Annotated in this window: 57 protein-coding genes (1 of these 57 running past the window's edge); 14 read left to right on the top strand and 43 right to left on the bottom strand. The window is 29.8% G+C overall.

The features are described from left to right. Positions 1-52, top strand: the end of a protein-coding gene (locus MC378_RS15450) for a DUF3667 domain-containing protein (RefSeq protein ID WP_420851004.1). It extends 1,073 nt beyond the left edge of the window; only the last 52 of its 1,125 coding nucleotides appear in the window; its start codon lies off the left edge, out of view; it ends in the stop codon at positions 50-52. On the opposite strand, the gene MC378_RS06895 is transcribed toward MC378_RS15450, so the two are convergent. Beyond that, the gene (locus tag MC378_RS06895) at positions 15-734 is read right to left on the bottom strand and encodes an NRDE family protein (protein ID WP_242178022.1); all 720 of its coding nucleotides are present in this window, start codon (positions 732-734) and stop codon (positions 15-17) included. The two genes, MC378_RS15450 and MC378_RS06895, sit on opposite strands and share 38 nt — an antisense overlap. Before the next feature lie 102 nt (positions 735-836). On the opposite strand from MC378_RS06895, the gene pruA reads away from it, so the two are divergent. Further along, a complete protein-coding gene (gene pruA / locus MC378_RS06890) occupies positions 837-2,462 on the top strand; it encodes an L-glutamate gamma-semialdehyde dehydrogenase (protein ID WP_242178021.1) in 1,626 nt (541 codons plus the stop codon). A 107-nt stretch (positions 2,463-2,569) separates the two neighbouring features. Here the strand turns inward: pruA and MC378_RS06885 are convergent, their stop codons facing one another. Next, the gene (locus tag MC378_RS06885; RefSeq protein ID WP_242178020.1) at positions 2,570-5,956 is read right to left on the bottom strand and encodes a reprolysin-like metallopeptidase; all 3,387 of its coding nucleotides are present in this window, start codon (positions 5,954-5,956) and stop codon (positions 2,570-2,572) included. 82 nt (positions 5,957-6,038) lie between these two features. Here MC378_RS06885 and lipB point away from each other — a divergent pair, with 82 nt between their 5' ends. Next, a complete protein-coding gene (gene lipB / locus MC378_RS06880) occupies positions 6,039-6,743 on the top strand; it encodes a lipoyl(octanoyl) transferase LipB (protein ID WP_242178019.1) in 705 nt (234 codons plus the stop codon). A 60-nt stretch (positions 6,744-6,803) separates the two neighbouring features. Here the strand turns inward: lipB and MC378_RS06875 are convergent, their stop codons facing one another. Together MC378_RS06875 and MC378_RS06870 are read right to left on the bottom strand one after the other, a co-directional pair. Next, a complete protein-coding gene (locus MC378_RS06875; protein WP_242178018.1) occupies positions 6,804-7,856 on the bottom strand; it encodes a nucleoid-associated protein in 1,053 nt (350 codons plus the stop codon). Between the two features lie 167 nt (positions 7,857-8,023). Continuing rightward, positions 8,024-8,623 (bottom strand): ribonuclease HII, encoded by a 600-nt coding sequence (locus MC378_RS06870; protein ID WP_242178017.1) that lies wholly within the window; start codon positions 8,621-8,623, stop codon positions 8,024-8,026. Positions 8,624-8,706: 83 nt separating this feature from the next. On the opposite strand from MC378_RS06870, the gene MC378_RS06865 reads away from it, so the two are divergent. Together MC378_RS06865 and MC378_RS06860 are read left to right on the top strand one after the other, a co-directional pair. Then, complete coding sequence (locus MC378_RS06865; RefSeq protein ID WP_242178016.1) at positions 8,707-10,674, top strand: putative porin; 1,968 nt, start codon at positions 8,707-8,709, stop codon at positions 10,672-10,674. A gap of 6 nt (positions 10,675-10,680) precedes the next feature. Continuing rightward, positions 10,681-10,929 (top strand): hypothetical protein, encoded by a 249-nt coding sequence (locus MC378_RS06860; RefSeq protein WP_242178015.1) that lies wholly within the window; start codon positions 10,681-10,683, stop codon positions 10,927-10,929. Here MC378_RS06860 and MC378_RS06855 read toward each other — a convergent pair. The 3 genes from MC378_RS06855 to MC378_RS06845 all read right to left on the bottom strand — a co-directional run bounded on the left by MC378_RS06855 (position 10,923) and on the right by MC378_RS06845 (position 14,259). After that, on the bottom strand, positions 10,923-11,381 hold the full coding sequence (locus MC378_RS06855; protein ID WP_242178014.1) for a GNAT family N-acetyltransferase: 459 nt from the start codon (positions 11,379-11,381) through the stop codon (positions 10,923-10,925). The two genes, MC378_RS06860 and MC378_RS06855, sit on opposite strands and share 7 nt — an antisense overlap. Position 11,382: 1 nt before the next feature. Continuing rightward, positions 11,383-12,867 carry a Na+/H+ antiporter NhaC gene (nhaC, locus tag MC378_RS06850; protein WP_242178013.1) on the bottom strand — a complete coding sequence of 495 codons (1,485 nt, stop codon included), beginning with the start codon at positions 12,865-12,867 and terminating at the stop codon, positions 11,383-11,385. A gap of 192 nt (positions 12,868-13,059) precedes the next feature. Beyond that, the gene (locus MC378_RS06845; RefSeq protein ID WP_242178012.1) at positions 13,060-14,259 is read right to left on the bottom strand and encodes an aminotransferase class I/II-fold pyridoxal phosphate-dependent enzyme; all 1,200 of its coding nucleotides are present in this window, start codon (positions 14,257-14,259) and stop codon (positions 13,060-13,062) included. 155 nt (positions 14,260-14,414) lie between these two features. Here MC378_RS06845 and MC378_RS06840 point away from each other — a divergent pair, with 155 nt between their 5' ends. After that, entirely contained in the window at positions 14,415-14,870 is a 456-nt protein-coding gene (locus MC378_RS06840) for an Lrp/AsnC family transcriptional regulator (RefSeq protein WP_242178011.1), read from the top strand. Between the two features lie 3 nt (positions 14,871-14,873). Next, positions 14,874-15,500, top strand: a complete 627-nt coding sequence (locus MC378_RS06835; protein WP_242178010.1) for a CPBP family intramembrane glutamic endopeptidase — start codon at positions 14,874-14,876, stop codon at positions 15,498-15,500. 46 nt (positions 15,501-15,546) lie between these two features. On the opposite strand, the gene MC378_RS06830 is transcribed toward MC378_RS06835, so the two are convergent. From MC378_RS06830 to MC378_RS06780, 11 genes are all read right to left on the bottom strand, one after another. After that, the gene (locus tag MC378_RS06830; RefSeq protein ID WP_242178009.1) at positions 15,547-17,577 is read right to left on the bottom strand and encodes a DUF3857 domain-containing protein; all 2,031 of its coding nucleotides are present in this window, start codon (positions 17,575-17,577) and stop codon (positions 15,547-15,549) included. Between the two features lie 6 nt (positions 17,578-17,583). Further along, a complete protein-coding gene (locus MC378_RS06825) occupies positions 17,584-19,497 on the bottom strand; it encodes a DUF3857 domain-containing protein (RefSeq protein WP_242178008.1) in 1,914 nt (637 codons plus the stop codon). Between the two features lie 89 nt (positions 19,498-19,586). After that, complete coding sequence (locus MC378_RS06820; RefSeq protein WP_242178007.1) at positions 19,587-20,225, bottom strand: YceI family protein; 639 nt, start codon at positions 20,223-20,225, stop codon at positions 19,587-19,589. Positions 20,226-20,293: 68 nt separating this feature from the next. Next, positions 20,294-21,013: a tRNA threonylcarbamoyladenosine dehydratase gene (locus MC378_RS06815; RefSeq protein WP_242178006.1), complete on the bottom strand. Its 720-nt coding sequence runs from the start codon at positions 21,011-21,013 to the stop codon at positions 20,294-20,296. Beyond that, positions 21,010-21,654 carry a TatD family hydrolase gene (locus MC378_RS06810; protein ID WP_242178005.1) on the bottom strand — a complete coding sequence of 215 codons (645 nt, stop codon included), beginning with the start codon at positions 21,652-21,654 and terminating at the stop codon, positions 21,010-21,012. Before MC378_RS06810 ends, MC378_RS06815 begins: the two co-directional genes overlap by 4 nt. 5 nt (positions 21,655-21,659) lie before the next feature. Continuing rightward, positions 21,660-22,112: a D-aminoacyl-tRNA deacylase gene (gene dtd, locus MC378_RS06805; protein WP_242178004.1), complete on the bottom strand. Its 453-nt coding sequence runs from the start codon at positions 22,110-22,112 to the stop codon at positions 21,660-21,662. 3 nt (positions 22,113-22,115) lie between these two features. After that, positions 22,116-23,081 carry a ribosome small subunit-dependent GTPase A gene (gene rsgA / locus MC378_RS06800; RefSeq protein WP_242178003.1) on the bottom strand — a complete coding sequence of 322 codons (966 nt, stop codon included), beginning with the start codon at positions 23,079-23,081 and terminating at the stop codon, positions 22,116-22,118. A 99-nt stretch (positions 23,082-23,180) separates the two neighbouring features. Next, entirely contained in the window at positions 23,181-24,263 is a 1,083-nt protein-coding gene (locus tag MC378_RS06795; protein ID WP_242178002.1) for a bifunctional 3-deoxy-7-phosphoheptulonate synthase/chorismate mutase type II, read from the bottom strand. A 21-nt stretch (positions 24,264-24,284) separates the two neighbouring features. Beyond that, on the bottom strand, positions 24,285-25,136 hold the full coding sequence (locus MC378_RS06790; protein ID WP_242178001.1) for a prephenate dehydrogenase: 852 nt from the start codon (positions 25,134-25,136) through the stop codon (positions 24,285-24,287). 63 nt (positions 25,137-25,199) lie between these two features. Then, the gene (locus MC378_RS06785) at positions 25,200-26,342 is read right to left on the bottom strand and encodes a pyridoxal phosphate-dependent aminotransferase (protein ID WP_242178000.1); all 1,143 of its coding nucleotides are present in this window, start codon (positions 26,340-26,342) and stop codon (positions 25,200-25,202) included. Further along, entirely contained in the window at positions 26,339-27,166 is an 828-nt protein-coding gene (locus MC378_RS06780; RefSeq protein WP_242177999.1) for a prephenate dehydratase, read from the bottom strand. The genes MC378_RS06785 and MC378_RS06780 overlap by 4 nt, the downstream gene beginning before the upstream one ends. Before the next feature lie 417 nt (positions 27,167-27,583). On the opposite strand from MC378_RS06780, the gene MC378_RS06775 reads away from it, so the two are divergent. From MC378_RS06775 to MC378_RS06765, 3 genes are all read left to right on the top strand, one after another. Further along, entirely contained in the window at positions 27,584-27,991 is a 408-nt protein-coding gene (locus MC378_RS06775) for a hypothetical protein (RefSeq protein WP_242177998.1), read from the top strand. A 77-nt stretch (positions 27,992-28,068) separates the two neighbouring features. Next, positions 28,069-32,406, top strand: a complete 4,338-nt coding sequence (locus MC378_RS06770; protein ID WP_242177997.1) for a CusA/CzcA family heavy metal efflux RND transporter — start codon at positions 28,069-28,071, stop codon at positions 32,404-32,406. 10 nt (positions 32,407-32,416) lie between these two features. Further along, positions 32,417-33,559: an efflux RND transporter periplasmic adaptor subunit gene (locus MC378_RS06765; protein ID WP_242177996.1), complete on the top strand. Its 1,143-nt coding sequence runs from the start codon at positions 32,417-32,419 to the stop codon at positions 33,557-33,559. Positions 33,560-34,153: 594 nt separating this feature from the next. Here MC378_RS06765 and MC378_RS06755 read toward each other — a convergent pair. The 7 genes from MC378_RS06755 to MC378_RS06725 form a co-directional block, all read right to left on the bottom strand. Beyond that, positions 34,154-34,879 carry a siderophore-interacting protein gene (locus MC378_RS06755; protein WP_242177995.1) on the bottom strand — a complete coding sequence of 242 codons (726 nt, stop codon included), beginning with the start codon at positions 34,877-34,879 and terminating at the stop codon, positions 34,154-34,156. A gap of 4 nt (positions 34,880-34,883) precedes the next feature. Next, on the bottom strand, positions 34,884-35,630 hold the full coding sequence (locus MC378_RS06750; protein ID WP_242177994.1) for a DUF4405 domain-containing protein: 747 nt from the start codon (positions 35,628-35,630) through the stop codon (positions 34,884-34,886). 2 nt (positions 35,631-35,632) lie between these two features. Then, positions 35,633-36,166: an MFS transporter gene (locus MC378_RS06745; protein WP_338048444.1), complete on the bottom strand. Its 534-nt coding sequence runs from the start codon at positions 36,164-36,166 to the stop codon at positions 35,633-35,635. 39 nt (positions 36,167-36,205) lie between these two features. After that, complete coding sequence (locus tag MC378_RS06740; protein WP_242177993.1) at positions 36,206-36,790, bottom strand: MFS transporter; 585 nt, start codon at positions 36,788-36,790, stop codon at positions 36,206-36,208. Positions 36,791-36,839: 49 nt separating this feature from the next. Further along, positions 36,840-37,271: a MarR family winged helix-turn-helix transcriptional regulator gene (locus MC378_RS06735; RefSeq protein ID WP_242177992.1), complete on the bottom strand. Its 432-nt coding sequence runs from the start codon at positions 37,269-37,271 to the stop codon at positions 36,840-36,842. A 314-nt stretch (positions 37,272-37,585) separates the two neighbouring features. After that, positions 37,586-38,341 carry a DUF6090 family protein gene (locus MC378_RS06730; protein ID WP_242177991.1) on the bottom strand — a complete coding sequence of 252 codons (756 nt, stop codon included), beginning with the start codon at positions 38,339-38,341 and terminating at the stop codon, positions 37,586-37,588. 645 nt (positions 38,342-38,986) lie between these two features. After that, a complete protein-coding gene (locus tag MC378_RS06725) occupies positions 38,987-39,190 on the bottom strand; it encodes a hypothetical protein (RefSeq protein WP_242177990.1) in 204 nt (67 codons plus the stop codon). Positions 39,191-39,385: 195 nt separating this feature from the next. On the opposite strand from MC378_RS06725, the gene MC378_RS06720 reads away from it, so the two are divergent. The 4 genes from MC378_RS06720 to MC378_RS06705 are packed head-to-tail and all read left to right on the top strand — an operon-like array spanning position 39,386 to position 40,965. Then, entirely contained in the window at positions 39,386-40,141 is a 756-nt protein-coding gene (locus MC378_RS06720; protein ID WP_242177989.1) for a hypothetical protein, read from the top strand. Between the two features lie 2 nt (positions 40,142-40,143). Beyond that, entirely contained in the window at positions 40,144-40,536 is a 393-nt protein-coding gene (locus tag MC378_RS06715; protein WP_242177988.1) for a DUF5675 family protein, read from the top strand. 7 nt (positions 40,537-40,543) lie between these two features. Beyond that, positions 40,544-40,795, top strand: coding sequence for a hypothetical protein (locus MC378_RS06710; protein ID WP_242177987.1), 252 nt, complete (start codon positions 40,544-40,546; stop codon positions 40,793-40,795). After that, positions 40,792-40,965: a hypothetical protein gene (locus MC378_RS06705; protein WP_242177986.1), complete on the top strand. Its 174-nt coding sequence runs from the start codon at positions 40,792-40,794 to the stop codon at positions 40,963-40,965. The genes MC378_RS06710 and MC378_RS06705 overlap by 4 nt, the downstream gene beginning before the upstream one ends. A 93-nt stretch (positions 40,966-41,058) precedes the next feature. On the opposite strand, the gene MC378_RS06700 is transcribed toward MC378_RS06705, so the two are convergent. The 18 genes from MC378_RS06700 to MC378_RS06615 all read right to left on the bottom strand — a co-directional run bounded on the left by MC378_RS06700 (position 41,059) and on the right by MC378_RS06615 (position 57,525). Continuing rightward, positions 41,059-41,805, bottom strand: coding sequence for a hypothetical protein (locus tag MC378_RS06700; RefSeq protein WP_242177985.1), 747 nt, complete (start codon positions 41,803-41,805; stop codon positions 41,059-41,061). Beyond that, positions 41,802-42,419, bottom strand: a complete 618-nt coding sequence (locus MC378_RS06695; RefSeq protein WP_242177984.1) for a hypothetical protein — start codon at positions 42,417-42,419, stop codon at positions 41,802-41,804. The genes MC378_RS06700 and MC378_RS06695 overlap by 4 nt, the downstream gene beginning before the upstream one ends. Positions 42,420-42,756: 337 nt before the next feature. Next, the gene (locus tag MC378_RS06690) at positions 42,757-43,737 is read right to left on the bottom strand and encodes a hypothetical protein (RefSeq protein WP_242177983.1); all 981 of its coding nucleotides are present in this window, start codon (positions 43,735-43,737) and stop codon (positions 42,757-42,759) included. 157 nt (positions 43,738-43,894) lie between these two features. Beyond that, positions 43,895-44,824, bottom strand: a complete 930-nt coding sequence (locus tag MC378_RS06685; RefSeq protein WP_242177982.1) for a hypothetical protein — start codon at positions 44,822-44,824, stop codon at positions 43,895-43,897. Between the two features lie 190 nt (positions 44,825-45,014). Beyond that, positions 45,015-46,124 (bottom strand): DUF4433 domain-containing protein, encoded by a 1,110-nt coding sequence (locus MC378_RS06680; RefSeq protein WP_242177981.1) that lies wholly within the window; start codon positions 46,122-46,124, stop codon positions 45,015-45,017. Between the two features lie 2 nt (positions 46,125-46,126). Next, positions 46,127-46,819 carry a hypothetical protein gene (locus tag MC378_RS06675; protein ID WP_242177980.1) on the bottom strand — a complete coding sequence of 231 codons (693 nt, stop codon included), beginning with the start codon at positions 46,817-46,819 and terminating at the stop codon, positions 46,127-46,129. 5 nt (positions 46,820-46,824) lie between these two features. Beyond that, positions 46,825-47,508: a macro domain-containing protein gene (locus MC378_RS06670; RefSeq protein ID WP_242177979.1), complete on the bottom strand. Its 684-nt coding sequence runs from the start codon at positions 47,506-47,508 to the stop codon at positions 46,825-46,827. Between the two features lie 12 nt (positions 47,509-47,520). Continuing rightward, a complete protein-coding gene (locus MC378_RS06665) occupies positions 47,521-48,588 on the bottom strand; it encodes a hypothetical protein (RefSeq protein ID WP_242177978.1) in 1,068 nt (355 codons plus the stop codon). 445 nt (positions 48,589-49,033) lie between these two features. Continuing rightward, a complete protein-coding gene (locus MC378_RS06660) occupies positions 49,034-50,332 on the bottom strand; it encodes an ADP-ribosylglycohydrolase family protein (RefSeq protein WP_338048442.1) in 1,299 nt (432 codons plus the stop codon). A 140-nt stretch (positions 50,333-50,472) separates the two neighbouring features. Continuing rightward, positions 50,473-51,528 (bottom strand): acyltransferase family protein, encoded by a 1,056-nt coding sequence (locus MC378_RS06655; protein WP_242177977.1) that lies wholly within the window; start codon positions 51,526-51,528, stop codon positions 50,473-50,475. A gap of 277 nt (positions 51,529-51,805) precedes the next feature. Next, on the bottom strand, positions 51,806-52,132 hold the full coding sequence (locus tag MC378_RS06650; protein ID WP_242177976.1) for a DMT family transporter: 327 nt from the start codon (positions 52,130-52,132) through the stop codon (positions 51,806-51,808). A 7-nt stretch (positions 52,133-52,139) separates the two neighbouring features. Then, the gene (locus MC378_RS06645) at positions 52,140-52,535 is read right to left on the bottom strand and encodes an ACT domain-containing protein (RefSeq protein WP_242177975.1); all 396 of its coding nucleotides are present in this window, start codon (positions 52,533-52,535) and stop codon (positions 52,140-52,142) included. Then, positions 52,532-53,272, bottom strand: coding sequence for a type 1 glutamine amidotransferase domain-containing protein (locus MC378_RS06640; RefSeq protein ID WP_242177974.1), 741 nt, complete (start codon positions 53,270-53,272; stop codon positions 52,532-52,534). The genes MC378_RS06645 and MC378_RS06640 overlap by 4 nt, the downstream gene beginning before the upstream one ends. A 209-nt stretch (positions 53,273-53,481) precedes the next feature. Then, positions 53,482-54,045 (bottom strand): Crp/Fnr family transcriptional regulator, encoded by a 564-nt coding sequence (locus MC378_RS06635; RefSeq protein ID WP_242177973.1) that lies wholly within the window; start codon positions 54,043-54,045, stop codon positions 53,482-53,484. A gap of 210 nt (positions 54,046-54,255) precedes the next feature. Then, a complete protein-coding gene (locus MC378_RS06630) occupies positions 54,256-54,723 on the bottom strand; it encodes a DUF1203 domain-containing protein (protein WP_242177972.1) in 468 nt (155 codons plus the stop codon). A gap of 580 nt (positions 54,724-55,303) precedes the next feature. Next, positions 55,304-55,729, bottom strand: a complete 426-nt coding sequence (locus MC378_RS06625) for a DUF1203 domain-containing protein (RefSeq protein WP_242177971.1) — start codon at positions 55,727-55,729, stop codon at positions 55,304-55,306. A gap of 107 nt (positions 55,730-55,836) precedes the next feature. Next, entirely contained in the window at positions 55,837-56,661 is an 825-nt protein-coding gene (locus tag MC378_RS06620; RefSeq protein WP_242177970.1) for a bifunctional helix-turn-helix domain-containing protein/methylated-DNA--[protein]-cysteine S-methyltransferase, read from the bottom strand. Positions 56,662-57,069: 408 nt separating this feature from the next. Then, a complete protein-coding gene (locus tag MC378_RS06615) occupies positions 57,070-57,525 on the bottom strand; it encodes a hypothetical protein (protein WP_242177969.1) in 456 nt (151 codons plus the stop codon). Positions 57,526-57,671 lie beyond the last annotated feature (146 nt).

Here is a 57,671-nt window from a genome sequence, read left to right as displayed (position 1 = left end):
CTCCTCTATTGGAGTTACCATTGTGTTTTTAATTTCATTTGCACTTTATTAGCCCTATCTAAAAAATCTAAATACTCTAAGGATAATTCTGTATTTTCTTTTTTTACTGAAGTTATACTAACTGTTTCTACTAATGGACGTCTCATTTTTAAGGAAGTTTCTGTAGTACCTAAGTTTTCATTTTGATGAAACGCTAATATTTTTTGTTGATGGAATTCTGAATTTTCATTCAACCAATCTTCAAACCACTTTCCTCTATCTTCTTTCATTACGTCAGAATACAATGTAGAAGAGGACCAAATTTTAGGTTCTTGTAAGAGTTTTGTAAAATGTTTTTTTACTCCATCCCAAATCAATTCATAAGTTTCTAATTGATTTTCCCAATCCACTAAAACCAAGGTAAAAGGCTCTATATCTTTAAAATCAAATTTGTGAATAAAGGCTACGGCATTAGAATCGGAAAGTATTTTTTTAACAATAACACCTCTACTCATTCTATAAGATCCTTCTCTTTGATGTTTCGTAAAACCTCCATTTAACAAACAAACTAACCTGTTTTTATCACTCAACCCAATCCAAGTACCACCTGCTAACTCATCTTTAGGATACACTAATCTCACACCATTTTCGAGATATTCTTTAGGCGGAATAGTTTTTCGTAAGGGAGTTTCATCTCTATTAGATGTTAAAATAAAATCATTATTTCCTAAGGGAAGAAAGCTAACTGTACACATTAATTTTTAGATAAAATTGGTTTTCAAAATTACGAAATCGATTGATAAAAATTGTAACTTTGCACTTTAAAATTAGTCGATTAAAACTTAAAAACATACACAATGGCAAGAGGATTTTTTAACGTTCCAAAAGCAGTAAACGAACCCGTAAAAGGTTACGCTCCAGGATCTCCAGAGAGAGAAGAGTTATTAGCAACTTACAAAAAAATGTTTAACAGCAATATTGATGTGCCAATGCATATCAATGGAGAAGAAGTTAGAACAGGAAACACAAAAAACATTACACCTCCTCATGATCACAAGCATATTGTTGGTCAATATCATACAGCAGACAAAACACACGTAGACACCGCAATATCTACAGCTTTAGCGGCAAGAGAAGCTTGGTCTAACGTAAGTTGGATGGAAAGAGCTTCTATCTTTTTAAAAGCTGCAGAGTTGTTAGCAGGGCCTTATAGAGCAAAAATGAATGCTGCAACCATGATTGCACAGTCTAAAAACGTAAATCAAGCAGAAATTGATGCTGCTTGTGAAATGATAGATTTCTTCCGATTTAATGTAGAGTATATGACTGATATATTTAAAGATCAACCAGCATCTGCACCAGGAATTTGGAACAGAGTTGAGTACAGACCTTTAGAAGGATTTGTATATGCAATTACACCTTTTAACTTTACTTCTATTGCAGCAAATTTGCCTGCAGCAGCAGCTTTAATGGGTAATGTAGTTGTTTGGAAACCTTCTGATCATCAGGCGTATTCTGCACAAGTAATTGTAGATTTATTTAAAGAAGCAGGCTTACCAGATGGTGTAATTAACGTTGTTTACGGAGACCCTGTTATGATTACAGATACTGTTTTAGCTTCTGCAGATTTCTCTGGATTACACTTTACAGGTTCTACTCATGTATTCAAAAACTTATGGCAACAAATTGGTACAAATATTCATACCTATAAAACCTATCCTAGAATTGTTGGAGAAACAGGTGGTAAAGATTTTATTTGGGCACATAATTCATCAAATCCTTTGCAAGTTGCCACCGCAATTACAAGAGGAGCTTTTGAATATCAAGGTCAAAAATGTTCTGCAGCTTCACGTTCTTATATTCCTGCTTCAATTTGGAAAGATGTGAAAAAACATTTAATTGCACAAACATCAGAACTAAAAATGGGTTCACCAGAAGATCCATCAAACTTTGTAAACGCTGTAATTCATGAAGGCTCTTTTGATAAAATAGCTAAATATATTGATGCCGCTAAAGCGGATGAAAATGCAGAAGTAATTATTGGTGGTGGCTACGACAAATCTGTTGGTTATTTTATTGAACCGACAGTAATTTTAGCAAAAACACCAACATTTGCTACAATGACAACAGAGTTGTTTGGACCTGTAATGACCATATATGTTTATGAAGATGCGGAATGGGAAGCATCCTTAAAATTAGTTGATGAATCTACTGAGTATGCTTTAACAGGAGCTATTTTTTCTACAGATAGATATATTGTAGAAAAAGCCTCTAAAGCCTTAGAAAATGCTGCAGGAAACTTTTATATTAACGACAAACCAACAGGAGCTGTTGTAGGTCAGCAACCATTTGGAGGAGCAAGAGCTTCTGGTACAAATGACAAAGCGGGTTCTGCGCAAAACTTATTACGTTGGACATCTGTTCGTTTAATAAAAGAAACATTTGTTACTCCACAAGATTATAAATATCCTTTCTTAGGATAAGATTTAATCTTAAAAAACAAACCTCTTTTTTTCTTTAAAGAATCTTCCATAATAAAAGCCTCATTAAAATATTTTAATGAGGCTTTTATTTTTTATTAAATTTCTTCTTACTTTATAACAAGTTTTCTTGTTGTCTGTTTACTTCTGTTAGTAATCTTAACAAGATACAAACCTGCCGAAGCTTTATCAAAAGAAATATTTTCAGAGAAATTAGTATTAGTATTTAAATAGTTTTTCTCACCTATCAACCTTCCTCTAACATCAAATAATTGAACTGTTACTTTGTCTGTGTTTAGCACTTCTAAATTTAGTGTAAACTCTCCATTAGTTGGATTAGGATATAAATTAAAACCACTAAAAGCAAAATCTTCTAATGAAGCTGTTTCATCTTGTACATTAATCGTATAATCTTCAACTTCACCATCAAATCCTGTCTCACAAGATGTTGGATACGTTACAGTAAGTGACGATGTATATCTACTAGAAACTCTCATAACTGTATTCCCTAAACTAGCGCCTGCTGGTATTGTTATAGATAAAGGGCTTAAATCTGTAGGTCCATCAGAAGTATTCCCTGCAAAACCTAAATCATATTCTTCACCAGCATCATCAAAACTACAGTTATGGTTCCAATCTATCCAAGCTTTAACTTGTACTCTATAATTTCCATCGGTATTTACATTAACCGTTAAATCATGAGTCTCATTTAATTTCACATCAGTTGAAATAGATGTATAATCAAAATACCCTTGTTTTTGTAAGCTACCATCTAGTTTAGTAGTTGCATTATCTATGGTATTAAATTTAACCAATGTTGTACTTGTATCATAAGTAGTGGTTCCAGAAGAATCACACACAGAACAATTGGTTGTTGTAAAACTAAATACTGAAGAAAAATCACCATCTCCACATAAACTCTTTCCTTTTACTCTCCAATAATAAGTTGTTGATTGATTTAAACCAGTAACTGAAAAAGAATTTGTGTTTACATTTTCACTAGAAACTATATTTGCAAATGCATTATCTGTTGCCACTTCTACATCATATGAAATAGCGTTAGCATCAGCATCCCACATTAAAGTTGGAGCTATAGCTTCATTTACATTTGCATCTGCTGGAGAAGTTAAGGTTATAGTATTAGGTGAACCATTATATATATTTAATGTAACATCTGCATCTTTACTAATTGCTGCAGAAGTACCAACAATTTTAAAATTATGTTCCCCTACAGCAACATTTGCAATACCTGATATTGTTGCCGTAACAGCAGTTCCATCACTTACAGCAGTAGCAGGATTAAAAGTAACCGTTGCATTTGCAGGTAAACCTGAAGCTGAAAAAGTTGTAGTTCCTGTAAAACCTAAGAATGTATTATAAGTAAAATTGTAAATAGCTTCATTTGGTGAACAAACAGCAACTTCAGGATTAGAAACTGCTATTGCAAATTCAGATTCTTGAATTGAAAAATTACTTGAATTCATAGCATAAAAAATATTGTCTTTAGCCTCCACAATAATTCTAGCTTGCGTTGTATCTCCTCCTCCAGTTGCTGGGACTACAAAAGTATGAGTTCCATCATTATCAACATCTGTAGCTAAGGTATACGGAAAAGTAACCCCACCATCGATTGATAACAAAATATTTACTTTTGATGCATTTACAGTACCCGCATTAGTTCCTGCAACATCCCAAGTTACTGTTTCTGTAGATCCTGCATCCCACAAAACATTTGAGTTTTGTGAAGTAACCATAAATGGACCAACAGAGTCATCAACTGTTATTTTCATTAAATCATAAGCCGTTTGCCCATTTAAACCTGTAGCAGTTGGTTGTCTATCTCTAACAGTTAATGCAAAATTTAAATCTCTAGATATATTTGATACTGTCTCCCAATCATCTCCAGAAGCTGGATTAGTTTCTGTTAATTGACCTGCAACAACCCTACTTAGTTTAGGAACATATCGATTAGAAGAAGTTGATGGAGGTAAAGACCTAGTCATCGCTCCTACGGCTCTTGTTGGGCCAAACTGCCCAGTAGTAACTTGACCATTATCTATTTGTTCCCAAGTATACATTAATTGATCTTCTCCGTCTGCATCTGTAGCAGAACCTCTTAAAACATAAGGTGTTCCTCTAGGTATTACATAATCTGAACCTGCATTTACTACCGGTGGATTATTTGCTAGCGTAACAGGAGAATTACTTTGCCAACAAGTACGATTATCAACAACATTATCTACTATTTGTTTAATACTTGCATAATGAAAATACGGATCACTATGTTGTTGAACATTACTCGTAGTAATTCCTGCATATCCCATAATTGTTGATCCACTACCAGGTTCTACATTTACACCATAACCTTCTGTACCGTGAGAAAAAGTATGATTTGCTCCCATTTGATGCCCTATTTCATGAGCTACATAATCGATATCAAACGTATCTCCTTCTGGTTGACCATCGGCAGGTGAAGTAAATCCAGCACCTTTATTCTTGTCAAAAGTAGAAGATGTATCATCTACACAAACACATCCAATACAACCGGCATTTCCACCACCTCCAGAAGCACCAAATAAATGACCTATATCATAATCAGAGTTATTTATGTTGCTAGTTAAAGTGTTTTGTAATTGTAACCCCCAACCAATCAAAGCATTTGAATTTGAAGAAGCAGTACCCACAGAAGCATTAGAATACGGATCTGTAAGACCATTTGTATAAATTAAAGCTGGAAAATCTTGTACTTCAAAAGTAATTGCCATATCTGTTTCAAAAACAGCATTTACTCTTGTAATAGTTGCATTAATAGCTGCTAATGCCCCAGCAACAGTTCCACCGTGATAACTTGTATACTCTCCTGTTACAGATACTACTAAACGAAACTTACGTAAAGTTTGATCGTTTGCAGATCTTTGCGTAATATTATTTACTCCCGTATCTTTTACAAGTTCATTTGTTGTTGAACAAATATAATCTTCAGTTGGTAAATTATTTTTTGAAAGTCTATTGTAAACTACATAATTTTTAACATCATTGTGTATTGGCTGCATAAATACTGTAGGCTTATTTTTATAAGAAATCATTGTTTGAACTCCTTTTGGAGACACACTCATTCTTACTATTGCCCCTAACTTATCTGTACTAAAACCTACATATGATTTTATTTCTGGGTATTTTGCAGATAAACTAGGCGAAAAAACAGGCACTTCTAAAACTCTAAATGCTTGTAATTCTCCTTTTTCGTTTGGAAGCTCAATGATAACATCCGATGACTTAGCATTTACACCTCTTAAAGGTGCATTTACTAATTGTTTTTTAAATGCTGTAAAATCTAATCCTATAACTTCAGAATTATTTTCATCTAATTTTTCAATGGAATGCCCTTGAAATTCACCAGAGCTCTTCGCCTTTTTCCATACTTTCGATTGAGAATTTATCCCAACAAAAAATAGTAGCGCTATTAATGTTAAAAAGTTTTGTAATTTTTGTTTCATATCAAAAGATTATATTAAGTCTTAAAATTTATAAATTAAGTCTTCAAATATAATCAAATAATTATCTTTGTACTCAAATATTATGAATAGAAACGTACTTTTAGAAGACTTATCTGTAAAAGATTATAAAGAAACCTGGGATTTTCAAACAGAATTATTACAAGAAATTGTTGATACAAAAATTGAAAATCGTAGAAATAGCACCCAAAAAGCAACAAAAAATCACTTCTTATTTGTAGAACATCCGCATGTGTATACCTTAGGAAAGAGTGGTGATTTAAGTAATTTATTATTGAATGAAAATCAACTAAAAGAAAAAGGAGCTACATTTTACAAAATAAATAGAGGTGGTGATATTACTTATCATGGTCCTGGGCAAATTGTTGGATATCCGATTTTAGATTTAGAAAATTTTTTTACAGACATCCATAAATATTTACGTTTTTTAGAAGAGGTAATTATTTTAACCATTGCAGAATATGGTTTAAAAGGCTTAAGAAGCGATGGAGAAACGGGTGTTTGGCTAGACGTTGGCACTCCTTTTGCTCGTAAAATTTGTGCGATGGGAATTCGTTCATCTCGCTGGGTAACCATGCATGGTTTTGCCTTAAATGCAAATGTAAATTTAGGGTACTTTGATAATATTATTCCATGTGGAATTAAAGGAAAAGCTGTAACTTCTATGGAAGCTGAGTTAGGGAAAAAAGTGGATTTAGCCGAAGTTAAAGAAAAGATTTTAAAACATTTCAAAACCCTTTTTGAAGTTGAAAAATTTATCACTCTTTAAAAAACCTCTTTTGCTAGAATCAAATTCTTTTGTTTATAAAGCTACAAAAACTTACTAGATTTATTTTTCTTCGTTAAAATACACTTTATAATATTTCATTTTCTTCTCTTCATCATATCCTCTTTCTAAATATTCTGAAGCCGCTTCTGGTGCATCTACATCTAATTTTATACTGATATTTGTATCTAATTTTATCTCCGTTTTAAGTTTGCTTTTTTCTTTCTTTAATACAACACCAGAAACATCAAAATTATTTCTAATTAACACATCGTTTAAAGTTTCGAAGTGTTTTTTATATTCGTCAAATTTTTCTTTGTGCTTTTCTTCTTCAAATATTTCATCTTTAAAAGTAGCATAATCTACTGCTTCATTTTCTTTAAAATAATCTACTGTATTTGCTAAAAAATTTCCTTGTTCGTGCATTCCTAATTCTGGCTTAATTACTTCCTCAGAAAACTCTTTACACATCTCTAAATAGTTTTGAGTATGTGAATTATAATCATCGGCTAATTTTACAGATAAGAAATTTTTTATCCAATATTGCGCATCATAATTATTATTATCTACAGACAATACGATCGTTCCTTCTGTATCTGACGTGTTTAAAATTAAGCACCCTTTGTCTATTTTTTTTGTAGAAATTCCTTTTTGAACAACTACATCAAAACTCTCATTATCATCTAAATATGTTTGAAAAAAATCTACTTTATTTTCAATTTTAAAAATCCCAACTGCTTCTGTTAATACATCTTTATACTCTATTCCTTCAATAAGAACAACAAGAACATCCCCTGTTTTTATTTGTGCGGAATTAGATTGTTCAAATAAATGATTTACAATATTTTTAGAATATTCTACAAAAGAACTTTCTTCTTTAAAAACTTCTGAAGCATAATTATTTAGTTCGTTTAAACGAACATCTGCGTGATGAGAAAATCGATAACTTTGCGTTAAACTCCCAAAAGGTTTCAATAAAAAACTTTTCATTAAATCGTAACTTTCTTGATCGAAACGAATTAAATCTTCAGAAAAAACATTTTGCCCGCTATTAAACTTATTAGCCACTTTATGTAAAATACATTTGGTAATTTCTGCTTTGTTTTTTTTAATCATCACTTGAATTTTTGGAGGGTAAAAATAGTTGAAGTTTTTAAATAATTACGAAATAATTGAATGAGATTTTCTAAAAAACACAAAAATGTTTAACCAGGATTGAATGTTACATCAAGCTCAAAACAAGTTATTTATTTGAAATACTTTAATTTACGAAAATAGAAATATCACAACTCTAATTTAGTCTGTTCTGGCAAAAGTTTAAAAGTTTTTCTATGGTATTTGGTTGCACCAAATTCACGAATACCTTTTCTATGTTCTTTGGTTGGATATCCTTTGTTCTTTTTCCAATTATACATTGGGAATTCTTGATGAATTTTTGTCATATACTCATCTCTATAAGTTTTTGCTAAAACAGAAGCTGCAGCAATGCTCATATATTTTGCATCACCTTTTACAATCGTTTGATGAGGAATCTCTTTATAATTTCTGAATTTATTTCCATCAACAATAATATATTCTGGTTCTATCTTTAACATTTCTATAGAACGGTGCATACCCGTTATTGAAGCTTGCAAAACATTAATCTTATCTACTTCTTCTTGCCAAACAAAAGACACTCCAAAAGCAATGGCATTTTCTTCTATAAAAGGCCTTAATTCTTCTCTTCTTTTTTCAGACAATTGCTTAGAATCATTTAAAAAAGGATGCCTAAAGTTTTCGGGTAAAATTACAGCAGCAGCTACAACTGGTCCTGACAAACAACCTCTACCTGCTTCATCCGTACCTGCTTCTAAAGAAAACCCACTATAATTTAATTCTAACATTTTACAAATTAACAGTTTCTACTGAAATTATTCACATAAATTATCGTTTAATTATTTTACATTTGCTGTTGTATAAATATTCTATGAACAAAAAATTTATTTTCTTTTTTTTATCACTCTTCTTTGTTATAAGTACACTTTCTGCTCAAAGAAAATTGAGTAAAGGTTTAAATTTTGGAGAAAAGGGTGCTGCTTATTCTAATATTGATTCTTTAAAGAATAGTGGAGAAACAAAAGTTATTTTATCTGGTAAAACAAAATTTACAGATTATAAAATTTTTTCTCATAAAAGAGATACTTCCTACATAGACACAACTTTAACTCTACAAAAAGAGTATAAATTCAATTATTTAAGAAAAGACAACTTTGAGTTACTTGCATTTCACAACCAAGGACAAACATTTAATAACTTAGGCTATAGTTTTAACAATATAAAACAATTTCCAGACATTGGTTTTACAGCAAAACAATTTAGTTATTTAGATATTGATGAAATAAAATATTACGAAGTACCTACACCAACAACAGAAATTCTATACAGAACAGGCTTACAACAAGGTCAGGTTTTAGATGCCTTGTTTACCTTAAATTTTTCTAAAAGGCTTAATGTTTCACTTTCATACAAAGGACTACGCTCTTTAGGTGCGTACAGAAGATCCTTAGTTAGTAACGGTAATTTTAGAGGTACGTTTCATTACAGAACTAAAGAAAATCAATACGAAATTAGAGGTCACTTAGCAACTTTAGATTTTCTAAATCAAGAAAATGGAGGATTAACTACAAGTGCTTTGGCTCAATTTGTTGATGAAGATCCCAATTTTGAAACAAGATCTAGACTCGATGTTAACTTAACAGATGCTGAGAATCAGTTTGATGGTAACAGAGTTTATTTAGAACATAGTTATAAACTACTGGTTAATAAAGATACTATCAACGACAAAGATTTTAGCAACTTAAAAATTGGTCATATTTTTACTAATGAAACCAAAAGTTATAACTTTATTCAAACCAGTACAACCTCTTCTATTTTTGGTGATAGAAATGCTTCAGGAGCCACAGATACAAAAGCTGAAAGTAAATTAACCAACAATGAAATCAATTTAGAATTCAACTCTAAATATGTACTTGGTAAGTTCAAAGCAAAAGCAAATTTAACAAGTTACTCTTATGGTTATGATAGTATATTAAATACAAATAGCAGCATTAACAAAATAAAATTAGAAGGAAATGCCGTCTCTTTTGGTGCAGATTGGAAAGCAAAAATTAAAAACTTTCAATTAAATGCAGATGCCTCTATAACACCAGGTTCTGGAATTATAGCTGGTCACTTTTTAAAAGGAGAAGCTGTTTACGAAAAAGACAGTCTTTTTAAAGTAAAAGGAAGTTTATTAATTAGTTCTAAATCTCCAAATTTCAATACCCTTTTACATCAAAGTGAATATGATGATTACAATTGGGAAAATAATTTTAGCACAGTAAATACTAGAGATTTAGGGTTTGAATTTAACTCTAAATGGATTAATGCCGGCTTAAATTTTACCAATATAGACAACTATACCTATTTTAATGAGAACAATACTCCACAGCAATTTTCTAATCAAATTACTTATTTAAAAATTAAAGGAAATAGAGAGTTTAAATATTGGAAACTATCCTTAGACAATACCATTATGTTTCAAAATGTAAGCAGTGGAAGCTCTGTTTTTAGAGTTCCTGAGTTTGTAACAAGAAACACTTTATACTATACTGATTATTGGTTTAAAGGAAAACCAATGCTAGTAAATATTGGTGTTACTTTTAAATATTTTACAAAATACAAAGCCAATGCATACAATCCTTTATTAGCAGAATTTACTTTACAAAATACAGATGAAATAGGCTACCCAACTTTTGATGTTTTCTTTAACGCACAAGTTAGAAGAACACGCTTATACTTTAAAGTTGACAACGCTACTTCTGGTTTTTCAAAAAAGAATTATTTTTCTGCACCAAATTATCCATACAGAGACCTTACAATTCGTTTTGGTTTGGTTTGGAATTGGTTTATTTAATATCTGATGAAAGAACAACTTACCAAAAACTGGAAACTTTTTTTAATAGCGAGTTTAACTCTAGGTTTAGCCCCTTTTAATCCACCTCATATTATTGGAAAAATTAAATGGCTTATAGGTGGAAATGCTTTTTCAGGAGAACATGCTATGCATGCACAAGATTGGTTTGATCTTTTATTACATGGAAGTCCATGGATATTACTTATTATTTCTACTATAATAAACCTTTTTAATACAAAGAAAAAACATTATTGATTTTCTAAAAATTCTAATTCCATTTCTGGTAAAAACCTTCCTTTTATAGAACTTTCTATTTTGTTAACAACTTTAAACCCATGTTTTGCATAAAAACCTTCTGCATTTGGATCTGATAAAACATTTAGAATAGCACAACTACCTTCTATACAATTTTCTATTGCATGACATAATAATTTACTCCCTATTCCGTGTTTAATATATTGGGGTGAAATAAATAAAAAATTTAAAAAACTTGTTCTAATATTAGCCCTTTCTAACACATAAAACCCTACAATTTTATCTTTTATAATATATTTATAAATATTGCACTCATCAAATGTTTTTGAAGTAATTGTTAACTCATCTATCCAAATACAAAGTTCTTCTTGAGAATATCCCCAAAAAGCCTTACTTTTTAAAGCAATATCAGTAAGTATTTTTGCATCATAAACAGCAGCTTTAAAAATCATTTTAACTTTTTACTAATTGCTTAATTTTAATATTAAAAGCAGCAAAAATTAAAGTCATAATTGGACTTAACCAATTAAAAATGGCAAAGAAAAAATAATCTGAAACAGAAACACCTAAAACGCCAGATTGATATGCTCCACAAGTGTTCCAAGGAATTAAAACAGAAGTTACCGTACCAGAATCCTCTAAAGTTCTACTTAAATTTTCTGGAGCTAAACCTTTATCTTCGTAAGCTTTTTTAAACATTTTACCCGGTACAACAATTGCTAAATATTGATCTGAAGCTGTAACATTTAAGGCTAAACAACTTGCCACCGTACTTGCAAACAACCCAAAAACAGATGAAGCCATACTTAATAATGCTTTACTAATTCTTGCCAAAGCTCCTATGGCATCCATTACGCCTCCAAAAACCATGGCACAAATGATCAACCAAATAGTCCCTAACATTCCACTCATTCCTCCCGCAGTAAATAAATCGTTCAATTCTTTACTAGAAGTTTCTACAGCAGAATCTACTGTAATTGCATTCATAACACCTTTGTAAGCTGCATTAAACGACATAGAATCTGCACCTGCAATATTCATTACAATTTGTGGTTGTGCTATTATAGCTACAACACCAGCCAATAAAGTACCAATTAACAATGCAACCAAAGGTTCTGTCTTTTTTATAATCATAAAAATAACCACTACAGGAACAATAAATAACCAAGGAGAAATATTAAAAGCAGCATCTATAGCCATTAATTTATCTGATACATCTGGTGAACCTGTTGTTTCTATAGAAAAACCAATAATTATAAAAACTAATAAAGTAACTACAATTGTTGGTATTGTGGTTAAAGACATATACTTTATATGGGTAAACAAATCTCCTCCTGCCATAGTGGGTGCCAAATTTGTTGTGTCAGATAATGGTGACATTTTATCTCCAAAATAAGCTCCAGATAGCACAGCTCCCGCAGTCATACCCGCTGAAATACCTAAAGTATTTCCAATACCAACTAAAGCAATACCAACCGTTGCAGAAGTAGTCCAAGAACTACCTGTTGCAATAGAAATTATAGCACAAATAACTACAGAAGCAGCTAAAAAAATTGTTGGATTTAAAATTTGTAATCCATAATAAATCATAGAAGGAATGATACCACTTATTAACCAAGTACCCGCTAAAGCACCTACCATTAATAAAATTAAAATAGCACCTGAAGTAGATTTTATATTTTCTGAAACTTCCTCCATCATTTGTTTATAAGAAACTTTGTTCTTAAAACCAACAATAGCAGCCACTGCCGCACCCATTAATAAAATAAATTGGTTACTGCCGCTTAAAGCATCATCTCCATATACAAAAAACACATTGTAAAAAAGCATACCAACCAAGGCAAAAACCGGTATTAACGCTTCTAAAATATTAAGCTCTTTATTTTCTATAATATTTTCGTCTTCCGGTTTTGTAGGTATAATATTCTTGCTCTCCATATAGTATTAATTTCGTCTTGTAATGTTACGATTTTAGAAGAAGTTATGCAAATTGAATTGTTTACTTTACTTTTCATCACAATATTCAATTACTTAAATTGTCTATAGAATCATTTATCATCAAACTGCACGAAACCAAAACTACAAATAAAACACTAGTAGTATATAACACCTTAGCACCAATCTGAGAAACTATAGAACTCCAATTTCAATCATACAAGATTTCATCAACTTATAAGTTCTTTCAATATCATTATCTAAACCAACAGACAATCTTATTAACCCGTTTGAAAGTCCCATTTCTTTTTGTTCATCTTCTGGTATTTCTGATGAAGTAGAGCTACCTGGAGCAGAAAATAATGTTTTGTAAAAACCTAAACTCACCGCTAAATATCCTAAGTTTTTATGTTGCATTAATTCCATTAATGCATTGGCCTTACCTAAAGAACCAACATCAATTGTAAGCATTCCTCCGAAGCCATACTCAGCATTCATCATACTTTTAAAGAGTTGATGAGAAGGATGAGATTTTAATCCAGGATACACTGTTTTTAAACCATCCGCTTCAAATTTATCAGCTAAAAAAGCAGCATTGAAACTATGCTGTTTCATTCGGATATGCAAAGTTCTCATGTTTTTTAAAATTGATGAGGCTCTTAAGCTATCCATTGTAGAGCCCAACAACATACTTGCACCATCGTTTACATTACGTAAATCGTTAATAAAGTCTTGCGTACCACAAACCACCCCTCCAACGGTGTCTGAAGAACCATTAATAAATTTTGTTAAGCTATGTATAACAACATCAGCTCCTAATTTTGCAGGAGAAATTGATAGTGGAGAAAAAGTATTATCTACCACTAATTTTAGATTGTATTTTTTTGCCAAAGCAGATAATCCGACAATATCTGCAACTTCTAAAAGGGGATTACTTACAGATTCACAGTATAAAACTTTGGTTTCTTTTGTGATTGAAGCTTCTACAACATCTAATTTTGTAATGTCTACAAATGTAGTTTCAATCCCTAATCTTGGTGTAAAATTCTTTAAAAATGCATAGGTCCCTCCATAAATAGTTCTGCTAGAAACAATGTGTTCTCCTGCTCCAACTAATTGCAACAAAACAGGTGTTATAGCCCCCATTCCTGAAGCAGCAACATTTGCAGTTTCAGTACCTTCCATGGCTGCTAAAGCCTCTCCTAAATACAAATTACTTGGAGTAGAATGTCTTGAATACAAATAGCAACCATCTGCATTCCCTTCAAAAGTATCGAACATGGTTTTTGCTGATAAAAAAGTATAGGTAGATGAGTCTGTAATTGATGGGTTTACACCTCCAAATTCACCAAAATATTGTAAATCTTGAATTTTGTCTGCTGGATTAAATTTCATAATAGTTGTTTTTATTTTTCCATACAAAAAGACAATGAATAAGAATATAAATCAATATATAATTTAAAATATAGTTTATTTTACTACATTTATACATTATATTAGTTTTAAAAACTAATAACTGTAGTTTATATTTCAATTTTTAGAAATTTTACATGTTAGATTCAACAGATAAAAAACTTATTAACTTATTACAAAACGACAGCAAACAAACTACGAAACAGTTGTCTTTACAACTTAACCTATCTGTAACTGCCGTTTATGAGCGCATAAAAAAGCTAGAAAAAGAAAAAGTAATTCAAAAGTATGTAGCTCTCATCAACAAAAATAAAATAGGAAAGTCTTCTTTGGTATTTTGTCACGTAAAATTAATACAACATTCAAGAGAATATGTTACTACTTTTGAACGTGAAATCTTAAAATTAGAAGAAGTTTCAGAATGTTTTCATGTAAGTGGTGATTATGATTATATCTTAAAAATTTATGTAAAAGACATGGATGAATACAGAGATTTTATGGTAACAAAACTTACGGCAATAAAATACATTGGAAGTACACACAGTACTTTTGCTATTGAAGAAGTAAAAAACACAACTATAATAAATCTATAAAAAATGCAATCCATCCGTTATAAATTTATAGAACTCTTTATCCTTTTTATCGTAATCCCTATAAGTTTTGTCTTTAATTATTCACCTATTTTAAAATTAAGTATTGGTGTTTTAAGTTTTATTTATATAATATATATTTTATTTAAAATTGAAAATATTACTTTTAAAATCAACAAAAATCTTCCTTGGAAATTTTTCTGGAAATCAACATTTGTAAAACTCATCATTATTGCACTTGTTACCTCAGCATTTGTTTGGTTTACAGACAGAGAAAGTCTTTTTGTTGTCATACTAAACAAACCTAAATTATGGGTTCTTATTCTACTTTTTTACTCTCTTTTTTCTGTTTACCCTCAAGAACTAATCTATAGAACCTTCTTTTTTAAACGATATAAAAGTTTGATACAAAATGAAACTTTGTTTATACTTACCAATGCCCTTATATTTTCTTTAGCTCATTTATTCTTTGAAAATGTGTTAGTGCTTTTACTTACTTTTATAGGAGGAGTTTTATTTGCCTTTACCTTTAAAAACACGAAGTCTACATTTTTAGTTTCTATAGAACATGCTATTTACGGCTGTTGGTTATTTACAGTGGGTATGGGAACCATGTTAGGTTTTCCTTCTTAACGAAATAAAAAAGAAAACCCAAAACTTTCGTTTTGAGTTTTCTTTTTTATTCTTTAACTAAGACTATTTTCTCTGATTGTTTTTGAACAACTTTACCATAAAAATCTTTCAAAAAAGTATAGAATTCAGGAGAAATTATAGCTTTATTAAACTGTAAAATAGAAACTGTACTAATTTTAGTACCTACTTGAGTTACTTGGTATTTAAAAACCCCTAATTTTTCAGGTAAACCTATCGCTAAAACCTCAGGCAAAGATTCTACTTTATAACCGGCAGGTATTTGTATTGATACTGTATTTTTAAATTGTATAGGTGACGTAAAATCTACCGGAAATTTTCTTTCTTCTAACTTAAAAGGGTTCTCATGTTGTGTTAAAAACAATAATGGTTCTATATATATCTTTCCGTTAATTTCCTCTATTAAATCTTCACTGGTAAATTTAATATTTCTACTTATAGGCTTTCCTAAATCATATTCATTTAAAATTTTAAAATCTTCTATTTCTACTTTATTTGCTTCTTCAAAACTGGTTATTAAGTTTTCTTCTTTGATATGATTATTATTTATTCTAAAATTTAATGCACTTAAATTATGATACTTGTTTCTAACCAAACCTTCTACTGTTAAATCTCCAGTAATTTTTGCAATAACTATATTTTCTTCTGTTGTATGTCTAATTGGTGTTAGTTTAACCCAAGAAGAACCACCATTTTTTGCGACAACTCTACCGTTCCAATTTAAAGCTCTTGTTGGCAAAACATTTGGTGTACTATAAGGTTCAGTAGCATCTAATAAAATGTGTTTATTATCTGGAAATTTAACCATTGTAACAACATAATTAAATCCGTCTAAAGTTGGTGAAAGTGGTATTCCGTTTTTTCTTGTACTTACCAATACTGGATAGGCATTTAAGCCTGTAAAACGTAACATAGAAGTTAACATTAAGTTTATTTCTGCTACATTTCCGGTACCTTCTTTGTATGCTTTTCTTACTCCTTTTTCTACAGATTTTCCGTAATAATTATTCCATTTTACTTTTTTCTTTACATGTTGAAAAATAATTGCAATTTTTTCAAAATCATTTTTAGCTGCTGCTATAATATTTTTTATATCATTTTCATAATATCCTGTTTTGTCTAATTCATCTGCAAAACCAGAAGATTTATAAATTTGCTTTGTTACGTCTTCCCAAGTAGTGGAATAAAATTTTAAAGTTGAATTAGGAAATTTTGTTGATGCTAATTCGTATTTAATTCCTCCTCTATAATTTTTAATATCTGTAACAAAAGGCTCGGTATTTTTTAATGCTGGTATGTTTTTAGATTCGTAAACATCAATATTATATTTAAGATTTATTTTTGAGGTTTGAACTTCTGAAGTTACAGTTGTTGGTCCTCCCCAATCGTCTCTATTTTGCGTTCTTATTCTTTGAGACATTGAAATGCTTTTATTTTTTGTAGTTGATTTTGTTGGAATTAAATAATAACCTTTTGTTTTTTTAGTAAAGCTATAGTATTCTGGTGTTTGTATTTTACAATAAAAGGATTTTACTGGTATATCAAATTGATAATCTACATCATCTATAATAGTGCTGTAAGGAGAAATTAATTGATATTCTAAATCTATAACTGTACCTTCTTTAATATTAGGGAAAGTAATTTTTTTAATACTTCTATATTTTGATAATTTTTCATCAAAAATAGATGATTTAGAAAGTTTTTGCTTTTTTACTTTTCCGTCTACCATAGTAAAACTATAACCTTTAATAGAAGCTATTCTTTCCTTACTTCCTTTTTCTGGTTTATAATATCTTATGGCTTTGGTTGCTTTTTCAAATCCTTCTTTTGTATAAATTTTAATACGTTCATGAACTTCTGTGGTAACTATAAAACCAGAATTGCTTTTATAACTAATATCCGAATTTCTGTATTTATACAAATACGCAGCATCTGCTGTAGAATCTAAAGGGTAAAATTTTTCTTGTACTTCTTCTTTAGAAACTTTACCAAATTTAATTTCTTGTGCTGTAACGCATAAGGAAGTAAAAACAAATAGTGATAATAGTCTTAATCTCATAAGGGTTTATTTTTTTAAAATTGCGATTCTAATGTTTTCGTATTTTGCAATACCTCTTCTAAAACTTCTATACAATTTATAATCTTCTTTAGGATAAACTCCTTCTTTAATTAAAATTGATTTATGATATGTAAAAGTGGTATCGTCTATTTTTTTAAAGCTTACTTTGTAGGCTCCAAACTTTGTTATTAGTTCCTTTACGGGAGGCAAAACATCTATAGTATATCCTTTTGGTAGTTTAAAAGTATACTGATCTTCATCATTATATCCTCTTGTTATTTTTAGAGGAAGTTTTCTTTTTCTATATCTTTTAGGAACAAAACTAGATCGGTTAAAAATGTTTACTCTAAATAAATATTCATTTTCGTTTATTGTAGCAAAATTTGCAATCGAAATATCTAAAGTTTCAGTAAATACTACATTCTCTTTGTCATTTTTTAAATCTATGTTGTTGATTTCTAAATTATTGTTATAATCCCAAACGTTAGATTTGTAAACTTTTACAAGTTCTTCTTTGGTGTAATCCTCAACATAGTAAATATTATTGTATTGAGTTCCTTTAGAAACTCTTTTTAAAGTTGCTTTTACGCTTCCGTTTTCAAGAAGCTGAATGTTTGCATCTGTTGCTTGTAAATTTTGCTCATTTTTATAAGATGTTGTTCTCTTTATCACGCCTCCTTCTGGTGTAATCACCAATACATCTCTATTATCTGTAAATGTTCCTAAAAAACCGAAAGGAATGGTTTGATTGGTACATTCTAACCAAATATCATTTCCTTTATTTGGGATATTTAAAATCACATGATTTCCTTGTTCTAAAGATGCAAAATCTTTTTCAAGAGAAACAGGTTCAGAACTATTAGCTTCAATATGGGTATAATAAGAAGTAACTCCTACAACATCTAACAATGCTTTTGTATAATTGGTTAAACCTTTACAATCTCCATAACCCAAATTATCTACTTCATTTGCAGGAAAAGGTTGAATTCCTCCAATGCCCACTTGTACACTAATATACCTTGTTTTATCTTGCATAAACTGATAAACAATTTTTGCTTTTTCTATAGGATCATCAATACCTTTTACAAGTTCTAAAATTTTTGTTTTGGTAGTTTCATCTATAAGGTCTCTTCCTTTTAAAAGTGAATTATACATCCATAGACCAAATTCATTCCAATTGGTATAATATCCATTTACTCCATCTGTTTTAAAATTGTTTAATGCAACCAAAGCTATGGGTTCATAGAATTCTAAAGAAGGGCTTAATGCTTCATTTTTTACTGCTGAGATATTTTTTACAGCATAAAAAATTTTATTTCCATCAACTGATTTTTCTATATCATAACCTTTAAAGTTCTTTTCTTTTACTCTAGCATTTCCTTTTTGAATATTCACCTGATATGTATTTTCTTCTACAGAAACTAAATACCCTTCAATTGGACTCCAATTGGGTAAAAAACCAGTTGAAGATGTTTTCTTTTGATATTCTAAATGCACTGTATACGGATAAGAAGTAGGTGTATAATCTAAATATTTAAGTCTAGAATCTGAATATAAAGTTTCACCATCAACAGCACTAACATCTACAAATTTACTCTTTGTTATTTTTTTTATTTCTTTACCAAAAGCATCGTAAATTCTAGCTGAAAGCTTGTTAATTTTAGAATTATCATCATAACCTATTACCGCACCAACTTTTCTATTTCCTAACTTATTTAATACTGTAATTGTTCTGTCTACAGAAATAACCATATCATCTGTATCTAGGACATTTATTAATGTTTTATGCGATCTAACAACAGCATTTGCATTTTCTTTTAATGATGAAGGTATTAATAATGAAGAAAAATCTGTTTTTTGAGAAAAAACTAAGAAAGGTAGAAATATAAAAAATATTCTGAGGGTATTTTTTTTAATCATAGCATCTTTTAATAGCGATGCAATTTTAAAAAAAATAAACCTCAAAACAAAAGTTTTGAGGTTGAAATATTATTTAAAAAGGAATTTACTTATGCTTTTGTTTTTACTTCAAAAGACATTTCAATTAAATCATCTACAAACTTATCTTTTAAATTATCAAAGAATTTTTTTGATTTATATTTTACATTAAAATCTACTCTATCAATACTAAAATTTTCACTTTTAAAAGTAGTTACTCCATTTTCTGTTGATAATGTTGCAGGAATAGTAATACTCTTAGTAATATCTTTAATTCGTAAATTCCCAGATACCGCTAACTTACCTTCAGTTTCTTCTACTTTAGTAATCACAAACTTTGCTGTTGGATAAGCTACTACATCAAAAAAGTCTACACTTTTTAAATGAGCTTCAATTTTTCCTGCTCCATCACTACCTTTCATATCTAGGTTTGTAATTGTAGTCATATCAATAATAAACTGACCTTGAGTTAATTTTCCATCTTCCACTAACAAACCTCCACTCTTTAAAGCTACAGTTCCGTTATGAGCTCCTCCTGGTTTTGTTCCTTTCCAATTTAAAACAGAACCTGAAGTATCTACATTATTTAATTCTGCAACATTAACTTCTACTTTTACAGCTTCTTTTACTTCTACTTTTCCTTTTTTATCTTCTTTACAAGATGTTAAAACAGTTGCTACAACCGCTAATGATAAGATTATTTTTTTCATTTTTTTTGTTGATTTTGATAGTTAATACTATTTCCTCTGCAAATATACATATTTATTTCCCATGGAAACTATTTTTTATCTTTTATTATTTCATTTATTACATAAGCCGCTGCTTGAAGTCCAAACGCTGCTGGCATATAACTAATTGTACCGTAAAAAGATTTTTTATAATTAGTTCCATCAGTAATTTTTACACTTTTTGCTATTTGCATTTCTTCAGAATATACTGCCCTTACACCTTTATCTACTTTACGCTCTTTTAATCTTTTTCTTAACACACGTGCCATTGAGCAGTTCTTGGTTTTACTAATATCTTTTATTTTAATTTTACTTACATCTAACTTACCTCCCGCTCCCATTGAAGAAATTATTTTCACTTTTTTTCTTCTTGCTGCAACAATTAAATTTACTTTTGGTGTAATACTATCAATACAATCCAAAACATAATCAAAGTCATTAGTAACAATTTCAAAAGCCCTTTCGGGCGATAAAAATTCTTCTAAAACAGTCAGTTCAATCTCTGAATTTATATCTTTTAATCTTGCTGCCAATACTTTTACTTTCGATTTTCCTATCGTAGAATCTAAGGCAGGTAATTGACGATTTTTATTGGTTGCGTCAAAAACATCTCCATCTACAATTGTCATTTTTTGCACTCCTGCTCTTGCAATAAACTCTGCCGCATAAGAGCCCACGCCACCTAAACCAACTATTAAAACATTAGCTGTTTTTAGCTTCTTTAAACCTTCTTTTTGCACTAATAATTCCGTGCGCTCTAACCAACTCATTTTATAAATATATCTTTAAAATTTTGATGTAATACTTGTTGAAGCTCTTCAATTCTCTTCTTTTTTATTTCTGATGCTTTTTGATAAACTTCTCGGATTTCAATTTCAGTATCATCTGTTTCTAATAATATTGATGACAAAGGAAGCTCTAAAAAAACCTCTTGTAATTTTGTGTTTTTGATGATTACAGGTCCAATAGATAAAATAATTCTGTTTTTAAGCAAACTTTTAGCAATTTGACTATTCTTATTAAAACCATGAAATAGCCAAGTTTGAATTGGTTTTAATTCTTTTTTAATTTCAATAATTTCTTGATGTGCTTTTACACAATGAATCATTAAAGGTTTTTGATATTTTTCTGAAAGTAAAATCTGTTTTATAAAAACCGCTTTTTGAAATTCAAAATTAGTTAACGAGCGTTTATCTAAACCACATTCACCAACAGCTAAACAATTGTTGTTTTGAATTTGATGCTCAACAAATAACAATTCTTCTTCTAAAGTTTCTTGTTTCGCAAACCAAGGATGAATTCCGATTGAAAAAGGTCTAGAAAAATTGGTAGAATTCGGGTATTTATTTACAATTGAAAACACATCCTCGACAGAACAAGTTTTATGTGTGTGCACATCAAAAAAAAGCATATCAATTATTCTTTATTCTTAGAATCGATGATAATTGTAACCGGACCATCATTTACCAATGCCACTTTCATGTCTGCACCAAACTCTCCTGTTTGTACTTTTTTACCAATTTCGTTTTCTAATGTTTGTATGAAGTTTTCATACAAAGGAATTGCAATATCTGGTTTTGCAGCCTTAATATAACTTGGTCTGTTTCCTTTTTTTGTAGAGGCTTGCAATGTAAACTGACTCACAACAATTACTTCTCCATCAACATCAACAAGCGATTTATTCATCACCTCATTTTCATCATTAAAAATGCGAAGATTAGCCGTTTTCCGAACCAAAAAATCAATATCTTCTTGAGAATCTTCATTTACAATACCCAATAAAATTAAAAGTCCACTTTTAATCGTTGCAACTTTATTCTTGTTAATGGTTACGCTTGCTTCTGATACTCTTTGAATTACAATTTTCATGACTTATTCATTATCTTCTTCGTTCCAAATATCTGTTCTAAAATGTTCTTTTTCTTCATCTCCACTTAAAATTTGAAGATAACTTTTATAACGAGACCAAGAAATCTTATCATCTTCTAAAGCTTCTTTTACAGCGCATTGTGGTTCTTTTGTATGAATACAATTATTGAATTTACAATGCTCTTTTAATGCAAAAAATTCTGGAAAATAATCTCCTAATTCGTATTTATCAATATCAACAACACCAAAACCTTTAATTCCTGGTGTATCAATTATTTTAGCATCAAAACTTAAATCGAACATTTCTGCAAAGGTTGTGGTATGTTTCCCTTGATTGTGTTGATCTGAAATTTCTTTCGTTTTTAGATTTAATGATGGTTCAATAGCGTTTACCAAAGTAGATTTTCCAACACCAGAATGACCAACAAACATCGATGTTTTACCAGTCATCATTTCTTTAATTTTATCGATGTTTATATTTTGAGTTGCAGAAACCTCTATACATCTATAACCAATGGCTTCGTAAATATCTTTTAGATATAAAATTTCTGCACGTTCTTCAATTTCATAAGAATCGATCTTATTAAAAACCAAAATAGTATCTATTCTATAAGCTCTAGCAGAGACTAAAAAACGATCTATAAAAGTGGTAAATGTTGGCGGGTTATTAATGGTAATCAGTAAAAAAACCTGATCGATATTAGAAGCAATAATATGTGTTTGCTTAGAGAGGTTTACCGATTTTCTAACAATAAAATTGTCTCTATCTAAAATCTTTTTAATGACTCCGATTTCTTCATCACCTTTTTTTTCTAAATCAAACACAACCTTATCTCCGACCGCTATTGGGTTGGTGCTTTTGATATCTTTTATCCTAAATTTTCCTTTTATTCTACATTGATAAAATTCTCCTTCATCAGATTTTACTTGATACCAACTTCCTGTAGATTTATAAACGATTCCTGTCATTATTACAAAGATGAGAATAAAAAAATGATTTAAAAAAATTAGCTGCAAAATCACAAATAATTCGTGAGTTTGCAGCTAAAATAATTTTATAATTGAAATTTATCCTTTTATAATTTTTTCTTGATGATTGATGGATTCTTGGTGAATTGCTTTAAACATTTTTAACACAAACTCTTCACTTAAACCTTTCTCTTCTCCTTCTAAAATCATGTTTCCAAGGATTTCATTCCATCGTCTAGATTGTAAAACAGCAACATTTTGCTCTTTCTTTAAGGCTCCAATTTTATCGGCAACTTTCATTCTTTTGCCTAGCATTTCAATTAACTGACCATCTACAACATTAATTTGAGCTCTTAAATTTCCTAAAGATTCTCTGTAATCAGAATCAGTTTCTGTTTGTTTTCTGATTTTTAAATCTTCCATAATCTGCTTTAAAGCAGTTGGTGTAACTTGCTGTGCAGCATCACTCCAAGCATTGTCTGGGTCGAAGTGTGTTTCTATCATTAAACCATCAAAGTTTAAATCTAAAGCCGTCTGAGAAACATCAAAAATCATTTCTCTATTTCCTGTAATATGAGAAGGATCACAAATTAACGGTAAATCAGGAAACCTATTTTGAAACTCAATTGCCAATTGCCATTCTGGAATGTTTCTGTATTTTGATTTCTCGTAGGTTGAAAATCCTCTGTGAATTGCTCCAAGGTTTTTAATACCCGCAGTATACAATCTTTCGATACCACCTAACCATAAAGCTAAATCAGGATTTACAGGGTTTTTAACCAATACAATTTTATCTGTTCCTTGTAAAGCATCTGCAATTTCTTGCATAATAAAAGGAGATACTGTAGAACGTGCACCAATCCATAATAAATCTACATCATTTTCGATAGCTAATTTTACATGAGCTGCATTGGCAACTTCTGTACAGGTTTTCATTCCTGTTTCTTCTTTTACCTTTTTTAACCATCCTAGACCTAAAGCACCAACACCTTCAAAATTTCCTGGTCTTGTTCTTGGTTTCCATATTCCAGCTCTAAAATAACTTACATCAGAATCTTTTAATTCGTGTGCAATTTTTAAAACCTGTTCTTCGGTTTCTGCACTACAAGGCCCTGCTATTACTAGTGGATGCTCTAATTTCATATCATCCAACCATGTTCTTAATTCTTTTGTATTCTTCATTTTTCTACTTATTGTGGCTTATTATTTTATGCCGTTTAAAATTTGTGTTATATAATTTGTGCTCTCCATTTCGTTAAAAATATCCGAGAAATTATCTTGTTGCATCAACTCTTTAAATTGTTGTAAATTATTGATGTATTCTTCTAACGTTTCTATGACGTTTTCTTTATTTTGTTTAAAAATTGGTGTCCACATTGCTGGCGAACTTTTTGCCAAACGCACAGTTGAAGCAAAACCAGATCCAGCCATATCAAAAATATCTCGTTCGTTTTTTGCTTTTTCAATAACCGTTTTTCCTAACATAAATGAACTTATGTGAGACAGGTGCGAAACATACGCAATATGTTTATCATGAGAAACTGGATCCATATAACGAATACGCATTCCAATGTCCATAAAAAGCTTCAATGCCATTTCTTGAAGCTTAAAAGTTGTCTTTTCTACTTCGCAAATAATATTCGTTTTCCCAACGTATAAGCCAGAAATTGCTGCTGTTGGTCCAGAATTCTCTGTTCCAGCAATTGGATGCGCTGCTAAAAAGTTTCTTCTTTTTGGATGATGTTCAACTGCCTTACAAATTGCATTTTTTGTTGAACCTGCATCAATGACCAAACTATTATCTGAGATTTTATCTAAAATTGTTGGCAATAATTTTACCGTTGCATCTACAGGAATTGAAACAATAACCAAGTCTGCTTTTTCTAAATCATCTAATATTGCTTTCTCTTGAATTACTCCTAATTCTAAAGCTTCTTCTAAATGTTTCTCGTTTTTATCTATTCCGTAAATTACAACATCTGGATTGTTCTTTTTAATGTCGATAGCAAAACTACCGCCTATTAATCCAACACCAATCATGTATATGTTTTTCATTTTTTTCTTTTTTGCTTTTAGCTATTCGTTTTAGCTGTTTGCGAAAAGCTAGAGCCTAATAGCTTACAGCCTTGAAATTGCTTCTTTAATTACATCTGTAGTTACACATAATGAAAAACGGATATATCCTTCTCCTTGAGAGCCAAAAATGGTACCTGGAGTGATAAAAATATCGTTATCATATAAAACCGCATCGGTAACTTCTTCCGATTTTTTTCCTTTTGGAATTTTTGCCCAAACAAATAAACCTGTTGAGTTTTTATTGTAAACAGCATCCAATTTATCTGCCAATTGCCAAACTAAATTTCTACGTTCTTCGTAAATTTTATTTTGAGCTGTAAACCAATCATCAGCTAATTGCAATGCCTCTATAGCTCCTTTTTGAATTCCGTAAAACATTCCAGAATCCATATTGCTTTTTACTTTTAAAACTTCGTTGATATAAGTTGCCTTTCCTAACAGCATACCAACTCGCCACCCAGCCATATTAAAGGTTTTGCTTAAAGAATTTAACTCTAAAGCAATATCTTTTGCGCCTTTAACTTGTAAAATACTGATAGGGTTATCGTTTAAAATAAAGCTATAAGGATTGTCATTGATAATTAAAATATGATGTTTTTTTCCAAAAGCCACTAATTTTTCAAACGTTTCTATGGTTGCATTAGTTCCTGTTGGCATATGTGGATAATTGACCCACATAATTTTTACATTCGACAAATCTTGACTTTCTAATTCCTCAAAATTTGGTTGCCAATTGTTCTCATCACTTAAATTGTAAAACAACGGTTCTGCACCTACTAACTTTGTTACAGAAGTATAGGTTGGATATCCTGGATTTGGAATTAAAACTCTATCTCCTTCATTTAAAAAAGCCATAGAAATATGCATAATTCCTTCTTTACTTCCCATCAAAGGCAACACTTCATCTTCGGGGTTGACCTCTACAGAAAACTTGTTATTATAAAAATTAGAAATTGCAACTCTCAGTTCTGGTAAACCTTGGTATGATTGATATTTATGCGCAGATGCATCTCCTAAACTACCTTGAATTGCGTCTAAAACCGTTGCAGGTGGTTGCAAATCTGGAGAACCTATTCCCATATTGATAATCGGTTTTCCTGCAGCAACTAAACCTCTAACCTCTCTTAACTTTTTAGAGAAATAGTATTCTTGTACTGTATCTAATCTTTTGGCAGCTTTAATCATTTTCTACCATTTTTATAAGTTCCTAAAATTTTGAATTCTTCTGCCATTATTTCTATAATTGCTTTTGCTTTTTCGTAATCTTGATAATCATCAAAAGTTACATCTACAAAAAATGAATATTTCCACGGTGTTTCTATAACTGGTAAGGATTGTATTTTAGTTAAATTCATTTTACAATCACTTAGCACATTTAAAATGGCGGCCAAACTGCCTCTTTTATGATTTAATTGAAATTTTAAAGAAGCTTTATTGATTTGATCAATATTATTATTAGGAGTTGAAGTTTGTACAATGACAAATCTTGTTGAGTTGTCTTTTATGGTTTGAATTCCATCTTCCAACACCTCTAAATCAAAAATTTCTGCGGCTATTTTTGGTGCTATTGCAGCAATACCTAGTAAATTTTCTTTTGCTATTCTTTTAGCCACTTCGGCAGTATCTACATCTTCAACTAATTTGATCTGTGGGTATTTTTTAAAGAAAACTTTGCATTGTTGTAATGCCATTGGATGTGACCACACTTCTTTAATATCATTCATATTTTGACCTTTTAAAGCCATTAAATGATGATGAATGTTTAGGTATTCTTCTCCAACAATATGAAGGTTATTCCTATCAATTAAGGCATAATTTGGAATTATAGAACCCGCAATTGTATTTTCTAAAGCCATCACACCTATATTCGCAGAATTATCTAGCAAGCAATCTACTAATACATCAAAAGACATACATTCTTTTAATTGTACAGATGTACCATAAAAGTTACGAGCAACTTTATGATGATTTGAGCCTTCCGCTCCTTGTATGGCAACAATATTCTTCATTAACTTTAAAATGATATCAAAAAAAAAGTCTCGAATTAAATTCGAGACTTTATATTATAAAAATGTTATTTAACAACATGATACAAAGCCTCTCCTTTTATTGTAAAAATAAAAGTAAAAGTAGAAACGTGTCCAAGTGTTATTTAACATTGTAATTCTCTTTGTTTTGAGCAACAAATCTAAAGATTAAATTTAGATATGCAAATTTAATAGTAAAAGTTTAAAAAAAATTATCATTTTGATAAAATAGGCTTCAAAAAAATCAACAATTTATGATATTACTAAAAATACTATAAAAAGTAATTGAATTTAAAAAAACACTAAAAACAAAAAATATATTAATCTAATCTTAGTTTAAATAATTTGATAAAATAGATTTCAGAAAAACTAAGCAAAATAATTATTATCTTTGGATTGTTGAAAAAGCTATTTTCCATATCACTCTCATTAATTATCCTATTACAAAGCGTAGGGTTTAATATTGATGATATTGCTCAAATCAATAAATTTATTGAACATGCAGAGTATCATAACAAACAATATGGAGATAACGTTTTCGTGTTTATCTCTAAACATTACGGTGAATTAAAATCACCTCACGAGAAAGAGCATCAAGAAGAAAAAGAAGATCATGAGCAATTACCTTTTAATCACAACAACTGCTCTCACAATGGATCGATAGCAACCTATATTGTTAGTTCATTTAAAGAAGAGCTTAAGACTCCTTTTCTTTTAGAACAAAAAAAAGTAGCAAACTTTTATTACCAAGATCCTTTTTCAACTTCACATTCAGACGAAATTATACAACCTCCAAGGTTTTCATAAGTATTATCAAAGACTAAATTAACTCCTAATCATTTCTTATGATATAGGAACTATTAACATTGATTATTTTATGAAATATGCTATCACAAATTATAAACTTTAGTATAAAGAACAAGTTTATTGTTCTATTATTTACAACCTTTATTATAGGCTTTGGGTTGTACTCTTTATCACAAATTCCTATTGGTGCAGTACCAGATGTTACAAATAATCAGGTACAAGTTATTACTACGTCAAGAAACCTTTCTACCCAAGACATGGAGCAGTTTATTACCTACCCAGTTGAATTAGAAATGGTAAATTTACCTGGTGTAAAAGAAATTAGATCGGTATCTAAATTTGGCCTTTCTGTTGTTACAATTGTTTTTGATGACAACATGGGTACTTATCTACCAAGACAATTAATAGCAGAAAAAATAAAATCTGCTTCAGAGAAAATTCCTGAAGGATTTGGGACTCCAGAAATGGGACCAATAACTACAGGTTTAGGAGAAATATATCAATATATTTTAGATGTAAAACCAGGTTTTAAACACAAATACTCGCCACAAGACTTAAGAACCATTCAAGATTGGATTGTAAAAAGACAATTATCAGGAATACCCGGTGTTGTAGAAGTAAACACTTGGGGTGGTTTTCTTAAACAATACGAAATAGCAATTAATACCGAAAAATTAAATGCTATGAATATTACAACGAATGAAATATTTACTGCTATTGAAAAAAATAATAGTATTTCTGGTGGCGGATACATAGAAAAGGTCAATCAAGCTTTTTTTATTAGAGGAGAAGGACTTATATCATCTTTAAAAGACATAGAAAATATTGTCGTAAAAAATGTAGATAATATCCCTATATTTATAAAAGATGTAGCCAAAGTTGGTTTTGGTAACGCCACACGTTTTGGAGCTATTACAGGAAATGGTGAAGGAGAAAAAGTTCTTGGTCAAGTAATGATGCTAAAAGACGCCAACTCTAAAAAGGTTATTGATGCCGTTAAAGAAAGAGTTGCCACTATTTCCAAATCATTACCTGAAGGAGTTTATATAAATGCCTTTTTAGATAGAAGCGATCTCATTGCTAAAACAACATTTACAGTAACCGAAAACTTAGTTCTAGGTTGTTTAATTGTAATTTTTGTAGTAGTTCTTCTATTAGGAAACCTACGTTCTGGATTAGTTGTTGCCTCTGTAATTCCACTTTGTTTATTATTTGCACTTTCATTAATGTACATTTTTGGTGTAGATGCAAACCTAATGAGTTTGGGTGCTATTGATTTTGGAATCATAATAGACGGAGCAGTTATTATTGTTGAGTATATTGCTTTTCAAATCACAAAAAAACAGTCTGAGATTAACCACTTAAATAAAAGTGAACAACAAAACTTAAAAGATCAAATTACTTTTAATGGCGCTTCTAAAATGATGAACTCTGCTATTTTTGGACAATTAATTATTCTTATCGTTTTTATTCCAATTCTATCGTTAAGTGGAGTTGAGGGAAAAATGTTTAAACCCATGGCACTTACTTTTAGTTTTGCCTTAATTGGAGCAATGCTATTTTGTTTTACTTATGTTCCTGTAGCAGCTACTCTATTTTTAAAACCCTCAAAATCAAATAAAAAAAGTATTTCCAGTCGATTGATGCAATGGTTAAATAAAAAATACGAACCTATAATTCATTGGGCACTAGAAAGCAAAAGAACAGTGTTGGCAATTGCATTTGTGCTTTTAACTTCTTCGATTTATTTATTTAGTACCATGGGAGGTGAATTTGTTCCTACATTAGATGAAGGAGATTTCGTTATTCAACCCATTTTAAAAACGGGTACTTCTTTAAGTAACACCGTAATAATAAGTACTGAAATAGAAACTATTTTATTAAATAATTTTCCAGAAGTAAAACAAGTAATTACAAGAATTGGCGCTGCCGAAGTTCCTACAGACCCAATGTCTATGGAAGAAAGTGATGTAATTATTGTCTTAAAACCTAAAAAAGAATGGGTCTCGGCAAAATCTAAAGACGAATTGGCCGATAAATTTAAAGAAGCTTTATCTATAATTCCAGGAATGGAAGTAGAATTTACACAACCCATAGAAATGCGTTTTAACGAATTAATAACTGGTGTAAGAGCAGATATTGCTATTAAAATTTTTGGAGAAAACTTGGATATTCTGGCTAAAAAAGGAAACGAGATTAGTGAGTTAATTAAAAATGTACCAGGGGCTGCAGATATTTCTTTAGAAAAAATTGCAGGATTACCCGAAATGAGCGTGCAATATAATCGTGCAAAAATTGCCCGTTATGGTTTAAACATAGAAGATTTAAACAATATGATCTCAATGAGTTTTGCAGGTAAAAAAGCAGGTAGTGTTTTTGAAGGGGAAAAACGTTTTGATTTAATTTTAAGATTAGAAAAAAACCAACGTTTAGACATTAATAATATTAAAAACTTATACATAGATACTCCTAATGGAGAAAAAATTCCATTAGGCGAATTAGCAACAATTAGTTATAAAAAAGGAGCTGCAAAAATTTCTAGAGACAACACAAGAAGAAGAATTGTAGTTGGTATTAATGTTAGAAATAGAGATTTGCAATCTGTTGTTGATGATGTTCAAAAATTAATTAATAATAATATTAAACTTCCTACAGGTTATTCTATTACTTATGGGGGGCAATTTGAGAATTTACAAAGCGCAAAATCTCGTCTATTAATTGCTGTTCCAATAGCACTGATTTTAATTTTTATTTTGCTCTACTTTGCTTTTAATTCTGTGAAGGAAGCATTAATGATTTATTCTGCAATTCCTTTAGCTGCTGTTGGTGGTATTTTATTATTATGGCTTAGAGATTTACCATTTAGTATTTCTGCCGGAGTTGGCTTTATTGCTTTGTTTGGTATTGCTGTTTTAAACGGAATTGTTTTAATAGAACATTTTAAAGAATTAAAAAAAGAAGGTTTTAATCGTATAGAAGATTTAATAAAACAAGGAACTAAAGACAGATTGAGAGCTGTTATATTAACTGCATCAGCAGCTGCTTTAGGTTTTTTACCCATGGCAATCTCTACCAATGCTGGTGCAGAAGTACAAAGACCATTAGCTACTGTAGTTATTGGCGGCCTAGTTACAGCTACTTTACTAACCATGATTGTGCTACCTGTGCTATACGCTCTTTTTAATAAACCAAATAAAAAAAAGAAAAGAAACACAAAATTATTTTCTAAAAAACTCCTAACTGTATTTTTATTAATTTTTTCATTAAACACTTTTAGTCAAGAAAAAAATAAAATGAAATTAGAAAATTTAGTTTCAATTGCGCTAAAAAATAATGCTAGTTTAAACGCATATAAATTAAAAACATCAGAATCCAACACCTTAATAAATAGCGCTTTACTATTTGATAAAACTCATTTATATTATGAATTTAATGAAAATAATTTAGCCCCTAACAACCTTCCTTTAAAGGTTTTTGGGATTCAACAAGATATTCGTTTTCCTACAATTTATTTTTCAGAGAAAAAATTATACAGATCACGTTTTCAATTAGATTCAATTAATTACGAAATTCAAAAAAAGAGTTTAAAAAGACGCTTAACAACAAGCTATTATCAATATCAAATTAATATAAAAAAAGAGGAATTATTTAAAACGATAGATAGCTTATATCAAAATTTTGCACAAACTGCCACAAGGCGTTTTGAGCTTGGTGAAACCAATTATTTAGAAAAAATTACAGCAGCTTCTAAGCAACAACAAATTCATCTAAAATACACACAAGCCCAACAAAATGTTTCTTTAGCATATAAAGACTTAATACAAATCGTTCAACCTAAAGATTCTATTATTATTGAGAATGAACCTATAGTAAAAGCACCTCTTACCACTCTAGATATTGAGAATACTTCAGAAATTAAGTATCATCAAAAAAGAGTTTCTTTATTTGATGCACAAGGTAATTTTGAGAAACAACAATTATTGCCAGATATTAGTTTTACATATTTTCAAGGAAGTAACTCTCTTTTAAATGAAAATTTAAATGGATATCAAATAGGTTTAAAAATCCCTATTTTATTTGGAGGAAAATCTGCAAAAGTAAAGGCTTCAAAAATAGCTAAAGAAACTGCGAAACAAGAATTTAAAGAGTATTCTATTAGATTATCTACAAAATACAATTCTTTAAAACTAAAATTAAAACAACTTGAAGAAAACGTTTCTTATTATGAAAAAAACGGAAAACAACTTTCAGAAGAAATTTTAAGAACAGCAAACGGAAGCTTTAAAAATGGAGAGATTAATTTCTATCAATATATTCAAAGTCTAGAAAGTGTCTACTCAATTAAATTAGATTATCTAGACAAGCTAAGTGAATACAATCTAACCGTAATTGCCCTAAACTATTTAACCCTTTAAATACAACATTATGAAACGCATCTTATATAAAATAATAACTCTAAGTATTACAATTTCTTTATTGAATTGTGCCAATAAAGAAAAATCGGTAATTAAAGAAACAACAACTACAAAAGAAACCAAAAACGTAATTGAAGTTACAAAAGCACAATTTAAAAACAGTAAAATGGTTTTAGGTACGTTAGAAGAAAAATTATTTCCTACAATCATAAGAGCAAACGGAATAGTAGATGTTCCTCCAGAAAACAAAGCAATTATAAACGCAAAAATGGGTGGATATATAAAAAAAACACCACTTCTTGTAGGAGATAAAGTTACAAAAGGTCAAGCTTTGGTAACCATAGAAAACCCTGAATTTATTACATTACAACAAAATTACATGGAAATAAAAGGACAACTTTCTTATCTAAAATCAAATTTTCAAAGGCAAAAAACAATGTTCTCAGAAAAGATTACATCACAAAAAAGTTTTTTAAAAGCAGAAAGTGATTACAAAACTGCCATTGCAAAATACAATGGATTAGAAAAACAATTAAAAATATTAAACATTAGCACAAAAAATGTAGCAAATGGAAACTTCACATCAGAAACGACCATTTATGCACCTATATCAGGTAGTATTACCAAAATCAACGTCAACAGAGGCTCTTATGTTTCACCTGCATCCATAATTATGGAAATTGTAGATAACAGCCATATTCATTTAGAGCTTTCTGTATTTGAAAAAGATATTTTAAAAATCAAGAAAAATCAAAAAATAAACTTTAAAATTCCAGAAGCTTCTAATAATATTTTTAATGCAGAAGTTCATTTAATTGGTACAGCACTTGAAAACAACAGAACTATAAAAATTCATGCACATTTAGAAAATGAATCTCATAATAATTTTTTAATAGGAATGTTTGTAGAAGCAGAAATTATTATAGATAATATTTTAGAAAAATCGTTGCCAAATGAAACTATTGTTATGATTGACGAAACACCTTATGTTCTTATTTTACATAAAGAAGATAAAGAAAAATATTATTTTGAACAAAAAGAAGTAATCCTAAAAGAAAGTTATGGAAAATATATGATTATAAAAAATGCAGACACATTTCTTCCTAAAACTCAGTTTTTAACAAAAGGCGCATATAATTTGTTAGGAGAATAATCTTAATGGGATTAAAACAAACAGGAACTATTGATCATATTTCCTGATACAAAACAACTGATGAGCATTTGGCTCGTGAAAAAGGTGGCGTGGACAAGAATAGAATTCTGAATGACCCTGCATTTCAAAGAACCCATGAAAATGGTTCTGAGTTTAAATACGCTGGAAAGGGTGTGTATTGCGGAATCGATTCGAGTGACTGTTAAAGAATGCAAAAGATAAGCTTCTGGTAATATTGTTCTCGACTGTTTTAACATTTTTAGATAACCTTTTTTTGTGGATGTTATTGATACTATAATAAGTTTTTTTCTGATTTTTTAAAGTGGTTATTTTTTTGAAAAACAAAAAAAATACCTAGTTTATGGCTGGGTATTCTTTTTTTTAAGGTAAAATGAGTGGTTGTTTAACGATTTTTGTATATGAATTATAACAAGCAAATTAGCTATTAACTTTTGGTTAAGCAGTAACCAAATTTTTTAATTTTATTTTCAACAAGCCAAATAAAAAAAATCGACGACTTCACAAATAAGCCGAAACTTCGATTAATCAAATGACTAGCCATGAACTATATATTTTGTTAACGAAATGGGAATTTTATTCCAAACCTGTTTTGTCAGGATTCCAGAAAGGTTTCGTTTTAATTTGTTTGGTATTCCATTTTAATTCGTTTCTTAAATATTGGTTTATGGCAATGCAAACTCTACTGTCTCCAGCAATATAAGCCATCTTTTCACCTTTAAGATTGGGTATTACATTTTCTATTTGAGCAATTATTTCTTTTAGGTTATTCTCCTCAATATCGTAAAAATTGAAGGGTGTATTATTGTTTATATCAGGATATAATTCTGCAACGTTTATGTTGTAAATGATGCTTTCTATCTCTTTATCTTCGGATAAATATCTGTTGATGATATACAAATGAGATAATGCGGATAAATCTCCAATCATCAAATAGCTATCTGCAGAATTGTCTACGGTAAATTTGCCTGTTTTAGTTTTGTAATAAACGTTGTCGCCCACTGTACAATCTTCCGCCCATTGAGCACCAATTCCATTGCTGTGAGTAGCTATGGCAAGACTGAAGGTTTTTAGGTCTTGGTCGATATCCCAAATAGAATAGCTTCTGACCATGTCTTTTTTTGAAGTAACGTCTTTGCCAATGCCCACACCCAATCGTATGAAACAACCTGGCACAAAGTCCATCGTTTTTACAGCATCACTTTGTATTTGAATTTTATAAACGCTTTGGGAGATTTTTTCTTTGGATATAATTTCTCCTTTATCCATTATTGTTTTGATGATATCTTCTAATAGTGTCATAATGTTAATTTTTAAATTTTGTTTTTATTTTAATAATACGTCTGGTCAAAACAGCCGGAATGCATAGCAATACACTTACTTTAACCAATGGCAATACATAGATTAACCATTGTTTGGGTAGTTGTTCAGAATCTGCAGTTTGGTTTTGAATACTATTTGAGTTTATATTTTCTGCCCAATCTGTAAATCCAATAAACCAAATACCGAATGAAAGGACAGCACTTATAGAGATCAGCACTAAAAGTGCTGTTTTGTGTTTTTTAATGATGTTTATGAGTGGTTTTATATGATGAAAATCCGATATGAAGTGAAGTTTTTTAATGGTAGTTACAATCCATTTCCAATGTAAAGCCAAATGAATACCTAAAAAACCTATGAATAAGCTTGCCGAAGCATTGTGTATCATAGTCCAAAAAGGAGTGATTTTAAAATGGATACCAATTGAAGGTAAGGCTGCTTCTGAAATAACAATTCCAGAAACTGTTACTACTAACATTACTATATATAAAACCCAATTAAATATGTAATCAAACTTGATTTTTCTTTCGAATAGTTTTTTAGAATGGGTAACAATCCAATTCCAATTCACAATTAAATGCAAGAAGAAAGGCAATAAGAGGATAAAACTGAACCATTCATGTATAGCAATTCCTGTACTTTGTGGAATCAGAACAAGAATCATTAAGACAAAGAAAAACAAGTCTAAAAAGCCACGTGTTTTATTGACCTTTCCTGTATTTTGTTTTGACATTTTCATTGTGTTTTAGACCAAAAATTTGTTATAATAAAATAGATAATGGAAAGCAGGATTAAAATACCACTAACGGCTATAAAACTATGTTGAAGTCCTAAGGCATTTTGTATAGGTTGAATAGCTATGGGAGACATAAACATTCCTAAAAAATTGAACCTTGTTAATTTACCAATGTATTTCCCTCGCTGTTTTGGTGGTACTAAGGTCATGATCCATAAATTAGCATTAGGGATAAGCGAACCAATACCAAAACCAACTACAATCACACCAACTATTGCCATAAAATAGCTTGAACTAAAACCTATAATAAGATATCCCAAAGCCATCAACATAAACCCTAAAATATACATACTTAAAAAGCTTAGTTGTTGTCTTATTTTTTTAGAAAGTATGGCAGAAATTGCTAAAGATATCATCATGGTTCCGATGGCTACACCTACTAAGTTTGCACTAACACCAGTAAAGGTTTTTAATAAAAAAGGAAGCTGAACAGGTATAATATAAAAGAACAGAAGCGTTAAAAACGAACTGATATATACAAGCCAAATTTGGTTACTTACCTTTAAATCGGATTAGTTTTTTATTTGCCTTAGATGATGTTTGGGTTCGTGTAAATAGAAAGGAACTAAGAGTAAAACAATAAAAGCGAAGCCATATACCAAAAAAGTGTAGTGCCAATTAATATCTGCTAAAAACCCTGCGGCAGGAATAAAAAGTAACCCGCCAAGAGCATTAAATGCACCTTGTAAACCCATAAAATGTTCTCGTTTTTTCCCTTCAAAATAATCTCCAACTAGGGTCGTAGAGGTCGTCATAATACCAGCAACTCCAAGACCTAAAATAACACGACCAAACAGTATGAGGTATAAATCATTGAGCCAAAATCCAGAAGTTCCTGCAAGTGTATAAATAATTAAAGAAATGATTAACACTTTAATTCTACCCTGTTTGTCTATAATCCGTCCAGCAAAAGGAGCTATGATAACAATGGTAAGAGCCGGAAGTGTGAGCATTAATTTTGTTAAAGCTTCCACATTTTCTACCATATCAAAGGCACTACTTATTGCTGGCAAAGAAGGAGCAATGATTGCATTGGCTAACATGGTTAGCATACTTGCTAACAGTAAAGTTATTTCTAAGGGTTTGTTGTTATTCATATTTGTTTCTTTATAACTGTTGATTAATCAACAGTTGAGTTAAATTTTTTTAACTAATATTATTCAGTAATTTATTAAGAAGTAGATTTAATTTTTTTGCTTCTGTTTCTGTAAAACAACTAAGTGCTTCTTTTACCGTTTCTTTAGATGCTTTATTAAAAACTTGAACCACCTCTTTACCTTTTTGAGTTAGTGTAATAATGTATGATCTTGAGTCCTGTCCTGATTTTCGAATTACTAGTTTTTTTACTTCAAGATGATCTATTAATCGTTTTATAGCAGCCCTATCTTTATGTTGTAACTCAGCAAGTCTGCTTTGATTCATTTCTCCTTCATTAGAAATCAAAACCAATAAACGCCATTGTTCAGGAGTTGTATTAAGACCTGTGTTTTTGAATCTAGCTTGTAACTTTTGTTGTAATATTCTAGAAATAGTGGTTGTTAAATAGCCCACCGAATCTGTAAATACATACTTTTCCATTTTAACAATGTTGATTAGTCAACAAATGTAATCAAAATAATTTTATAATTTTAGATTTGTTGCGATAAGTTATTCAAAAGATGCTATTTTTCGTAGTTGTCTTGTCTTGAAATATGGCTATGGGTTAAAGCAGCAAAAAATTATTACAGTGTTGAATTTGTAAGTTCAGATCAGTTTTGGCCTAGGTATTTGTATATGATTTGTTGCTTGGTTTAGCAACTAAGTTAACAAATAAAGCCCTAATAGAAAATCCCTAAGAATTGTAGTAATTATGCGAGAACTAGCAATATAATAAACATCTTGTTGTGCTTTCGTTATTTACTACCCGATTTAATTACATTTAAAATTTCATCTGTTTGAGCTAGTAATGTTTTTTGGTAGTTTAATCTTGAAGATTCTAATCCAGTTTTATTTAAAAGAGCTCCTAAATAGGATTTGTTTGCTATAAGCAATTCAATAGATTTTCTAATTGAATCTTTAGAAATCTCAATTCCTAATTCCTTTTTTTCATCCTCACCTAAAAAATCTGACTCATACTTATAAGATATCTTATACATAAAAATTAGACTTTCTTTACTTTCATAATCATCTTCAAAACCCGACTCTAAATCAGCTGAAAAATCAGCAAGTCTCTTTTTTAGATTCAGATTTTGGATATAGTTTACTTTCCCTGAATTAACAATTGTTAAGTAACTGCTATTAACCAACTCAGCCCTAAACCAAGAATTTGCATAGGCCTTGAGTTGCAATATGGAATCTATATTTACTTCTTTACTCTTATTACTTACTATAAGTTTAATGAAACTATTGCTGAAATAAATCATCCTCTGTTGAGCTTTAATAGTTTGATTTAACCTTTTTTTATTTTCGATAAAGTCTTGTTTAATCGATTCTATTAAAAGTAATTCTTCTTTTTGTATTTTTCTATTCTCATTCCAATTGTTAACCTGTAAGGCTAATAGTATTCCAATCATTACGAGCACAATCTCTCCAATAGCATATTTCAGATACTTAACTGACTTACCTTCGGAAAGTAAACTCAGCCTTATTTTGCTAAAAATTTTTATCATTTGTTAACGATTTAAGATAATGTCTAGTCCTAAAAAATGGCTATAGATTAAAATTGATTTAAGCACCTAATTTAGCAAATAAAAAATGAATAGATAATCTGCAAAGATTTTCGACAAGAAGGCTTTTGGCAGCGTTTTTTTTACGGTTTAAAATATCTTTATGTAACTTATGTGCATGTGTTCAATATAATACCTTGTATGGTTTGCATTTCTTTATCAATTCCTAAAAGTCATGCTTTGACCTTTGCTAGTGAGGGATTTACCTAGATAAGGATTGAAAATATTGTAAAAGTATATTTAGCAATCATCTTTTAACTTAAACAATGTTTAAGAAGAAAATCAAATAATTAAAAAGTTTAAAACAAAAAAAACTCTGTAAACATATAATTTACAGAGTTTTAGCATTATTTGCTATTTTTAAAAGCGGTCTGGACGGGGCTTGAACTCATCATTAAAACCCCTAACAAACAACACTTTAAATAAAACTTGTAAATTATATTGACCGAATTGTTGACCTTATAAATTATAATAATTTGTTGTGATTTGACATTCAATCTTTAATATAAAAATACAAAAATTAAAGTATTAAAAAAGATACAAAGAATATTAGCTTAATCATATAACTTTTGATTTTCTGAATCGATTTTAAGAAACTTTCATAAGATATTCTTCAACAATTTTTAGGGCTATCCCACTGTAATCTGAGAATTCCTTAGCTGTAATAAACTGATGGGATTCTTTTCCGAAATAATCTTTCATCTGGTTTATGAGGTTTCTTCCAAACCATTCACTTCTACCTGTGATACGTTGAATGTCTTTTGGGTATATACAAGCTCTTACTAATTTCATGACTGTTCATACATTATCCATACTTTATCTATGCTTTATCCATACTTAAACCTACCATTATTTTTTATTAAAAACCGACTAAAAAAGTGTTGTTTATGGTTTTATCGGAAAGGATGGTTTTTTTAGGAATGTCTCTTTTTTTGTTGTGATATAAAGTTAGGTGTTTTGATGTATTAATCAAAAAAATATTAAGATATGGCAAAACAAACTGGTATTATTAAGTTAAAAGGAACTATTGGAGATATTTCTTTTTACAAAACGAGTGATGGGCATTTGGCTCGTGAAAAAGGTGGCGTGGACAAGAATAGAATTCAGAATGACCCTGCGTTTCAAAGAACGCGTGAGAATGGTTCTGAATTTGGACGTGCCGGAAAGGGTGGTAAGGTAATACGAAATGCGATTCGTGTGCTTTTGCAAAATGCTAAGGATAAGCGTGTGGTTTCTCGTTTGACAAAAACCTTGGTGGCTATTACTAAAACGGATACGACCAACGAAAGAGGTATGAGAACTTTACAGGATGGGGATTTAAGCTTATTGGAAGGCTTTGATTTTAATTTGAATGGAAAGTTAGGCGCTACTTTGTTTGCAGCTTACACCAAAGCATTTGATCGTGTTACGGGTGAGGCTACTTTGGATTTGGCGGTCTTTTCTCCTATCGTTAGAATTGCGGCTCCTTCTGGAACCACCCATTTTAAAGTGGTGATGGGGGCTGCGGAATTGGATTTTGAAAATGAGACTTCTGTTTTTGAGAGTGATGAAACTGCCATTTTACCGTATACCGCTGCGGATACTGCTGCAATAGCTTTATCGGCAACGATTACTGCCAACTCTACCCTACCTGTGGTACAGGTTTTAGGTGTTGAGTTTTATCAAGAGGTAAATGGGGAAATGTATGCGCTTAAAAATGGTGCTTACAACGCCTTGTCTGTTGTAACCGTTGACACTCTGTAGTAATGGACTTAGTGCTACAAAGGGCTTATTTTAAAGAGGGCACTAATGGTGCTCTCTTTTCCTCTTACAAGTTTCTTTGTCATACCATTGAGTTACCCTGGAAGCAAAATCAACGAAATATTTCTTGTATTCCTGAAGGTGTGTATGAGGTTGTTCCTAGATTTTCTAAACGATTTTCACATCACTTACAAATACAAAATGTATTGGGTAGGAGTTTGATTTTAATTCATCCTGCAAATGATGCGCAAAAGGAATTGGAAGGTTGTATTGCTCCTGTAACGTATTTGAGTGGTATTGGGAAAGGAATTTACTCTAAAGACGCGATGCAAAAAATATTGTCTTTGGTACATCAAGCAAAAGCAAGAAAAGAAAAGATTTTATTAACCATTAAATGATGGAATTATGAATGTTAAAGAACGTGCAAAAGCACCGACTCCAAAATTTTTTAAAACTTTAAGAACCATTGGCTTGTCTTTATTGGCCATTAGTGGAAGTATTTTAACAGCACCTATTGCCTTACCTGCTACGGTTGTAAGTGTTGCGGGATATGCTGCTGTGGCTGGAGGTGTTCTATCGGCAGTAAGCCAAGTTACGGTTGATGAGGATGCTAAAAAGACGACCTCTGATAAATCTTCTAAAACTTCGGGAAGATGAGAGCAGATATTCAGTTAAAAGTAGGGACTGCGTCGGGGACATTGTTGAGTATTAGTCCGACCATTTTTACGGAAGATATTCTAAAAACGATTCTTTTGGCCGTTGTGGGTGCTACGGTTAGTTTTATGGTTTCTTTGTTTTTAAAGAAAATTACAAAATGTAAAAAATAAATTTGGGAACCTTTGCTGAATTTGTAAAAGCCTGGTTTTTGAAATCAGGCTTTTTTGTTGTTTAGCTCAGTTCTTTGTTGCAAGTAGTTGTTTTTATCTATTATATTTTACTTTATTTTCTTCCAATATTTTTAATACTAAATAATCATTCTTTTCTTTGGTTTTCTGAAAAGATTTTTTTTCTTTATATTTTAAATAATATGCAGAAAAAATTAATCTTTCATTTATTAGCATCAAATTACTTGCACAAATCATAAAATGTTCTCTTTCATTAATTATAATTTTACTTAAAGTAACTTGTGTTCTAACATTTTTATGTGGTGAATAGCTATCTATAAGAATTGGTTTGTCAAATGATAAATTTGGTAGTTGGTTTCGAATATTATTTTCCAATTTTTCCCATTTCATTTCAATAAATCCTTCCTCAATTCTTTTAGCAAAATTGTTAATTAGATTAATATCGACTTTTTCATTGATTAAACCTTTGCTGACAAAAATTTTATAATAATCTTCTAATTTTTCATCTTTAATATTTTCTATTCTCGAGAACGTGTCATTATTTAAATAAAAAGCTAAAGTTTTATTGTCTTTCGATTCAAATTTATCTGCTAAATTTTTTATAAGGATGTTGTCATAAGATTCTGTCATACCATCTATTTTGGGTAAGCACAATATATTTTTTCCAAAATTGACTTTTTTAATACAACTGATTTGTTTATTTTGAATATCATTATCATTGTTTATACTTAATTTTCCGCTTTTTCTATTTGTACAAAAAGAGAAGCAAATAATTATTAATAAAATTAAGGAATGTAATAAATAGTTTGTAAGCTTTTTCATTGTGTTGAAATAGGTATTATTAATGATGCCAATAAAAATAAAATTAAGTACAACCACAATTTATAAAATAAATTAGGAAATAAATTAGGAAATAAATTAAATTTATGATTTTTTGTTGTTTTTAATTTCACAGTTTCAATTAATATTGATAAAACTAAAGTTAATAAAAACGGAAAAATTATAACAATAAAAAAATCTATGATATTAGGATTTCTAAATGTTCTTTTAATAAAAAAAGAGCTAAAAATTAAAGAGAGTATTACGTTTGTTCTTATTTGTGAGTTTCTCTTCTTTTTCCTTTCCATCTCTTTCAAAAATTGATGTTTTTCCTTTATTAAATGGGTGTATTTAGATAAATTTCTTTTTTCTAAATCTTGTTTAATTTTATCTAAAGGTTCTTTATTTAAAATTCTTCTTGTTATTTCTGTATCATTAGAACTTTGATTGTAATTATATGTTTTTTGAAGTTCAATTAAACTAATTTTTCTTTGAATAAGTGTATTTTCGGCATACTTAATTGCTTCTATTTTATAATTACCTCTCTCAATAGTTAAGTATTTATATAATTGTTCGATATCTAAATTATCGATATTTTTTTTCCATTCTTCTTTCATAGTTTTTTACTTAAATTATTGCCAACTGGTTACATGGAATCCCATATATTTCTTTTTGGGATTATTTTAAGGGATCACAGCACTTTAGTATTTTTATTTTAGTTCTTGGTTTCTTTGTCTTTAAAGAAAATCACAAAATGTAAAAAATAAATTTGGGGACCTTTGCTGAATTTGTAAAAGCCTGGTTTTTGAAATCAGGCTTTTTTTGTTGTTTTTTAGCTCAGTTCTTTGTTGGCTACAGTACTTTGTTGACAATAGTTATTTGTTTTTTAATTCTTCAATCTTGTTTTTTGCTTCTATGAAATTTGTTTATGTTTATAATTTTAGTTTTAAATAACTATTTTTTTGATTGAAATCTTAAAAATTCAAAAACCAAGGGAAATTCTTTTTTTAAAATTTTATCTATTTCTTTATTTCTGTAACTGTATTTTTCAACGTATTCTTTATTTAGTACTTCTTTAACAACATCAGCAAAGTATAAATCTTGTAAATATTCTTTTTCGTGATTTTCGTATTTCCAATGATTTTCTATAGATTCAGGAATATTTAAATCGTCTCTACTGATATTTTTTCCGTTTTTACGGATTTTATCAACTTCTACGTGAATATTATAATCTCTTAATAAAGTTTTTAAAGATTTATGTTTTAAAATTTTTTCATCTGAATAACTTGCTTCCCAATATCTCACTACTGGTTTTGAAAATGGACTTGTAGAGCGACACCAAGATTTATCTAATGCTGAATAAATAGATGAATATTCATCATTATTTTCTTTTTCATTTATTTTTGCTACGATATTGAATCCAAAACGAATTTGTTCTATTTTTCCTTTTAGAGGTGTTAATTTAAAACCTAAATTAACATTTCTAATGTCTCTACTGTAAGTATAATATTCCTTATCAATTTTTACTAATTCAATATTCACATATTGTTCTAATGAATTTTCTTGTTTGAATTTTTTCCAATAATTTGAAACTGAATCTACCTTTTTTTTATAAATTCCATATTTATTGTTCCATTCCTTTTCAATACGTTCATTTATAGGCTTGAAATAAGTAGTATCAGATGAAAACTCAACAAAATCTATGACTTGATTATATGTTAATTCAGTAAATTTAACTTTATCTAAATCATTTTTAATCACTGTATCTCTTAAGTAAACAATATATTCATAAGTATTTTTAAACAAAGAGTCATTATCAATTGTTTTTTTTAGTTCTTTTACTGTCAATGGTTCAAGAACTGATTTATTAAGATGAGAATTACAATTGAATAATGTAATTGATATTAATAAAATCAATAGGTTTTTCTTTTTCATAATTTTGGATTTTAATTACTGCCAACGTGTTGTGTATGGTTAGTGGCGTGTTAAGTAACCAATTTAGCAAATAAAACACAGATAAAATATTCCGCAGGAATATTCGTAAGTTGGATAAAACCAACATTTTTTTTTACACGGTATTGTATTCAGTTTATTATTTATTAAAAGTGTCATACATATATTTCCTTATTATCTCTGAATTATTAATTGTTTTTGATGGATTTTCTAAAATTTCTTCAATTAATTTTAAATATTCTCCAGTGGCAGTTCCAATAGTGTAAGTGCCGTTGTTTTCTCGCAAACATTTACTATATAAAGTTTGTTTAAACTTTTTGTTACTATTAAATTCATCAGTCCATTCAAGATACGTAACAAACATAAAAAAATTATTGTCTTTAATATTTATTACAGGAAAATACCACTTGAGCATTTGAGCTTTAGGGTATAAAAAGGGTTCAGTACTTTGATTCATTTGATGAATCGTTTTACTGTTTGGTGAAATAAACTTTATTTCCGTTTTAACATTTTTTGCAATTCTACTTCCAAAATTATGAAGTTGTAATATCACCTCTGGCATTAACCATTCTTCCTCTTCAAATTTCAAATAAGTATTTTTAACATCTTGAGCTTGAGAATTTATATTGACTCCAGGTTGAGTTAATATTTTTTGATTTTCAAATTGAAGTTTTGCAACTTTTGCTTGTATTTTTAGTTGTTTCAACATCAAGTCTGAACTTTCTTTATATTTCACAAGAAGTTCTTTTTGTTCATTATAAACTTTAATTATTTCTTTATGTTGTAATTTTTCAGTTTTTGAAGTTTCACTAAATCGTATACTTGATTCTTTGTCTCTAATGCTGTCTTTAGTTATTGCGTAGGAAGCTAAAAAGATAGCAATAATAGATACAACTGTTTGTATTAAATCCTTAATAGAAATTTTATAGTTAGAAAATGTTTCCAAAAAAGTAGATGTAAAGTCTTCCCCTTTTCCGCTTTTCCATAATAATGAAATAGCAAAAATTGAAACAATAATTATCAAGATAGTTCCAATTAAAAGGACTATAAACCAAAAAAAGCTATTCATTTTCATAATATTCGGTTAATTGCATACAACGGTAAATTGTATGAGTAGTGGCAGATAGCGGGCTTCTTTCCTGCCAAACCGCTACGATGTTTGAGCGGGCTACAAACCTTGATATTTAGCACTTTACCTGCCATTACTTATACAAAATGTTGTAAGCCGTTTTTTCTCAATCTGTCTATTTATCTGTTAGTTAAAAATACATTCTATTGTTAATTGAAGCTTTAATCCCAAGATGATTCGGGAATAAAGGAAGAATTTTCTCAAGAGTATCTTGATTGTAAGTATATAAGTCAGTAATATAATACATCGGTATTTTATTTTCTACCAATACTTCTGAACATTTAATTCGTTTACCATCAGGATAATTTGTCCAATACTCATTTTTTATGACCTCCCAATTCAGCTTATTAAAGTCATCAATGTTTTTATAGAAACTTGTTGACCTTACAGCAGCATTTCCATCTGAAAACGCAGCATTTTCGGTTAGTAAGATATGCGGATTAACTTTTAGTAATACCAATTTACTTTTGTCCATTTGCTTACACAAAACAAAAAGCATTGGATTTCTTGGATTAAAGTACAATGGAGCAAAATCATGAATATTACCTCCTAAAGATTCTACAATTCTATTCCTTCTTTCATTCACCTGTTTATTTGAAATATCCTCATTAACTAAGCCTTTTGAATGGGCAAGATTATGAGATAAAATTCCTAATTCAAAAATACTTTTCACATTGTCAATATGCGCTGTATAAAACAAACCACCAAAAGGAATTTTAGTAAGTTTTTGTGGGTCAAGTTTTGCTTTCTTATCTATAATCTCCCGATGATTTGAGTATTCAAGAAATGTTTCAGTTTCTTTTTTTACATCAGATATTATAGCTTGATATTTTCTAATTTGGTTAGGATTATGAGATATTAAAAAATTGTCAATCTTTGAGAACGTGTGTTTGTATAGCTTTAGCAAACGCTGTATTTGAGAATCATATAATTGGTCTAGCCAAGATAACTCCGCTGAATTAATTCCTAAACTTATATGCCAATATGAATTTCCTTTTGAATGAGGCCCAGGATTGCTTAAATATAATGGTTTGTATATCCTTTCAATATTATAAGCTAAATGTTTTTTGATTATTCCATCATTGAAAATTCTATCAAATAGAGCAATCACAGAATCTATATTTTTAAAGTCCGATTCTGTTTCGATTTGGTTGTATATTTTCTCTATTTCAGATAGACCCTTGGCAAGTTTATCTAAACATTCTATATATAAGTTTTCGTTGTAACTATCTAAAAACATATCTATTCAAAGTATTCGATGCGTAAATTCCTATTTGGCATTTCAAGAATAAATTTGTCAACTTCTTCAAACTCGTCAAAAGCAATTGTAAATAAGTAATCAGGGTCATATCCTTTAAATTGCTTTGTATTTCCACTTTCAGAATCTAAATAAGCTTTCTTAGGTGATAGAGATGGTGCGATACCGACAACGACCTCATTTTCTTCAATGAAGTTTATATTTATTGTTCGCTCCACTTCACTTTCAGAAACCATTATACCATTTTCAAATCTTTGATGTCGATTAGAATAAAATATTGTAGTGTTGGATTCAACATTGTCAATTTTGTATCCGTGATTTGATTCGAAATAATCCCTTAAGAAATCCCACATACCTTCCCAAGCAACATTTTGTTGAATTCCATTCATTGCAATTATTGCTTCTTTTGCCGTATAATAATCAGGGAATAATTCGCAGGCAGCATCAGTAAATGCTTTCGAAACTGGGAGCAAATTTTGTGTCGTGTTTAATACTCCCATAAACATCTCTTCAATACTTTTGGCAGATGCTGTAGAGTTTTTTTGTTGTTTCAAATAGTACAGACAAGCATTATTTATAACTTCTGCTTCAAGGTCTGAATTGGTTAATTGACCTCTTCTTGCATGCAGGTTTGAAATAGAACTTGATAATATTCGTTTTGCCTCTGTTTTATCCATTTTCTTTAAAAAAGTTTACTTTGTATATTTTGAATTTCTTTGCTCATCGCAAATGTGAAGCATTTCTGAATAGCTTTTTCTCCAATGCCTTTAATCAATTCAAAGCTATTCATGTTATTTACTTGATTATTCCTTATGGCTTTTAGTAAAACATCCACTTGTTTGTTTGTTAAATCAGTAAGATTCCGAATTTTTTTCGAATCATTGTCTAACATAAATGCTTTAAAAATTGGAAACAAATCATCTGGAGTATTCGGATTGTAAGAATATACTTCATACGGGATTGAAATCTTTCTGAGATATCGTTCCATAATTTCCAAGGAATCGTCTTTTGTCATACCTCCATGACTTGCTCCTAACAAAGGAAATGCAATTGATTCTATTCCTCTTTCTTGATATGTGTCAACAAATTTTTTTAATCCTTTTTCTAAATATTCCTTTTTCGTTGGGAATTTCCAATGGTGTTTTGTAGGGAAATTAAGAATCCATTTTTTTGATGATTTGTACAAGTATAATTGACCAATATTTAACAATTTTTGCTGGCAAAGTTCAACGTATCTTTCATTCATTTCAGGGTAACGATATTTGCATTCCAATGCAATACCTGCTCCCATTACTCCAAAACAATTTACTGTATTCACAATTGTTTGACATTTTGTAGTAAATATGTTACCGTGGATAACTTCCATTAAAAAATGATTTTAAAAGTCAACATCCTCATTAAGAATTACCATATTATCAAGGTAATCAAACAACTCATTATGAATTTTAATGCCTGACTCAATTACACTTTCTTTTGTTTTTTCAGGCATAAAAAATTGATTCCTTATTTTTTCATCAAATTCCACCTTTCGTTCATTAAAGAAGTCAATCCTTAAATAAAGAATAGGGTTAAGTTCCAAATCAGCTATTTCCATTTTATAAATTGCATCTCTTGCTTTTAAATCACTATTCCCAAGTGAAAATGCCATAAATCCACCTTCATTTAGTCTTAATGCGGACATAACTGTATACTTTAAGGCATCATGACCAATTCTTAAAACAATTAACCTATCCTTTATTAAATTTGGATTATTTTCATTCTTTTTAATTGCTTTGGATATAAATAAATATGCTAAACTTGACATCATTTGTAAAGTGTCGATATCATCGGATAATCTTTGGTCGAGCATTAACATAAAAGACTTTCCAAGACTTTCAAAATCATTTACTTCCTTTAATTGTGCTGGATTGTGTTTAACTGACCTATAAATATCTACCAAAATTGGTCTTGCATCAGTGATATTTTCCATTTCATATAACGATATTACTTTCTTTGATTTAGTAATAATATCTGGTTCAGAATTTGTGGAAATGCTCTCATCTCTGTAGAATTCTACTAAAGTATTTGGATTATGAATAGTAAAAGTTACTTTCGATAATTCTCCGTTAATATAAAATAATGACGACACATCTGGGGTGTTATATTCAATATCATCTGAAGTATTAAAAATATCTTTACTCCACATAATTCTATCGTTATTTGTTGAGATTTCCCCAAAATGAAAAGTCTTGTTAATATATTTTGAAATGGATTCATCTTCAATTATTACATGGAGGGAATTTTGCTCTAATCGAGTGGTGATTTTTGAATTAGAATTTCCTGAAAAAATACATTTACCTCCTTGCCACACTTCATATCTTTCATAGTGAAAAATGAATGGATTGCGTGCTATCCTTCCTGCTGTTTCTGCAATATTTACAGGAAATTTATCAAAGTTTTTTGTCATATTTTAAATCGTTTTATTTATGGCACTCGGTATCTTTTTAAATGGCTTACAACTCCTTATATAATAATCATCCCTTGGTTTATTTTATATCATCAACCGGATAAAGTAACTTTGTGTTTATTATGTTGTTTGAAATTGCAATTTTTTTCAGGTACTAATTTATACTAAATGAAGTTATTTTGCAATTTTTTGACACAAAATAGATGAAATCAATAATAAAATATACTATATTTTATTAAATCATAACATATTCTTATTAAAATGGATGATTTTGATTGTGAGTCCTTTTTGTTTTGCGAGGTGGGTGCTAAAGTTCATTTTACGGTTTCTTTGTTTTTAAAGAAAATTACAAAATGTAAAAAATAAGGTTGGGAACCTTTGCTGAATTTGTAAAAGTCTGGTTTTTGAAATCAGGCTTTTTTTTGTTGTTTAGCTCAGTTCTTTGTTAGCACCTGGCTATTTTATATTTGTCGCTTAATTTATTCGTCAATTCTTCAATGTCTTTTTTTCTCGCAATCTTATCAATCCATTCTTTAGGTATCGAATTTTGCCCATAATAAAGTCCTGCAAGTCCTCCAACAACTGCTCCAGTTGTATCTGTATCTTCTCCTAAATTTATTGCTTTTAAAACTGCTTCTTTATATGATTTAGTAGTCAATAAACACCAGATTGAAGCTTCAAGAGTGTGAATTACATAACCCGAAGATTGAATAGCTTCTTCTTGTAATTCTGTTAATTTACCATTAGTAATTCTTCTAAATAATTCTACTTCTTTTGGATTTATTTCCAACTCTTCAGTTAGTTTTAATAGAGAATGGTTTGCGACTTTGTAAGCGTCTGATATTGGATATTTAACTTCAGAACTCAAAAATGAAGCAAATTCAAGGTAATAAAAGCAAGCTAAGCAAGACCTTATGTGTCTGTGAGTTATGCTTGATACCTTTTTAATCAATTCATATTTTTCTTTTCTGTCTTTGATTTTTTGCACTTCAAAAAGTAATGGAAGAATTCTCATTAATGAACCATTTCCATTAGAGTTTTCTTCCCAATTCCCTGCTAATTCTGCCTTTTCTCCATTTTTTAATCTAATTATTGCTTCTCTTGTCGAAATTCCAATATCAAATACTTCTCCGTGAGGTGTCCAGTGATTTTGATAAAACCATTTTACAAAACTATTTCCAATTTCTTGAAGGGTTAAACCTCTTGTTAATTCATCTGCAAGACAAAGTGCTAAAGAGCTATCATCAGACCAAGTTCCTTCTGGTTGATTGTAAGTTCCAAATCCAATCATATCGGTTAATGGATTTTGTTTTAGATAATCTCTACTTTTAAATTCTACTGGAACACCTAATGCATCTCCAACAACTAAACCCCAAATTCCACTTTTTACAGGGTTATTAATTTCTCTATTTGAAAGATAATCAATGTGATTCTTGAAAAGTGAAATATTTCTTGCATCATCCAGCTCTTTGTACTTTTCAGGATTTTGCTCAACACAAAATTCGTTTATTTGACAACCGCTATCATTATAATTCAGTTTTGCTTTGAAAATTTCGTAACCAGTCCAAGAACGGTGAAAATGCATTGTTTTATTTTCGAAATACACAAACCACTTATCTTCCATTTCGTTCGGAACCAATCCTAACTTTAGTTTAGTCAATTGCTCAATATTCAAAGATATAAACACATCCAGTTTTTTTGGATTAGTCATTGGAATTGTTTTCCATTTGTCTTTAGTTGCCATTTTCATTCTGTCTTGTTCTTGCTTGGTGCTAACGGTTTAGTACATGAAAAGTAGCGTTTTTGAAAACGATATTTTCCGATGTTTAAAATTAGTGTTTTTTAGGTTTAGAAACATTCTATTTTACTAAATAAAGCTATTTTTTATGTACAATGTTGTGCGTAGTTTTTTATTTTATTTCTAATCGGTTTTTCAAAGAATAAATAAGACAAAGAAGACAAAATAATCAGAATTATTATTCTTATTATGAAAGATTCTGTAAAATCAACCTCTTTATTTAAACCTAAATATTTATCCATTCGGTAATCTGAAAAAATCAACCAAACAGGAGCTTGTAAAATATAAATTCCAAAACTTATTTCTCCTAAAAAAACAAAACTTTTTCTTGAAATTATTTGAGTGAATTTATCATTACTTAATGAGATTAAGATAATCAAAGGAACAAAAACAATCAAAAGAAGACCATTATGGTAGTTTAAACCAAAAGTGAATTTTAATAATGTTATTAACGTAATCAGCGTTAGAATAATGGGGATTGAATAATCTCTTATGTTATTTTTGATTTTTTTTATAAAAAATAAACCTGTTAGGTTACCAACTAAAAACTCGTTAAAATGCATTAGAGGATAGTATCGAATATCTCTGATGTTATAATATGATAATTTTATATTTCCATTTATTATTAAATGATAGAGTATTTGACTAATAATCCAAAATGATAAAATCCAAATTGTTAGATTCTTTAAACTTTTTTTTAAATAAAAATGGTTAAATAAAAAGGGAAAAGAAACATAAAAAAATAATTCAACGGATAATGACCAACCAGGAACATTTATAGTAAGTGCTTTTTCGGAAATCCAAGATTGTATCATAAATAAATTTAGGAATAAATTATATTCATCTATGTTTCTAAATAAATTAACAACTAATATTAGTAAAATAGCTAAAAAATATACAGGGTATATTCGTGCTAATCTGTTTTTTATATATTCAAGAAATTTTATTTTTTTTCGATTTCCATATGCAATTATCATTACAAAGCCAGATAAAACAAAAAAATAACTAACTCCTACATTAGCTTGTTTAAAAATGAAAGAAACATATTCATTATTAAATAAAAAACTCCCACTTCCATAGTGAAAAATCACAATTGAAATTGCAGCTACAAATCTTGTAAAGGTTAATTGTTCAATTCTCAAAATTAGTCATTGTTTTGGGGTTTTTATCGAATTACGTACAACTGGTTATATGCAATCAAATATATTGCTTTTTGGAATTATTTTCAGGAATCACAAAACTTTTATGTTTTTATTTTAGTTCTTGGTTTCTTTGTTTTTAAAGAAAATTACAAAGTGTAAAAAATAAATTTGGGAACCTTTGCTGAATTTGTAAAAGCCTGGTTTTTGAAATCAGGCTTTTTTTTGTTGTTTAGCTCAGTAGTTTGTTGGCAGTAGTTTATTAAATTATTTTGTTTGTTTAATGAGAAACTACTTTCAGTCCGATAATTGAGACAATTAATGTCGTAATAAAAAATAATCTCCAAAATGTTGCAGGATCTTTAAAAATGAAAATCCCAACCAAAACTGTTCCTACAGCACCAACACCTGTCCAAACGGCATATGCTGTACCAATGGGTAGTTGTTGGGTCACTTTTACAAGAAGGAACATACTTATTCCTAAACAAACCAAGAAACCTATGTACCAATAGGTTGCTTGAGTTCCTGTTGTCTCTTTTGCTTTTCCAAGACAGGTAGCAAAGGCGACTTCAAAAAGTCCTGCAATTATTAATAATATCCAGTTCATTAGCTTTTTATTTCGAAAATGCATTCAAAATTTCCATTGCTTTATCTGTGTCTTTTTTATCAACAAAAATATGGTCATGATAATAAGCTGCAACTACATTACAACTAATTCCATTTTCGGATAATGCATTTGAAAATGCGGCTGTTAAACCAACTGCTTCTAAAGAAGAATGAACCGTAAGTGTAATCCAAGAAGCAACGAAAGAATAGTCTAAATTTAGTTGGTCTGCGACTCCCTTTTTAGTAATAATGGTTATACTTTCTTCTTCTTCTTTAAAAGTCATTATAATTTGGCTCAATTTTATTTGCTCCAAATTTTCTATTTTACAAAATACAAACTCGCCTAAATTGTGTTTAGGTTTCATTGATTTTAAAAGTGTTTCTAGATTTTTTTCTCCACTCATTTATTTAGTCTTTGTAGTTCCTTTAAGGTTGCTTCGCCAACGCTATGGGCCGATTGCGGATTTTGACCTGTAACTAATCTTTGGTCAGCCACTACGTGTTCAGTAAAAGGTGCGGACTTTTCGAAAATAGCACCATGTGCTATTAATTGATTTTCTAGTAAAAAGGGAACCACATGCTCTAGTTTTACTTTTGCCTCTTCTTCATTTGTAAAAGCGTTTACTTTTTTACCGTCTACAAGATAAGATCCGTTGTTTAATTTAATGTTTACAATGCCAGCAGGACCATGGCAAACAGCACTTACTACACCATTATTTTCATAGATTTGTTTTGCTATTTCGGCAATTTCTGTATTATCTGCAAAATCCCACATAGCTCCGTGACCACCTGCATAATGAATGGCTAGATAATCATTCGGATTTACTTCATTTGGTTTTTTTGTGTTTTCAATTTTGTTACGATAAATGTTGTTATCCCAAAATTTCTTATTGATAGAATCTGTCATATCAAATGCGTCTACAGGTGCTTTTCCACCTTTAGGACTTACAAAATCTATTTCGTAACCAGCAGTATGTAATACATTCCAAGGATGAGAAACTTCTCCGAGGTAATAACCTGTTTTTTCTCCAGTGTTTCCTTTTTCACTATGGCTTGTAACTACAAATAATATCTTTTTTAGTTCTTTCGTTTCTGTTTTTACAGTTGATTTCTCTGAGTTGTTTTTATTATTACAGCTCATAATAAGGACCGTAAACAAGGAAAGAAAAAAAAGCGTTTTAATTTTAATCGTATTTGACATATCTAAATTTATATTAAAATAAGGTTTTAGATTATTCTCATTTATGAGATGGCAAAACTAATTTTACAAACTCCAAAATAGAATAATGCTACAGGACAAAAGTCCTAAACATTTTGGAGAAATCATTTAACAAATGATAAAAACGAAATTTATTTTATGTTCGCTCTAATTCTACTTAAACTAACTTGGGTAATGCCTAAATAAGACGCAATATGAGATAATAGTACACGCTGTATAATACTAGGATAATTTTTAAGAAGCGCTAAATACCTTTCGGTTGCGGTATTAAATTGTAATGAAATAAGTCGTTCTTCTGATTTAATAAGTTCTAATTCTGAAAATTTCCGTCCCCAATTTGCAATTTGAATGTCTTCTATAAAGAGTTTTTGAAGTTGTTTTATTTTTAATTCGTAGAGTTCGCAATCTTCCAATAATTCTACATCTTCGTACCCTTTTTGATTGTTAACATAACTTTGCATTGAAACAATAGGATCTCCTTCTTTGCCAAACCAAAAAGTGATTTGATTATCATCTGAATAAGCATACGCTCTTGCTATCCCTTTTTTAATAAAATAAATACTTGTTTCTATTTTATTTGCTCTAAATAAAACATGCCCTTTTGGAAACTTAATTTCAATTATTGACTCCTTTATTAAGTTTTTTGATTTGGTTGTTAGAGGATATATATTATCAATAATTTGGTCTATTTCCATACATTTATTCGTAATCAACTTTTTGTTATTTCATTTTTATTAAAAGTAATGTTTAATTCTGAAGTCTGTGCTTTAACGGTTTTGTATATGATACGTTGCGTGTGTAAGCAACTAATTTAGCAAATAAAAACCGAATAGAATATTCCGCAGGAATATTCGTAAGCAGTCTAGAATTAGCAATGGATTATATACTTTGTTGTGTAACGTTTTTTAATTTCTTCGCACTTCACAATTGTAACAGCCAGGACTTGAATTATGAATTTGGATATATTCTATATCCTCATTATCAAATATTTTTTTAATCACGTATTTTGTTTTGTCTCCTTTTTCGGTTATTGCAGTTTTCATAAATCCGTTTTTGTCATAACCTCTATAAGAAAGCAATCTATGATTTAACATTATTGGTATTTCATTAATTGCTAATTCTTTTGTCTTTATTCCTTTTCTTATAAATATTGGTCCTTTTGCTTGGTATGGACTCTCGGTTTTATGAAATTCAAATGGCAGTAAAATTACTTCTTCTCCAATTTTTGCGTCTTCCAAACTCACCCTACAAGGGAATCCCGGATTTTCATCTACTATCATTCTTTTTCCACCAATTTTTGTCAATTCAGAATCAGATAATTCAAAATAAGAATCAAATTCTTTATTATCAAGTGCTAAAATTTTAAAGTTCATTTTCGTTTTGTTAATGTTGCACAACGGGTTATATGCAATCAAATATATTGCTTTTTGAGATTATTTTAAGGGATCACAGCACTTTAGTCTTTTTATTTTAGTTCTTGGATTCATTGTTTTTAAAGAAAATTACAAAGTGTAAAAAATAAATTTAGGAACCTTTGCTGAATTTGTAAAAGCCTGGTTTTTGAAATCAGGCTTTTTTTGCTGTTTAGCTCAGTTCTTTGTTGTGGTGCGTTTTATTTTTTCCTTTCCTTTAGTTTAAGTGAAACTCCACTAATTAGAAATGTCACGCAAGCAATGAGAAGAAAAGCTTTGAACCATGTTGAACTTCCATAAATTTCAGTGAATTCTATAATCAAATATATTGTTAAGAAAAGTATAGAAAGGAACAGGTAGTTATTCGATTTTTTCATATGCATTTTTTTGTAATAATTAAAGGCTTTAAATTCTGACTTTTCTTGTCATAATAATACCCTCAAATAGTGTCTAACTTTTTGGGAGCAGTTCAAAATCCGCGAGGATTTTCGTAAGTAGGCGAGAACTAGCCATTAATTATACACGGTGTTATGCCACGTTTTTATTCCATTCTGTTCACTTGACAATTATAGCATCCTGGGCTTGAATTATGAATTTGAATATAGTTTGCGGACTTGTTGTTGAAAATTACTTCAATTTCATTTTTAAGTTTCTCTCCATCAATGGTTTTAGCTTCTATCATCATTCCTTTGTTATCATATACTCTTAATGATAAAAGTCTGTGTAATAGCATTTCGGGAATTTCATTGATACTTAAATTTGGGCTTTTTGCATTTTTTCTCACAAAGATTGGTCCGCTTGATTGATATGGGGAATTTGTTATATGATGCTGAAAAGGAAATAGTAAGACTTCTTCTCCAATTTCAACATCTTCGAGAGTTACTCTACAAGGATAGCCAGGTTTTTCATCTACAACCATTTTGACTATACCTTTTTCAGATAGTTCTTCTTGGCTTAGGTTAAACAAGTGATTGAAATTATTTTCAATCGCTGATATTTTAAAATTTATACCCATAATTAATAGTTTTTATGCAAAAATCCCTATTTAGAAGCAAGCTAACAATCTGATTCTTGCTATTCTTTTAGTTTTATTGACTCATAACTGTTTATTGCAATTTTTCTTTCAGAATTCCATCTGTAGTTCCCCATATTGCCATCACTTTTTATCACTCTATGACAAGGAATCAAGTAGGCAATAGGGTTTTTTCCAATAGCAGTCCCAACTGCCCTTACAGCTTTAGGATTATTTATCATTTCTGCAATATTTTGATAAGCAAGAAGATTTGATGGAGGAATTTGCAGTAATGCTTTCCATACTTGAATTTGAAATTGTGTTCCTATTAAATCCAAACTAATTGGAGTTGTGGGAACTTCCCAGTTTTTAAAATACTCTTGTATTATTACTCCGTTTTTCAGTAATTTATTTATAAAAAATGCTTCAGTATATTCTGTTTTTAGTTTTTCAACACTCAAATTGTCAAATGAAAAACTACAAATTCCTTTTTCTGTTTCTGCTACTATAGCATTGCCAAATGGAGTTTCAATTTCTCCAAAATATATTTTTAAATTTCGTCCTCTTTTTTTAAATTCTCCCGGAGTACAAGCTTCGATTTTGACGAATAAATCGTGTAATCTACTATTTCCTGATAGTCCTACATTATAAGATGCTTCTAAAGTAGATTGTCCTTTTCTTAAGGATTCTTTTGCTTTTTCTAATGTTATGAATTGAAGATAATCTTTTGGGCTAATTCCTACCCACTTTTTAAATATTCTTTGAAAATGAAATTTACTTAAATTAATGTGATTAGCAATTTCTTCTAATGATGGTTGCTCAAAATGAGAGTTTTTAATAAAATAGATTGCTTTTGCAATTACATCAAAGTGATATTTGTTTTCCATACTGCAAAAATCAATTTATTTTCTCTTTCATTCAATCCGATTGTTGCTTTTTTGTAATGTGGCATAACTGGTTATATGCAATCAAATATATTGCTTTTTGGGATTATTTTCTGGGATCACAGCACTTTAGTATTTTTATTTTAGTTCTTGGTTTCTTTGCCTTTAAAGAAAATTACAAAATGTAAAAAATAAATTTGGGAACCTTTGTTGAATTTGTAAAAGCCTGGTTTTTGAAATCAGGCTTTTTTTGCTGTTGTTTACTACAGTACTTCTTAAAATATAAGACATACTCCACTGCCAAAAGTCCAACAAATTGTAGTCAGTTTTCTGTCCATCGTCTATTAAACTTTCTTTTCCTGATTTCGGAATTGCTTTTATTTCTTTGAGCTCGTCCATTTTAATTTAATATTAATAATAATCTTTTTCGTTGGGCAATGTTCTAATTTCATTTCCTTTTGTTGTTAACCAATAGCTTGTTGGGAAAAAGAAATCACTCAAATCAAATGCATATGGTAATTCATCATTTTTCAAACTTTTAACCACTTGATTAAACCATTTTTCGTATTCTTCATTTTTACCTTTGCAATGTTCAATAAACTCTACATTTTTCTTTATAAAAAGGCCTGCTAATTCTTTAGGAGATAATTTAATTTCTCCACGAGAATCTATATTTTCGATTGTTTGAATCCAAGTGGAAGCAATGAATTTGTATTTCTTTGTTTGGTTAATTAAAACACAACGCCAAGCCAAACCACTAGGAGATATTGATGGAATTACTCTTAATTTACCAAAACCACGTTTATGTAATTCTTTAACCATAAATAATATTTTTTGGTTGTTCTTTATATAGAAATTACTTTTCATTAATACTGTGGTTTATAAACAAAAATATTATAAGCTTTATTCAGGACGCTTCATTTTTAGCTTGTGCACAACGGTTTTGTGTATGAAATGTGCGGGATTAATTTCTGTGATTGTTCGTGTTAAACCCGAACAAAACCAAACACACT

Source organism: Polaribacter marinus (assembly GCF_022662535.1).
Lineage (GTDB): Bacteria > Bacteroidota > Bacteroidia > Flavobacteriales > Flavobacteriaceae > Polaribacter > Polaribacter marinus.
This window is presented reverse-complemented; position numbering and strand designations above follow the sequence as displayed.

Bases quoted from the DNA above. Each gene is read 5' to 3' on its own strand.
- MC378_RS06895 (WP_242178022.1), bottom strand. From the start codon at position 734: ATGTGTACAGTTAGCTTTCTTCCCTTAGGAAATAATGATTTTATTTTA.
- pruA (WP_242178021.1), top strand. From the start codon at position 837: ATGGCAAGAGGATTTTTTAACGTTCCAAAAGCAGTAAACGAACCCGTA.
- MC378_RS06885 (WP_242178020.1), bottom strand. From the start codon at position 5,956: ATGAAACAAAAATTACAAAACTTTTTAACATTAATAGCGCTACTATTT.
- lipB (WP_242178019.1), top strand. From the start codon at position 6,039: ATGAATAGAAACGTACTTTTAGAAGACTTATCTGTAAAAGATTATAAA.
- MC378_RS06875 (WP_242178018.1), bottom strand. From the start codon at position 7,856: ATGATTAAAAAAAACAAAGCAGAAATTACCAAATGTATTTTACATAAA.
- MC378_RS06870 (WP_242178017.1), bottom strand. From the start codon at position 8,623: ATGTTAGAATTAAATTATAGTGGGTTTTCTTTAGAAGCAGGTACGGAT.
- MC378_RS06865 (WP_242178016.1), top strand. From the start codon at position 8,707: ATGAACAAAAAATTTATTTTCTTTTTTTTATCACTCTTCTTTGTTATA.
- MC378_RS06860 (WP_242178015.1), top strand. From the start codon at position 10,681: ATGAAAGAACAACTTACCAAAAACTGGAAACTTTTTTTAATAGCGAGT.
- MC378_RS06855 (WP_242178014.1), bottom strand. From the start codon at position 11,381: ATGATTTTTAAAGCTGCTGTTTATGATGCAAAAATACTTACTGATATT.
- nhaC (WP_242178013.1), bottom strand. From the start codon at position 12,867: ATGGAGAGCAAGAATATTATACCTACAAAACCGGAAGACGAAAATATT.
- MC378_RS06845 (WP_242178012.1), bottom strand. From the start codon at position 14,259: ATGAAATTTAATCCAGCAGACAAAATTCAAGATTTACAATATTTTGGT.
- MC378_RS06840 (WP_242178011.1), top strand. From the start codon at position 14,415: ATGTTAGATTCAACAGATAAAAAACTTATTAACTTATTACAAAACGAC.
- MC378_RS06835 (WP_242178010.1), top strand. From the start codon at position 14,874: ATGCAATCCATCCGTTATAAATTTATAGAACTCTTTATCCTTTTTATC.
- MC378_RS06830 (WP_242178009.1), bottom strand. From the start codon at position 17,577: ATGAGATTAAGACTATTATCACTATTTGTTTTTACTTCCTTATGCGTT.
- MC378_RS06825 (WP_242178008.1), bottom strand. From the start codon at position 19,497: ATGATTAAAAAAAATACCCTCAGAATATTTTTTATATTTCTACCTTTC.
- MC378_RS06820 (WP_242178007.1), bottom strand. From the start codon at position 20,225: ATGAAAAAAATAATCTTATCATTAGCGGTTGTAGCAACTGTTTTAACA.
- MC378_RS06815 (WP_242178006.1), bottom strand. From the start codon at position 21,013: ATGAGTTGGTTAGAGCGCACGGAATTATTAGTGCAAAAAGAAGGTTTA.
- MC378_RS06810 (WP_242178005.1), bottom strand. From the start codon at position 21,654: ATGCTTTTTTTTGATGTGCACACACATAAAACTTGTTCTGTCGAGGAT.
- dtd (WP_242178004.1), bottom strand. From the start codon at position 22,112: ATGAAAATTGTAATTCAAAGAGTATCAGAAGCAAGCGTAACCATTAAC.
- rsgA (WP_242178003.1), bottom strand. From the start codon at position 23,081: ATGACAGGAATCGTTTATAAATCTACAGGAAGTTGGTATCAAGTAAAA.
- MC378_RS06795 (WP_242178002.1), bottom strand. From the start codon at position 24,263: ATGAAGAATACAAAAGAATTAAGAACATGGTTGGATGATATGAAATTA.
- MC378_RS06790 (WP_242178001.1), bottom strand. From the start codon at position 25,136: ATGAAAAACATATACATGATTGGTGTTGGATTAATAGGCGGTAGTTTT.
- MC378_RS06785 (WP_242178000.1), bottom strand. From the start codon at position 26,342: ATGATTAAAGCTGCCAAAAGATTAGATACAGTACAAGAATACTATTTC.
- MC378_RS06780 (WP_242177999.1), bottom strand. From the start codon at position 27,166: ATGAAGAATATTGTTGCCATACAAGGAGCGGAAGGCTCAAATCATCAT.
- MC378_RS06770 (WP_242177997.1), top strand. From the start codon at position 28,069: ATGCTATCACAAATTATAAACTTTAGTATAAAGAACAAGTTTATTGTT.
- MC378_RS06765 (WP_242177996.1), top strand. From the start codon at position 32,417: ATGAAACGCATCTTATATAAAATAATAACTCTAAGTATTACAATTTCT.
- MC378_RS06755 (WP_242177995.1), bottom strand. From the start codon at position 34,879: ATGACACTATTAGAAGATATCATCAAAACAATAATGGATAAAGGAGAA.
- MC378_RS06750 (WP_242177994.1), bottom strand. From the start codon at position 35,630: ATGTCAAAACAAAATACAGGAAAGGTCAATAAAACACGTGGCTTTTTA.
- MC378_RS06740 (WP_242177993.1), bottom strand. From the start codon at position 36,790: ATGAATAACAACAAACCCTTAGAAATAACTTTACTGTTAGCAAGTATG.
- MC378_RS06735 (WP_242177992.1), bottom strand. From the start codon at position 37,271: ATGGAAAAGTATGTATTTACAGATTCGGTGGGCTATTTAACAACCACT.
- MC378_RS06730 (WP_242177991.1), bottom strand. From the start codon at position 38,341: ATGATAAAAATTTTTAGCAAAATAAGGCTGAGTTTACTTTCCGAAGGT.
- MC378_RS06725 (WP_242177990.1), bottom strand. From the start codon at position 39,190: ATGAAATTAGTAAGAGCTTGTATATACCCAAAAGACATTCAACGTATC.
- MC378_RS06720 (WP_242177989.1), top strand. From the start codon at position 39,386: ATGGCAAAACAAACTGGTATTATTAAGTTAAAAGGAACTATTGGAGAT.
- MC378_RS06715 (WP_242177988.1), top strand. From the start codon at position 40,144: ATGGACTTAGTGCTACAAAGGGCTTATTTTAAAGAGGGCACTAATGGT.
- MC378_RS06710 (WP_242177987.1), top strand. From the start codon at position 40,544: ATGAATGTTAAAGAACGTGCAAAAGCACCGACTCCAAAATTTTTTAAA.
- MC378_RS06705 (WP_242177986.1), top strand. From the start codon at position 40,792: ATGAGAGCAGATATTCAGTTAAAAGTAGGGACTGCGTCGGGGACATTG.
- MC378_RS06700 (WP_242177985.1), bottom strand. From the start codon at position 41,805: ATGAAAAAGCTTACAAACTATTTATTACATTCCTTAATTTTATTAATA.
- MC378_RS06695 (WP_242177984.1), bottom strand. From the start codon at position 42,419: ATGAAAGAAGAATGGAAAAAAAATATCGATAATTTAGATATCGAACAA.
- MC378_RS06690 (WP_242177983.1), bottom strand. From the start codon at position 43,737: ATGAAAAAGAAAAACCTATTGATTTTATTAATATCAATTACATTATTC.
- MC378_RS06685 (WP_242177982.1), bottom strand. From the start codon at position 44,824: ATGAATAGCTTTTTTTGGTTTATAGTCCTTTTAATTGGAACTATCTTG.
- MC378_RS06680 (WP_242177981.1), bottom strand. From the start codon at position 46,124: ATGTTTTTAGATAGTTACAACGAAAACTTATATATAGAATGTTTAGAT.
- MC378_RS06675 (WP_242177980.1), bottom strand. From the start codon at position 46,819: ATGGATAAAACAGAGGCAAAACGAATATTATCAAGTTCTATTTCAAAC.
- MC378_RS06670 (WP_242177979.1), bottom strand. From the start codon at position 47,508: ATGGAAGTTATCCACGGTAACATATTTACTACAAAATGTCAAACAATT.
- MC378_RS06665 (WP_242177978.1), bottom strand. From the start codon at position 48,588: ATGACAAAAAACTTTGATAAATTTCCTGTAAATATTGCAGAAACAGCA.
- MC378_RS06660 (WP_338048442.1), bottom strand. From the start codon at position 50,332: ATGGCAACTAAAGACAAATGGAAAACAATTCCAATGACTAATCCAAAA.
- MC378_RS06650 (WP_242177976.1), bottom strand. From the start codon at position 52,132: ATGAACTGGATATTATTAATAATTGCAGGACTTTTTGAAGTCGCCTTT.
- MC378_RS06645 (WP_242177975.1), bottom strand. From the start codon at position 52,535: ATGAGTGGAGAAAAAAATCTAGAAACACTTTTAAAATCAATGAAACCT.
- MC378_RS06640 (WP_242177974.1), bottom strand. From the start codon at position 53,272: ATGAGCTGTAATAATAAAAACAACTCAGAGAAATCAACTGTAAAAACA.
- MC378_RS06635 (WP_242177973.1), bottom strand. From the start codon at position 54,045: ATGGAAATAGACCAAATTATTGATAATATATATCCTCTAACAACCAAA.
- MC378_RS06630 (WP_242177972.1), bottom strand. From the start codon at position 54,723: ATGAACTTTAAAATTTTAGCACTTGATAATAAAGAATTTGATTCTTAT.
- MC378_RS06620 (WP_242177970.1), bottom strand. From the start codon at position 56,661: ATGGAAAACAAATATCACTTTGATGTAATTGCAAAAGCAATCTATTTT.
- MC378_RS06615 (WP_242177969.1), bottom strand. From the start codon at position 57,525: ATGAAAAGTAATTTCTATATAAAGAACAACCAAAAAATATTATTTATG.